The 53167-nt window shown below is 36.4% G+C and carries 39 protein-coding genes and 3 pseudogenes; 22 read left to right on the top strand and 20 right to left on the bottom strand.

From position 1 onward, the window contains the following. The first annotated feature begins 667 nt into the window (after nucleotides 1-667). Both F6K23_RS23660 and F6K23_RS23665 read left to right on the top strand, forming a co-directional pair. Entirely contained in the window at nucleotides 668-1045 is a 378-nt protein-coding gene (locus F6K23_RS23660; protein ID WP_293160360.1) for a PadR family transcriptional regulator, read from the top strand. 205 nt (nucleotides 1046-1250) lie between these two features. Then, on the top strand, nucleotides 1251-1784 hold the full coding sequence (locus tag F6K23_RS23665; protein WP_293160362.1) for a cofactor assembly of complex C subunit B: 534 nt from the start codon (nucleotides 1251-1253) through the stop codon (nucleotides 1782-1784). A gap of 503 nt (nucleotides 1785-2287) precedes the next feature. Here the strand turns inward: F6K23_RS23665 and F6K23_RS23670 are convergent. Next, on the bottom strand, nucleotides 2288-2626 hold the full coding sequence (locus F6K23_RS23670; RefSeq protein ID WP_124146716.1) for a DUF3155 domain-containing protein: 339 nt from the start codon (nucleotides 2624-2626) through the stop codon (nucleotides 2288-2290). A gap of 210 nt (nucleotides 2627-2836) precedes the next feature. Here F6K23_RS23670 and F6K23_RS23675 point away from each other — a divergent pair, with 210 nt between their 5' ends. Both F6K23_RS23675 and F6K23_RS23680 read left to right on the top strand, forming a co-directional pair. Continuing rightward, nucleotides 2837-4243, top strand: coding sequence for a GAF domain-containing sensor histidine kinase (locus tag F6K23_RS23675; protein ID WP_293160364.1), 1407 nt, complete (start codon nucleotides 2837-2839; stop codon nucleotides 4241-4243). Between the two features lie 466 nt (nucleotides 4244-4709). Continuing rightward, nucleotides 4710-6260 carry a diguanylate cyclase domain-containing protein gene (locus F6K23_RS23680; protein WP_293160366.1) on the top strand — a complete coding sequence of 517 codons (1551 nt, stop codon included), beginning with the start codon at nucleotides 4710-4712 and terminating at the stop codon, nucleotides 6258-6260. A gap of 435 nt (nucleotides 6261-6695) precedes the next feature. On the opposite strand, the gene F6K23_RS23685 is transcribed toward F6K23_RS23680, so the two are convergent. Continuing rightward, nucleotides 6696-6950 (bottom strand): hypothetical protein, encoded by a 255-nt coding sequence (locus F6K23_RS23685; protein ID WP_293160368.1) that lies wholly within the window; start codon nucleotides 6948-6950, stop codon nucleotides 6696-6698. A gap of 14 nt (nucleotides 6951-6964) precedes the next feature. On the opposite strand from F6K23_RS23685, the gene F6K23_RS42070 reads away from it, so the two are divergent. The 3 genes from F6K23_RS42070 to F6K23_RS23695 all read left to right on the top strand — a co-directional run bounded on the left by F6K23_RS42070 (nucleotide 6965) and on the right by F6K23_RS23695 (nucleotide 9014). Beyond that, nucleotides 6965-7153 (top strand): transposase, encoded by a 189-nt coding sequence (locus tag F6K23_RS42070; RefSeq protein WP_367267799.1) that lies wholly within the window; start codon nucleotides 6965-6967, stop codon nucleotides 7151-7153. A gap of 150 nt (nucleotides 7154-7303) precedes the next feature. Beyond that, nucleotides 7304-7765 (top strand): transposase, encoded by a 462-nt coding sequence (locus F6K23_RS23690; RefSeq protein WP_293160370.1) that lies wholly within the window; start codon nucleotides 7304-7306, stop codon nucleotides 7763-7765. 307 nt (nucleotides 7766-8072) lie between these two features. Further along, nucleotides 8073-9014 (top strand): GMC family oxidoreductase, encoded by a 942-nt coding sequence (locus tag F6K23_RS23695; protein WP_293160372.1) that lies wholly within the window; start codon nucleotides 8073-8075, stop codon nucleotides 9012-9014. Between the two features lie 345 nt (nucleotides 9015-9359). Here F6K23_RS23695 and F6K23_RS23700 read toward each other — a convergent pair whose 3' ends face one another. From F6K23_RS23700 to F6K23_RS23710, 3 genes are all read right to left on the bottom strand, one after another. Continuing rightward, on the bottom strand, nucleotides 9360-9911 hold the full coding sequence (locus tag F6K23_RS23700) for a hypothetical protein (protein WP_293160374.1): 552 nt from the start codon (nucleotides 9909-9911) through the stop codon (nucleotides 9360-9362). Nucleotides 9912-10903: 992 nt separating this feature from the next. Then, nucleotides 10904-13093 carry a serine/threonine-protein kinase gene (locus F6K23_RS23705; protein ID WP_293160376.1) on the bottom strand — a complete coding sequence of 730 codons (2190 nt, stop codon included), beginning with the start codon at nucleotides 13091-13093 and terminating at the stop codon, nucleotides 10904-10906. 1018 nt (nucleotides 13094-14111) lie between these two features. Continuing rightward, nucleotides 14112-14333 carry a hypothetical protein gene (locus F6K23_RS23710; protein ID WP_293160378.1) on the bottom strand — a complete coding sequence of 74 codons (222 nt, stop codon included), beginning with the start codon at nucleotides 14331-14333 and terminating at the stop codon, nucleotides 14112-14114. 426 nt (nucleotides 14334-14759) lie between these two features. Between F6K23_RS23710 and F6K23_RS42075 the strand changes: the two genes are divergently transcribed. After that, nucleotides 14760-16589: a PQQ-dependent sugar dehydrogenase gene (locus F6K23_RS42075; protein ID WP_367267800.1), complete on the top strand. Its 1830-nt coding sequence runs from the start codon at nucleotides 14760-14762 to the stop codon at nucleotides 16587-16589. Nucleotides 16590-17337: 748 nt separating this feature from the next. Next, nucleotides 17338-17901, top strand: coding sequence for an HD domain-containing protein (locus tag F6K23_RS23725; RefSeq protein ID WP_293160380.1), 564 nt, complete (start codon nucleotides 17338-17340; stop codon nucleotides 17899-17901). 472 nt (nucleotides 17902-18373) lie between these two features. On the opposite strand, the pseudogene F6K23_RS42080 reads toward F6K23_RS23725, so the two are convergent. The 4 genes and pseudogenes from F6K23_RS42080 to F6K23_RS23755 form a co-directional block, all read right to left on the bottom strand. After that, a pseudogene (locus F6K23_RS42080) lies at nucleotides 18374-18949 on the bottom strand (TIGR03985 family CRISPR-associated protein). Nucleotides 18950-18983: 34 nt separating this feature from the next. After that, entirely contained in the window at nucleotides 18984-19454 is a 471-nt protein-coding gene (locus tag F6K23_RS23745; protein WP_293160388.1) for a TIGR03985 family CRISPR-associated protein, read from the bottom strand. Nucleotides 19455-19602: 148 nt separating this feature from the next. After that, complete coding sequence (locus F6K23_RS23750; RefSeq protein ID WP_293160390.1) at nucleotides 19603-20064, bottom strand: hypothetical protein; 462 nt, start codon at nucleotides 20062-20064, stop codon at nucleotides 19603-19605. Between the two features lie 1580 nt (nucleotides 20065-21644). Then, nucleotides 21645-22958, bottom strand: coding sequence for an FAD-dependent hydroxylase (locus F6K23_RS23755; protein ID WP_293160392.1), 1314 nt, complete (start codon nucleotides 22956-22958; stop codon nucleotides 21645-21647). 895 nt (nucleotides 22959-23853) lie between these two features. Here F6K23_RS23755 and F6K23_RS23760 point away from each other — a divergent pair. Continuing rightward, on the top strand, nucleotides 23854-24054 hold the full coding sequence (locus tag F6K23_RS23760) for a hypothetical protein (RefSeq protein ID WP_293160394.1): 201 nt from the start codon (nucleotides 23854-23856) through the stop codon (nucleotides 24052-24054). Between the two features lie 616 nt (nucleotides 24055-24670). Here the strand turns inward: F6K23_RS23760 and F6K23_RS23765 are convergent. The 5 genes from F6K23_RS23765 to F6K23_RS23785 all read right to left on the bottom strand — a co-directional run bounded on the left by F6K23_RS23765 (nucleotide 24671) and on the right by F6K23_RS23785 (nucleotide 30593). Further along, on the bottom strand, nucleotides 24671-25540 hold the full coding sequence (locus F6K23_RS23765) for a CYTH domain-containing protein (protein ID WP_293160396.1): 870 nt from the start codon (nucleotides 25538-25540) through the stop codon (nucleotides 24671-24673). A 1175-nt stretch (nucleotides 25541-26715) separates the two neighbouring features. After that, complete coding sequence (locus tag F6K23_RS23770) at nucleotides 26716-27660, bottom strand: DUF1517 domain-containing protein (RefSeq protein ID WP_293160398.1); 945 nt, start codon at nucleotides 27658-27660, stop codon at nucleotides 26716-26718. Between the two features lie 536 nt (nucleotides 27661-28196). Continuing rightward, complete coding sequence (gene thiS / locus F6K23_RS23775; protein WP_293160400.1) at nucleotides 28197-28415, bottom strand: sulfur carrier protein ThiS; 219 nt, start codon at nucleotides 28413-28415, stop codon at nucleotides 28197-28199. 9 nt (nucleotides 28416-28424) lie between these two features. Then, on the bottom strand, nucleotides 28425-29507 hold the full coding sequence (locus F6K23_RS23780) for a thiamine phosphate synthase (RefSeq protein WP_293160402.1): 1083 nt from the start codon (nucleotides 29505-29507) through the stop codon (nucleotides 28425-28427). 864 nt (nucleotides 29508-30371) lie between these two features. Next, the gene (locus F6K23_RS23785; RefSeq protein WP_293160404.1) at nucleotides 30372-30593 is read right to left on the bottom strand and encodes a hypothetical protein; all 222 of its coding nucleotides are present in this window, start codon (nucleotides 30591-30593) and stop codon (nucleotides 30372-30374) included. A 378-nt stretch (nucleotides 30594-30971) separates the two neighbouring features. On the opposite strand from F6K23_RS23785, the gene F6K23_RS23790 reads away from it, so the two are divergent. From F6K23_RS23790 to F6K23_RS23810, 5 genes are all read left to right on the top strand, one after another. Beyond that, entirely contained in the window at nucleotides 30972-32846 is a 1875-nt protein-coding gene (locus F6K23_RS23790; RefSeq protein ID WP_293160405.1) for a DUF1565 domain-containing protein, read from the top strand. An 856-nt stretch (nucleotides 32847-33702) separates the two neighbouring features. Further along, entirely contained in the window at nucleotides 33703-34278 is a 576-nt protein-coding gene (locus F6K23_RS23795; RefSeq protein ID WP_293160407.1) for a DUF3038 domain-containing protein, read from the top strand. A 582-nt stretch (nucleotides 34279-34860) separates the two neighbouring features. After that, complete coding sequence (locus tag F6K23_RS23800) at nucleotides 34861-36357, top strand: transposase (protein WP_293160409.1); 1497 nt, start codon at nucleotides 34861-34863, stop codon at nucleotides 36355-36357. Between the two features lie 383 nt (nucleotides 36358-36740). Further along, on the top strand, nucleotides 36741-38342 hold the full coding sequence (locus tag F6K23_RS23805; RefSeq protein WP_293160411.1) for a DUF4335 domain-containing protein: 1602 nt from the start codon (nucleotides 36741-36743) through the stop codon (nucleotides 38340-38342). A 373-nt stretch (nucleotides 38343-38715) separates the two neighbouring features. Further along, a complete protein-coding gene (locus F6K23_RS23810; RefSeq protein WP_293160413.1) occupies nucleotides 38716-38874 on the top strand; it encodes a hypothetical protein in 159 nt (52 codons plus the stop codon). A gap of 775 nt (nucleotides 38875-39649) precedes the next feature. Here F6K23_RS23810 and acsF read toward each other — a convergent pair. Further along, a complete protein-coding gene (gene acsF / locus F6K23_RS23815) occupies nucleotides 39650-40726 on the bottom strand; it encodes a magnesium-protoporphyrin IX monomethyl ester (oxidative) cyclase (RefSeq protein WP_293160415.1) in 1077 nt (358 codons plus the stop codon). A 316-nt stretch (nucleotides 40727-41042) separates the two neighbouring features. Here acsF and F6K23_RS23820 point away from each other — a divergent pair, with 316 nt between their 5' ends. Both F6K23_RS23820 and rpmF read left to right on the top strand, forming a co-directional pair. Then, the gene (locus tag F6K23_RS23820; protein ID WP_293160417.1) at nucleotides 41043-41522 is read left to right on the top strand and encodes an NINE protein; all 480 of its coding nucleotides are present in this window, start codon (nucleotides 41043-41045) and stop codon (nucleotides 41520-41522) included. Between the two features lie 1430 nt (nucleotides 41523-42952). Further along, entirely contained in the window at nucleotides 42953-43129 is a 177-nt protein-coding gene (gene rpmF / locus F6K23_RS23825) for a 50S ribosomal protein L32 (protein WP_202219299.1), read from the top strand. A gap of 54 nt (nucleotides 43130-43183) precedes the next feature. On the opposite strand, the gene queA is transcribed toward rpmF, so the two are convergent. Beyond that, the gene (gene queA / locus F6K23_RS23830; protein WP_293160474.1) at nucleotides 43184-44284 is read right to left on the bottom strand and encodes a tRNA preQ1(34) S-adenosylmethionine ribosyltransferase-isomerase QueA; all 1101 of its coding nucleotides are present in this window, start codon (nucleotides 44282-44284) and stop codon (nucleotides 43184-43186) included. A gap of 600 nt (nucleotides 44285-44884) precedes the next feature. Here queA and F6K23_RS23835 point away from each other — a divergent pair. Beyond that, nucleotides 44885-45274: a hypothetical protein gene (locus F6K23_RS23835; RefSeq protein ID WP_293160419.1), complete on the top strand. Its 390-nt coding sequence runs from the start codon at nucleotides 44885-44887 to the stop codon at nucleotides 45272-45274. Between the two features lie 1309 nt (nucleotides 45275-46583). Here F6K23_RS23835 and F6K23_RS42085 read toward each other — a convergent pair. Beyond that, a complete protein-coding gene (locus tag F6K23_RS42085; RefSeq protein ID WP_367267801.1) occupies nucleotides 46584-46772 on the bottom strand; it encodes an IS200/IS605 family accessory protein TnpB-related protein in 189 nt (62 codons plus the stop codon). A 170-nt stretch (nucleotides 46773-46942) separates the two neighbouring features. Next, nucleotides 46943-47497 (bottom strand): YraN family protein, encoded by a 555-nt coding sequence (locus tag F6K23_RS23840; RefSeq protein ID WP_293160421.1) that lies wholly within the window; start codon nucleotides 47495-47497, stop codon nucleotides 46943-46945. Between the two features lie 60 nt (nucleotides 47498-47557). Between F6K23_RS23840 and F6K23_RS23845 the strand changes: the two genes are divergently transcribed. From F6K23_RS23845 to F6K23_RS23860, 4 genes and pseudogenes are all read left to right on the top strand, one after another. Next, nucleotides 47558-47836, top strand: coding sequence for a pentapeptide repeat-containing protein (locus F6K23_RS23845; protein ID WP_293160423.1), 279 nt, complete (start codon nucleotides 47558-47560; stop codon nucleotides 47834-47836). Between the two features lie 228 nt (nucleotides 47837-48064). After that, nucleotides 48065-48307 carry a hypothetical protein gene (locus tag F6K23_RS23850; protein WP_293160425.1) on the top strand — a complete coding sequence of 81 codons (243 nt, stop codon included), beginning with the start codon at nucleotides 48065-48067 and terminating at the stop codon, nucleotides 48305-48307. A gap of 143 nt (nucleotides 48308-48450) precedes the next feature. Continuing rightward, nucleotides 48451-50280 (top strand): group II intron reverse transcriptase/maturase, encoded by a 1830-nt coding sequence (locus F6K23_RS23855; RefSeq protein ID WP_293160427.1) that lies wholly within the window; start codon nucleotides 48451-48453, stop codon nucleotides 50278-50280. A 96-nt stretch (nucleotides 50281-50376) separates the two neighbouring features. Continuing rightward, nucleotides 50377-50637: pseudogene (locus F6K23_RS23860) on the top strand (pentapeptide repeat-containing protein); the annotation flags it as partial. 886 nt (nucleotides 50638-51523) lie between these two features. On the opposite strand, the gene F6K23_RS23865 reads toward F6K23_RS23860, so the two are convergent. Further along, nucleotides 51524-52270, bottom strand: a complete 747-nt coding sequence (locus tag F6K23_RS23865) for a hypothetical protein (RefSeq protein WP_293160429.1) — start codon at nucleotides 52268-52270, stop codon at nucleotides 51524-51526. Between the two features lie 197 nt (nucleotides 52271-52467). Then, nucleotides 52468-53167: pseudogene (locus tag F6K23_RS23870) on the bottom strand (DNA primase); the annotation flags it as partial.

The following is a 53167-nucleotide window of genomic DNA, read 5'->3' on the forward strand; positions in this document are numbered from 1 at the left end:
TTTCGACAAACATCTTCTTTTCTACAGTATTTATGAGACAAGGCGGGTACATAACCAATTTCATTATAGCACAATTATAGAAAGTCGCCCGCGCCTCGGCGAGGCGCCTACCCCAATTTTTCGGTAATTGACATCCTCCCGACGTTGCGCTTACGCGACATGACGAACGCGGGATTCCTAAACCTCGCAGCTCAGGACTTTCTGCTTCATAGCACCTGATGAGGAGGCCAAACCTCTTTCTGGTCTAAAGGCGCGCTCCACAGACTGAAACTGCTAGCCCAGCAGCCTAATTCTATTTATGATAGCATACCCTTGTAAGAACCGCTCTTATTGATTGGTTTTCCCATCCCTCCGCTCCCCTTCGGGAGAGCGCGGGTCAAGGGCCAACGTTGAGATAAATAGAACCGATGCGAAATTAACAGTCAAATAAATTCCCATCCACAAATCCTCAATTTATCTTGCTTTTGACTTACTTACTAGTGCAGGATGGCAGAAATAACTAACCAGTTACAAAATCCTAAAAGCCTTACCAATCAACACTTTTGGGTTTTGAATTTTTATTTTTGACTTTTGACTTGCGCGTAGCGACACTAGAAGAATTCTAATGAGTGGTCAGCCTAATGGTTTGCACGATAGATTGGAAGATAGAGTGAGTGGGTAAATTCAGATGACTTCTTTTGAGGACATTTATCAATTTTTTCAAAGTCCCCCTCCGGTCTATCTAAACAAAGAATTAGCAGTGTGCTATATCCTATCTGTGTTGTTACAGAGAGACTCTTACGGAACTGAGCTTATTGGTCAATTAGAAAGAGACTACCTTATTTATCGACTTTCTGACACAGTGTTATACGGCGCTCTGAAATTTCTTGAGGATCAAGGCACAATTATTGGCTATTGGAAAAAAGTAGAAGGAAGAGGACGTCCACGGAGAATGTATCAAGTTATCCCTCAATGGCGTTCTCAAGCTACAGATTTAGCGCGACTATGGTACGAATATACTAATAATGGTCATGTTCGGCCCCAAATTCAACCATCAACTCTGTAAATAGACTAGGCAGGTGAGGACAATTTTGATGCTGATTATGGCCAATACTCCCATTGAGAATATTTTTGTGCCAATTTTTCAGCTATAAAATCTAAATAGAAGTATAAACCCTAGCTGATATTTGTCACAAAGCAGCTAGTCTTTTTTTTGTTGTAAACTTATGTAAAAGAGAACACATAAAAAAACCATTCAAATTTAAAATTGTATGAATAATACAGCTTTAGTATCGTCATTTGTACTGACGCTTCTATCTAGCATTGGTCTAGTTTTTTTTATCAAAGCATCAGTAAAAAATAGGACTAAGAACCTAAAACTGATAGCTGATCGGGAAGCTGATTCACTTTTACAGCAGCTAAAAGAATATTTTAGCTATCGGGCCTACCGAATTGTTAGTGCTAATGCAGCTGAGAATCAACTAATATTTGAAGGAGTAGTTCGACCGAGTTTGTTTTTGGCATTTTTCTTGACCCTGTTAGCTGCAATAGGTTGTTTATGTTTTGGTTTGGCTTTATCAATGTTAGTTCCTGAATATGGCCAATACTATCTATGGCTAGTGCTACCATCTCCTTTAGCAGGTATTTTTTATTGGCAAAAGTCTAAACGACCAGAACAAGTTTCTCTAAAGTTAGAAGGAATATTGACTGAGGATTCTGGGGTCAAAAGTTTAATTTCTGTCACAGCTCATAGGGACGAATTAACAGCTTTACAAACAGCTATAAACTTGAAACCATACCAATAATCAAACTTTAAGTATAAATAGTGATTAAGATAAATTATTTTGATAAGCTACCAATAGTATTGCCATAGGATTTCGGTTGTGGTCAAGGTTGTCGCAATTCATTTGGTCAACCGATCGAGTGATTGGTAGTATAGATCGTCAAAAAGGCTCATTGTGGGCATAGTTTGAACAAAGGTCAATCAAATCTGTTGATTTAACCTATTTAAGAATCAGCAAAGCAATAATTTCCCGCTAAAACCAAAAGTTATAACGGGAGAGATTCAAAAAAAAACTTAGGATTTAAGTCCATTGGCAGATGGAAGCTTTAAATCCTAGTTAATTGAGCACATAAGGCTATCAAATCTGTAACTAAAGACTACTAAATTATAATTAGGTGGGAGTACGAGTTCAGTATTACCCACTCACCTACTAAATATTTCAGTAGAAGTTGATATTTGTAGGCGGTCATCAAAAATCAAGGACATTCTTATTTGCCCGTAAAAAACATTAAATTAATGATGTCCTTACACTTTAATTATATTTGGAGTAGAACTAAATATTTGCTTTTTGTCAGGTGTCTTAGCTTCAGTCAAAACCTTTAAACTAGGAAACAAGAAGTGATTTTCTTCAACGTACTGAGCTCCAAATAAACCTTTTTCAGCCCAAAAGTATCGATCCGTAGTATGCTCATTCCTTCTAACTAGAAGTACAGCAGGGGGAACAATACCTTGGGCATGAATAAATTTACGGGCTGCAGTGACTGGTTTATCTTCGCCACTTTCAATACTATACTGAGCCACTTGCTCAAGAATCCTGCGTCCTTCTTGTCTACGACGACTTTTGCGCTTACGTCTTCTAGCCAATTTCCTTACCTCCTGTGTTAGCCGATGGGTGTAGTTATGGCTACCAAATTTGATAAGATTATATAAATTTTAGTTGAAAAACTCAAGTGTTTTTAATATTTTGATACAAAATATACACTTTGATGAAGATACCTTATAAGATTCTGAGATATTTAGAGTCCCAAAAAAGTCCATATCTAGTGGAAAGTCCCACAAATAGCTCCAATGCTAATGCCAACCAGTACAGAATTTATTAGACTTTGCAGATCGCAAATAGCCCTTGTATCTAGTTGGGGTGCATGTTTAAGTATAGTTTACTTGACAGAAAAATTAGTAGAAGGAGGTGAAGCTAAACTAATTCCCATTATTGCATACCCAGAAAAATTTGAGGATGGGGAAGCAACTTCAGTCTTAAAAACAACCTCAGAAATACAAGTATTAGGGGATCTTCCGAAACTATCAGCAACAACCTTAACTACAGGGACAAATACTTGGCTCTTAGAAGCAAGCACTGGCACAACAGAGTCATGCCCTAAATGGCCAGAAAGTAATCCTTGGCAACAACGTCAAATTGTTTTACCTTTAATCCATGATGGAGTAGTAATAGGATTACTGGTAACAGTAAGAGAAGGTAGGCCATGGAATCAACGGGAAAAAACTCAAATTCAACAAGTAGCCCATACTATTGCCATAGCTTGTATATTAGATCAACGTTCTCAATGGTTAAAGGAACAATTTCAGCAACAGCAAAAGCTACAAGCCCAGCAGTATGATATAATACACGACATATTGCATCAGTTGAAAAGTCCATTAACTGCACTACGAACTTTTGGTAAGTTATTATTGAAAAGATTGTTGCCAGAAGATAGAAGCTGGAATATTGCTAATAGTATTTTACGGGAAGGCGATCGCCTCAGAGAGTTAATAGAACAAATTGATGAAACTGTTGAGGTTGGGGAAGAAATTTTGAGTATTTCTGGGGAAAGCGAGTATCCTCAAACTACCACTGAAAATGACAATGTAATAGATTATTATACGGAAGCTAATAGAGAATTCAAATCATTACCACTTTTGCCAGAGTCTAATTTCTTAGAGTCAGTTTCAGTACAAGATGTTTTGGGACCTTTATTAATTTCTGCAAAAGCAATTGCCGATGAACGTCATATAGATTTAGAAGTTGATTTTCCTGAGAATTTACCTATAGTAAAAGCTAATAATAAAGCTTTGCGAGAAGTTTTAAGTAATATTATTGATAATGCTTTGAAGTATACTCCAGCAGAGGGAAATATTTATATTAAGTTGACTACTTCAGCTCCACAAAAAGATGATGATAAATCAGTCAAAAATGAAATAGAAGGAATGCTAGGAATAGCTATTAGCGATACAGGTTATGGTATTCCAGCAGAAGATTTAGAACATTTATTTGAACGAAACTATCGGGGTGAAAAAGCTAAAACGGACATTCCAGGCACAGGATTAGGATTAGCGATCGCTCTTGATTTAATACATATAATGAAAGGCAAAATTAAAGTATATTCTCCCGTAGTTCCTCAGTGGTTGTCCCATGATTTACAACAGCAAGATGCCATAATTAATAGTGGCACTACAGTGGTTTTATGGTTACAAGTACTAAATTAAGAGTGGTATTTTCAGCTATATATAGTAATTTTACTGTTGATTTCAATTGGAGATTAAACATTACCTATTTATTGTTATCTTCACAATGAATAAAATAGGGCTATTGTAATAACCCAGTTGCATTTGAGGAAAAAAGTTTTATTATGGAAGAGTACAGACACACTCTGAACTTTTACAAGGGGAATTAAAAACCTTTGTAAGTGAGTTTAGCTTTCCTACAATCCACTCCTTAGTCGGAGCGTAGGAAATATCTAGGGAGTTAGTACATCAGGAGCATCTAAAAGTTTAACCTCTTGCTTGATTCTTCAGCCAGAATTTTACCTTGATTAGGTGGGGAAGGAAAATTTATGCTGTTGAAATATACGGGGATATAATTATCCCAAAAACTGGCAAGAGGTTTTTTTTTATTTTTCTGTTTTGTATGAAATATATTTCATACTTACTAATTTCATAGATTTTTATAAAAATGAATAATTTACAAGAAGTATATCCGGAAGCTGTAATTTGTATCGTAGATAATAATGATAGTAACCTCACATTATTATCTAGCTTATTGAAAGACAATAACTATGAGTTTATAGTAGCTAATAATAGAGAAAAAGTTTTAAATACATTACAAAATATATCGGTAGACCTAATATTAATAAATTTATCATTGGAAAAAGAGAAATGGCAGATTTGTCAATCTTTGCAAAGCTCAAAATTAACAAAAAATATTCCTATAATTTTTATGGGAAACACACACAATGAAATAAATCAAATTCAAAAATTAAATATTGAGAATTTCGATAATATTAAGATTCCCATACAAGCAGATGACTTTTTAACAAAAATTAAGTTGCATTTGCAAATATTTTCATTAAAAAAACAACTCCAATCTCAAAATCAAATCTTACAAGAAGAAATACTCTTAAGAGAAAATGTAGAAAATGAAGTGAAAAAGCATAAATCAACTCTAGAAAATCTCATAGAAAACTTGCCAGGAATGGTTTACCAAAGTAATCATGACTGCCATTTAGTGATGAATTTGGTCAGCGATAGTTGTTATAGTTTGACTGGCTATCAATCTCAATATTTTACTCAAAATCAAATTTCCTATAATCAATTAATTCACCTTGAAGATCGAAAATTAATTTGTAGACAAAGACAAAAAGCTCTAGTAAAACATCAACCATTTCAGTTAGTTTATCGGATAATTACAGCAAATCAAGAACTAAAGTGGGTTTGGGAACAAGGCAAAGGAATTTATTGTTGTGATGGCAAAATCTTAGCAATTAAAGGTTTAATCATAGATATTACAGCTCAAAAACAAGTAGAAGCAGAACTAACTAAGCAAAATTTGGCTTTACAAAAAACTGAAACAGCTTTAATTATTGTTAATCAGAAACTCCAAAAACTTGCCAAATTAGATGGTTTAACAGGTATTGCAAATCGTCGTGACTTTGATGAATTTTTAGAAAAAGAATGGCGTAGACTTAGCACAACAAAATCACCTTTGTCTTTGATTTTATGTGATGTAGATTATTTTAAAAATTACAATGATTATTATGGTCATTTAGCAGGAGATGATTGTTTAAGAAAGATTGCTCAAACTATTAGTAAAAATGTTAAAGATTCAGCAGATTTGGTAGCTCGTTATGGAGGAGAAGAATTTGGGATAATTTTACCGGATACATCTGCTAAAAAGGTAAAAAAAGTAGCAGAATTAATTCGTACAGCTATTCATCAACTACACATCGATCATTGTGCTTCTGACATCAGGAAATACATTACAGTAAGTATAGGAATAGCAAGTATTATTCCCACTCAACTAGATTCTTCAGAATCTTTAATAGCTAAAGCGGATAAAGCACTTTATCAAGCGAAAGAACAAGGTCGCGATCGCATAGTTTTTTTTGATAACAATGATTATAAATATACTCAAACTTATCTGAAAAATAATAATTTGGTAGTCCTGCATAGTAATGGTAGGTGGAGACAAGCAACACTTAGAAAGAGAGTAAGATGCTCCCACTAATTAGGGTTTTGCGCTCAAAAGTCTTTTAGTAGGAGTAGGAGACAGGAGACAGGAGACAACCCACCCCTAACCCCTCCCAACCCACCCCTAACCCCTCCCAGGAGGGGAAGACAGGAGAAATGGGAATTTAGAGGAGGTAGTCGGAAAAATTGTCCCTTAATTTTTCTGTCATAATCATCCCAAAATACTAGCATGCATGAGCTTTTTCCACCGAAAAGCTGGTACTTTTTTCAAAAAAAACGCTCAAGTCAATAGCAGTCAATACTTTGAGAATTAATCAGCAAACCCTAATTAGAAAGGGAGCAAGATCCTCCCACTGGTTATACCATTACAATGCACCACTACCTCCTTATCAATGTTGAAGAAAAGGGAGATGGGGAGGTAGGGAGTAGTCAGATGGTAATCAAATATAGCATTATTATTCAGAAATGGTTATTATATAGCGCTATTAAGCGGACATGATATTATTGGTGCGATCGATATCATTCTCTCAATCATCTTCTTTTCTGACAACACCAGATTTTTCCAACTTCGGTCCTTTCTTCTTCCTTCTACTATAGAACCCATTTGGTATCTTTTGAGGAAAACGTATATAGTTAAGTATCGATAGAACTCCGTTCCTAAGAGCGATCGCCAATTATCATAAACAACAGTTGGGTAAATGCCATATTCAAGCAGTTTGACAGACAAAGAATGGGTTCTTATTGAACCATCCCATACCAAAAAAGAAGAAAACTTGTCCGACAAAATGGAGTAAAAGACAAATATTGGATGGTGTCCTCTACCAACTCAAGAATGGTTGTAATTGGTGTGATTTACCTAAGGACTTACCTCCTTATTCCACAGTGTTTTGGCAGCTACATTCAGTGGCGAACAGAAGGGGTAACCCTTGAAGATTAGAGATGTTTTGCATGGTCAAGTGCGCCAACAAGTAAAAAAAAAGCCAAATGGACAACTTTAATGATCATTGATTCACAGGCAGTGAAAAATACTTGTAATGCAAGTTTAGACTCAATCATGATTTTGTTTTTACAAATCAACGAATGGAATTAAGCGACATAAGCGCGGTAGATAGTCTCGGTTTTCCTTTTTTTACTTATTGCAGCAAAGCCAATATATCTGACGATCAGGGATTAATAGAAATGTTGTCAGACAATATTGATTACTTCAAATCCAAACCTGTTAACATTCCCAAAGTAACGATTCTACTTGATAATGGATATCATCCTCAAAAATTGATCGAGGAGTTAAAGAAAATCTATCCCGCAATTATGACTAAGATTAGATTTAAACTCTCACCAAAACCCTCGAAAGCAGAGAAAGAGAATCTTGGAAAAACAGGATTTGTGCCAGTAAAAGCAAGGTGGGTCATAGAAAGAACTAATTCCTGGATGGAAAGATGTAAAAGCTTGGCCAAAAACTTTGAAAGAACTCTAGAAAATGCCACGGCCAAGGTCAATCTTTGTTTTGTACGGCTCATGCTTAAGAGATTAGCGATCGCCTAAATTTTTAGAGATACTATCCGGGGTTCTATAGAACCCCGGATAGTATCTTCATAAATATCAAGTTTTTTTAGCTAGGAGACAGGAGACAGGAGACAGGAGACAGGAGGGAAGATGTGGGGAGAGATCATACAAAAAATTCAATACTCCTTCATATGATTTTTCCTCAAAATTGATGCGCGAAAAGACTTGACTACCATAATTATATAGATATCAAATGGGTTCTATAAGTTGTAGACCAGCAAGTTGACAAAATTATTTTCATATTATATCCGTTTAATAGCGTCCAGGAAAATTAGGAGTATTCAAGATGACAGAAATCAATTCTATGTATGACTATATTGTGATTGGTGCAGGTTCTGCTGGGAGCATAGTGGCCTCAAAGCTTGCTGCTTCTGACTCAAATGTAAGTATTCTCCTCATCGAAGCTGGGGGAACTCCACCAAATCCCATCGAGATGTTTACTCCAAGTTATTGGTTTGAAGTCTTACAAAAATATCCCGAGATTGATTGGGGTTATAAGTCACAACCGCAACCAAATTTAAATAATCGTGTCATCAAGCTAGCTCAAGCAAAAGTTCTAGGTGGGTCTGCATTACATAATGCCACAGTCTATGTTAGAGGAGGTCAGTCTGACTTTAATGCTTGGGGTGAGGTAGCACCGGGTTGGTCATGGAATGATGTACTACCATACTTTGAAAGTGTAGAGAAAACCATGGAAGTTTTGGTGGGTCAGACAGATGATTTTATTAACGATTTATTTGCTGCTGCTAAAGAGTATGGCTTACCTGAAAACCCCAATTACAATACCAGCGAGAGTCAATATGGATACGCTTCATTTCAGTTCAACAATATTACATTAGATTCCCTACTTTGCCGTGAAACCAGTTACACGACTTTTTTACCAGAGAGATATAAAAATGTAACTTTAGTAACCCGAGCCATTGTAACCCGAATTCTATTCAAGGGTACTCAAGCAGTTGGTGTTGAATATGTTCAGGGTAAAAATAAATATTCTGTAGATGTGGAAAATGAGATTGTCCTGAGTGCTGGTGCAATTGCAACTCCCAAAATCTTGATGCTTTCAGGTATTGGTGATGAAGCTGAGTTAGGAAAATTTGATATTGACGTAGTTGTCAATGGGAAAGAAGTAGGCAAGAATTTGCATGACGACCTTTTTGTTAGCGCTGGATTTTCTATTCCCGAGAACAAAACTGTTCCAATATATCCCTATAGTCTTGAGAGATGGTAGTGAGCAGAATCTTATCAGAAACCGAAGTATAAAGCACTAAGAGGATGTTTAAAAAATCTCTTGTGTTCCTAATAATGAAAAATCTAAATATCTTATTGAATGGCTGAAATTTAGATTTTCCATTTAAGTTGAACCCAGTTCAAATCCTAAGATTATACTTGCGGAGACTTTTGACATACTCCCGACGTTGCGCATAGCGCGACAACGCGGGATTCTTCAGTCATGAAAAAATGACAGCTGTTTTGACAGAGGTGATGTCCTCCCCCTGTATTAACCTTGATGATAACATGCATACCTCCTAGCTTGTCAAGGGTATAGGAAGGTTTTATTTGTGGAGGTATCCGACTATTGGCCCAGGCTTGACCATACGACCCTCCCCTTCGGGAGAGCGCGGGACTTCCCGCCAGGGAAGTTAAATCCCTGAATCTTGGAATAGTCCTGAACCTTAGAGATGAACATTGTTCGGACATCCCCGTAACAATCAGACGTGTCAGTGTCAAAGTTATACACCAAACTTATAGCATTCTTGGTTCTACTTATGGCACCCCAAAGTTTGCTGATCGGGGTTTGATCAGCATATAACTGCAAATTGACAAAGTTGTCATATTTGCCTGAGAGTGTACCTTCAAAAGTGCGGTCGGGAAAACATTTTGTGTTGCCTACTAATGAGGTACCAAAAACTTTTTCGCCATCTTGAGTCATCGAAATCTCAATAGTACCGTTATATTGGGTAGCATTAAGGCTCGTCCAAGTTCCTAACCACTCGCCCGTTAGAGATACTGGGTCTTGTGTTCCAGCTTCTGCCGGGTTAACATTAGCGGAAAATAGAACTATAGAAGCAATCAATACCATCACGGTACGTATAACTTTTTCTCTAGCTCTTGACTCCTTTGCCAAAAACCCCTACCGCGTGCAAAGATACCACTCAGGAGTTCTATAGAAAATATACTTCCTGTTTTTTCTTCTGAAAAGCTTTATCTGTAAGCTTTTTAAGGTTTAATAATTGGTAAAAAAACATTTTCATAAATTAAACTTATAAAATATTGTCAAATATATTTGGAATTTAAACTCAATTTTCCCAAAAAAGTTGAAATGAGCTATTTAGGGGGAAAAATGGGGATAATTTGAGTGCAAACGGACTTTCCTTGGCCATTCATTAAAAGTATTGATATATAAGAGATATAGGGTGGTTGCTTGTGAAGAAATTTTCGTGTATTTTTGAAGTAAGTAATTCGCTCTGCGTAGGTGCTGATTAAAATGAAAAAGAGGATTAGTGAGTGGAAGTGCGTTCGCGCTAGCGTAACGTAGTTTTATCGCGCAGCGGAACGGAGTTCTATCGCGCAAACGTAACGTACTTCTATCAATTTGGATATATTTTTTGACTACATCAATTTTACGCAGGCAAAGATACCAAATGGCTTCTATAGCGAGGACGCCATTCGGAGCTTTGCGGAGCGCAAATACCATTCGCCCCTACAGATGGTGGTCTCAAAGTCAATTTGCGTAATTCCTGTTAGTATTACTATAGAACCCATTTGAGATCTATATAATTATGGTAGTCAAGTCTTTTCGCGCATCAATTCTGAGGAAAAATCATCTGAAGGAGTGTTGAATTTTTTGTATTATCTCTCCCCACATCTTCCCTCTTCCCTCTTACCTCTTCCCTTTTCCCTCTTACCGAGAAATTGTGGGTATGTGCCTCCCCTTTTAAGGGGAAAAAAGAAAAAATTTTTCATGATTAGTCAATCCTCTTCTTTTCAAGGAGAGGTAATTCTAAATTCTTAATTCTAAATTCTTAATTCTAAATTCTTAATTCTTGAACTCCTGTCTCCTGTCTCCTGACTCCTAGCTAAAAAAAACTTGATATTTATGAAGATCCCAAATGGGTTCTACAACTTCCAAATTAAAATCCGACCTCCTTCACCGCCACTAACTAAAGTTTGACCATCTGGAGTAAATTGCACTGGATGGTAACCACAAAGACTATCTAATAATTTTCCAGTGTGCAAATTCCACAATTTAACCGTACCATCTAGACTTGCACTAGCAAGAATTTGACTATCGGGACTAATAGCAACAGACAAAACTGCACGAGAATGACCTCTGAATATATTCAGTAGTTCACCTGTGCGAACATCCCAGAGTCTGATAGTTTGATCTGCACCACCACTAGCGATCGCTTGAGCATCTGAAGTAAAAGCAACTGAATATACTCCTCCAGAATGTCCCCTCAAAGTTTTCAGACTCGCACAAGTACTTGCTTGCCAAATTTTGATGGAACTGTCAGCACTACTACTAGCAAAAATTTGATTTTGAGGATAAGTTTTTGCCGTACCAGTATGATTAACTTTGGCATAAGTGACACAGAAAACTTTATCTAAATGTTCGTGTAATCTGCAAAGTAATTCTCCATTACGTTGATTCCAAAGTTTAATTGTATGGTCAGCACTGCCACTTATTACAGTGTCATTATCTGGACTAATAGCTACTGACAAAATAGCACCACCCCGATGACTATAAGGAGAACCTGAATAGCTATAAAATCTGTCTGCAATTGTTTTTTTCTGTAAATTCCAAGCTAATATTGTTCTATCATCTCCACCACTGAAAATTCTTCTGCCATCAGCAGTAATAGCTATTGCATATACTTCGGCAGTGTGACCTAAAAATTTATGCAAAAGTTGTCCTGTTTTGAGGTTCCATAGTCTAATTATTTTGTCATCGCTGCCAGTTATTAAAGTAAAACCATGGGGACCGATAGCTACTGTGTTTACAGAAGCGTTATGCTCTTGGATAATTTGTACGCTTTTCCATAACTGAGAGAGTTTTAAATAGTTTCTAATTTTTGTTTTTGTTGAAGATAAATTTGCTTTTTTATTTTCAAATTCTATGACATTATTCAGTGGTTTTGATTGATAGTTAATATGTCGATTTTCTGATAATGTTTGAGTGCTTTGATAGTGGCTTTCGGTATCGTTATGAAATATTTTTTCCCGCTTATATTCAGTTAATTCTGCTAAATCTTGTCTATTTTTCCATGCTTCTACTTCTGCTTGTACAATAATACTGATATGAGGCACTTTATCCGGCACTTCTTTAGTAGTTTGTATTTCTTCTAAAGATTTTTTTTCTGCTCGATCAACCTGAGTTGTTTGGTTAATATTCAGAGTTGATGTTTGGGAAATTTCTGTTAGTAACTCTGTAGCTGATTGATATCTTTCTTTTACTAGGTCTTTAACTAATTTATCTAAGACTTTTTCTAGATGATAACTAATTTTTCTGCCTTGTTGAACTAGATGCGATCGCCAGATTAATTCTCCACTAAATGGATCAAATAGTTGGTTAGGTGCTATTTGAGTTAGCAAATGAATACAAGTCATACCTAAACTGTAGAGGTCACTAGCTGGATATGCTTTACCTCCACGTATTTGTTCTATTGGAGCATATCCTACTGTACCAGTCATAGTACCCATTTCACTAGCAAAATCCTGACTATTTAGTTTGGCAACGCCAAAATCTATTAAGACTAATTTATGTTTTCTTTTTTCTGGTGATTGTGAAGTCTTAAATCGTAATATGTTTTCTGGTTTTATATCTCTATGAATTACTTGTTCTTCATGAATAAACTTTAATAATGGTAATAATTCTAATAATATTTCCCAGATTTTATTCTCGCTAAATACACCTTGTTCTTCTAATTCTTGGAGAAGAGTTTTCCCGGCGATAAATTGTTCTACCAAATAAAGATTTTCTTGATCTTCAAAGTAAGCATATAAAGTGGGGATTTGAGGATTATCTCCTAATTTTAATAGTTGCTCTGCTTCTCTTTTAAATAATTCTGATGCTTTCTCGGTAGACATTAAGTTGTGATTTTGTAGAAAAAATTGTTTGACTACGCAAGGTGTATTAAATCTATCTAAATCCACTGCTAAAAAAGTCCTGCCAAAGCTGCCATTGCCAATAGGTTTAATTACTTGATAATGTCCTCGCAGTAACAATTTTGAACCGCAAGCTTGGCAAAATTCTAAATCGTTGGGATTTTGAGGTTGTTGGCAATGTAAGTTGAGGCAATAACTCATAGAAAAAAATTAGTAAATTTAATACTTAATAGGAATTTGTACTGCTTCTTCCTCAGATTTGTTATATATTTTGTAAGCATTTCCTGCGGATGCTGCGCAAACAGCGGTCAGCATTCAGCTATCAGCTATTAATTCATTACCTTTATAGTAGGAATTAGTATTGAGAGATTTCAGGATAATTTAAAGTATTGGAAAAAAAACTAACCTTGACCTTCGCAGTGTATATTCATTATTTATGAAACAGCTAAAAGCTGACTGCTAGCTAGTTGAATGCTTAATATATTTTTTTTATTTTATAAAAATCTCATAGATACTATAGTATCTATAATTTACTCAAATTCTCATAAAAACGAGTAAATTAAATAAAATTTTAATGATTATTAGTTGAGTTAGTATTGACTATAACCAAATAGGTATGGTATAGAATTTGTTAAGAACTTAATTGAGTTTAATTATGGAAAATAGTGGTTGGCTTGATTTACTGAGCGGTGGTTTAGCAGTAGCAATTTTAATTGGGGGATTAATATTATTATTCAAAGGTATTTCTTCAATGCCAAAATAAAAACTTTATTCTAGGATATTCATCACTCTAGGATATTGATCAGAAATTTTATACAAAATAGGGAGTAGGGAGTAGGGAGTAGGGGGAAATAATTGATGTATCTATTGCGATAATTGATTTGATTTTTTATTAATTGGAGATGTCTTATAGTCATCTCAATTTAAGTTATTAAGTTATAAAGTCAGGAAGAAGGCTTAACGAAGTCAGAAGTCAGAAGTTAACCCACCCCTCGCCCCTCCCCCTCCCAGGAGGGGAAGTAGGGGATTTGAGCAACTCTCCAAAAATATTTGGCCTTAAAAGGCGGGGTTGCGTGACCCATATTATTTTGATAAATTGACAATTTCCTGTTTGTTTGTGGAAATTATTTTGTCATCTACATTCTACAGGTTTAATGAGAAAAGTAAATAATATTTGTCACAGGAAACACCAAGAAATTGAAGTAACCATTGATTTTCTTTATTTGGTAGTCCTGCATGGTAATGGTGAGGATATATATTTTTTAATTTTTCCCACACTCCCCATCTCCCCACATTCCCCTCCACCGGAGGGGTGCGCGGGTGGGTCCCCATCTCCCCACACTTCCTTTACCATTACTATGCACCACCACCCTTTATTTATTTGGTAGTCCTTAGTGCTGCTAGCGTAATGAGTAGATGGGGATGAATAGTGCTGCTTCATGGGAGCAAGATACGAGCAAGGGAGCAAGATGCTCCCACTACTTTTAATATAAAATCCGGTTGAATATTTATCTTATGTTTGGGGGTGGGAAGTGTGGGGAGAAGGGGAGGTCGAGAGATTGAAGGCGAGAAAGTGTGGATAGAATTATAAACATATACTGTATAACCGGATTCTATATAAGAGGAAATATTTTTCCTACTGTTCCTATTCCCTGGTATAAAAATGTTTTTTCGGTTGTCCTGCTCGCTAACGTGTGAAGATATATATTTTTTAATTTCTTCCCACACTCCCCACACCTCCCACACTTCCCACACCCCCCACACCCCCCACACTCCCTCTACCATTACTATGCACCACCACCGTTTTTCACACTATTCCCTATTCCCTGCTATAAAATAGAAAAAAACTTAAGTAAATTCAAAAATAATGAGTGGGCCAACCCCCGACGGATTTTATGAATTAACCTCCGAGTCTGACAACTTTCAGCTAACTCCAGAATTACTTGTCAATTTGCCTGGTGGGTTACTTGGTTTAAGTGGCAATGACTCAATTATTGGAGCTATAGATGCAGAAATTATTAATGGTAATCAAGACAATGATACGATCGACGGAAATCAAGGAAACGATACAATATTTGGTGGCAAAAATTTAGACTTAATTTTCGGTGGCGATAATGATGATTTCCTGAGTGGAAATTTAGGAAATGATGAAATTCATGGCGATGCAGGAAACGATATATTAAGAGGAGGAAAAGAAAGTGATTTTCTAATTGGTGGTACGGGAAATGATACTTTGTATGGAGATTTAGGAATAAATACTTTGACTGGAGGAACAGGTGCAGATATTTTTGTGCTTTCAGAAGAAGCAGATGTAATTACAGATTTTGAAGTAGGCGATCGCTTTGGTTTAACTTCGGGTTTAACAGTTAATGATTTAATAATAGAAGCTGCTATGAATGGGGGTAATGATACTTCAATTAAAATTAGGCAGTCGGAAAAAATTATAGGTAGAGTTTTAGGTATTTTACCTACTGAATTAGACAGCAATAGCTTTTTTTCTCTCGATATAGAATCTAATGAAAACCGCAACAGCAGCTTTATAGAAACTCAAACATTATTATCAGAAAATATCCGTATTTCTCTAGACTCATTACCCATACCTTTTGCTACTGATAGTGCTTCTAATCCTGCTGATATTATTCCTGTTCCCGATAATCCAGTTTTGCAAGTTCCCGATGGATTTACTGTTAATGTATTTGCTGAAAATTTAGAAAGACCTCGTTGGTTAGAAGTTACTCCTACAGGAGATGTATTAGTAACAGAAACACCACTTAATCAAATACGTTTATTACGCGATACAGATGGGGATGGTACTGTCGATTTTTCTCAAGTTTTTGCCGATGCAGAAAATGGATTAAATCAACCTTTTGGCATGGCATTTACCGAAGATTATTTCTATGTAGGAAACACAGACTCAGTAGTACGATATCCTTACAATATTGGGGATTTAGAAATTAATAGTACTGGTGAAAAAATAGCAGATTTACCAACAGGAGGTCATTGGACTAGAAACTTAGCAATTTCTCCCAATAATCAACTTTTTGTTTCTATTGGTTCTCTCTCTAATGTATCTGTAGAACCATTACCCAGAGCATCAGTTCAAGTAATGAATTTAGATGGTTCTAATCAACAAACTTTTGCTTTTGGTTTAAGAAATCCTGTGGGTTTAGATTTTCATCCAATTACAAATCAACTTTTTACCACTGTCAATGAACGGGATGGGTTAGGAGATGATTTAGTTCCTGATTATTTAACAGGATTAGAATCAGGAGAATTTTATGGTTGGCCTTATGCTTATTTCTCACCTAATTTGGAAGACCCTAGAAGAGCAGGAGAAAATCCGAATTTAGTAGCTGAAACTAAAACGCCTGATGTATTATTTCAAGCTCATTCTGCTCCTTTAGGACTGCAATTTTATGATGGTGAAACTTTCCCAGAAGAATATCAAAATGGAGCATTTGTAGCATTTAGAGGTAGTTGGAATCGTCAGGAACCCACAGGTTATAAATTAGTTTTTGTACCCTTTGATGGAAATGGAAATACTACTGGAGAATATCGAGATTTTTTGACAGGTTTTCTGGATGTTTTGGAGGAAACTACTTGGGGTCGTCCGACTGGTTTAGAGGTTTTGCCAGATGGGAGTTTGTTGTTTACTGAAGAGGTGAATAATCGAATTTATCGGATTCAAAGGTCGTAGGTGTTAGGTGTTAAAATTCTCAAATCCTTGATCAATTAAGTCTTTAAAAGCTGTGCCAATCTCAGTATTAAACGCTCCTGGTAGTTGAATCAATCGTTGACAATTACGGCTGACAATAAGAACGATTTTAATATAGCTTTAACGACATATTTAGACCATAAAAGACTACTATCAAACTCAATCGAATGTCAATAGAAAATCATAACTAACAACACAAAGTAGGTGGTGGTATCAGACCCAGGTTCAACAATGAATAATGAATAATGAATAATGAATAATGAATAATTACCTCTTCTTTTCAAGGAGAGGATTGACAAATTCATGAAAATTTTTCTTCACAGGAGTCGATTGGATATGGCGAGGAGACCTCGCCATCCCATCCTAACGGACTGCTCCGCAAACGACCGCTTATTATCCCCTCAAAAGGGGAGGCGCATACCCACAATTTTTCGGTAAACGCATCTTAAGTTTTGCCCGAAATATGGTACAATTACAGCAATTTTAAGGTAATTTAACCACAAAGTGCGTTCATTAGCAGAACTTTAATGGGAATGAAAATAGTTACAGAACTTACACACAACCACTATATATAGTAGGGGCAAACGGCCGTTCCCCCCTACAGATTTTGTATAATTTGATATTTTGCGTAAGTCCTGAGTTATATAAATGCAATTGAACATTACTACAGTCACAAAATAAGGAATAGGGAAGAGGAAAAAAATATGACAACTGATAACTGATAACTGAAATGACAACAACAAAACTAACAGAAAAATTTGAACAAGCATTAGTATATGCTCACCAATTACATTCTCAACAGTTACGCAAGGACGGAAGTACACCCTATATTGCTCATTTGTTGAGCGTAACAGCTTTAGTATTGGAAAATGGAGGGAACGAAGATGAAGCGATCGCTGCTTTATTACATGATGCGGTGGAAGATAGGGGAGGTATGGCAACTCGTCAACGTATCCTGGAATTATTTGGTGAAACAGTGGTGAATATTATTGATGGTTGTACGGAGTCGGAGACTATTCCTAAACCACCTTGGGAGGAGCGAAAGTTACGTTATATTGAGCAAATTCGTCATGGTTCTCAATCTGTAAAGCGTATTTCTCTTGCTGATAAACTACATAATGGGAGAGACTTATTAGCTGCATTACGTCAGGAGGGGGAAATAGTTTGGAAGCGCTTTCGTGGGGGTAAAGAAAAAACTCTTTGGTTTTATCATTCTTTGCTTTCTTGTTATGAAGATGATAATTATTTGAAGCAAGAATTTATGAGAGTTATTGCTGAATTAGAAAAATTTTAAATTGAATAAGTAAGAAGTAAGAAGGAAGAAGTAAGAAGTAAGAAGGAAGAAGTAAGAAGGAAGAAGTAAGAAGGAAGAAGTAAGAAGGAAGAAGTAAGAAGGAAGAAGGAAGAAGTAAGAAGGAAGAAGGAAGAAGGAAAAATCTTATACTAATTTGAAAAAAGAATGCTAAAAAAAGGTAGATATTGCTCGAATATGCTTAAAAATAGCGACTAAAGTTCATTTGAGATAGTTATCTCTATCTTTTTTCCCTTTTTTTCAATATTTACCCCTTCTTCCTTCTTCCCTCTTCCTTCTTTCGTAGGGACGCCCTTATGCAACGTCCCTACCATTTGTAACAAACATTTATCACGCTTGGTATTACGTTGTCTTAATTTTAAGCTTTTGATTTGTCCTAACCTTTCCTTCGACTGCTATAGTTCTACTTTTCCAGAATTTTTAGGTGCGTTGCAATGTACCCTACAAAACAAAGCTACCTATGATAATTAGCTAATTCTTGTTCTGCTTCTAAAATCAACTTTTCTCGAATTGAAATAGGAGCAATAACTTCCCCCTTTGGCCGCCAATCTCTCAACCGCATTAAGACATTAATATCTCCATTTCTTATCCATCCATAATAATAAGCATCTTGAGGAGAACGCGCCTTAATAATATTCAATAGCTGTTGTTTTTCTTGGGGATTTTTTATTTTTTTTGCACTAACTTTGATAAATTTTGATATTTGATATCAAATCCGTTTAATTCGGTATAAAAAAATGTTCCATCTTCAACCATTACCAAATATCTCCCTAACTCCCCATCTCCCCTACTCACCATCTAATTACACCGATGCTACCGGATTTGATATGATTGGCTGAAATGTAGGATGTCGTACCGTATCATCCACATACCAACGGGCAAACTTAGATTCAAATCTCATTATTAACAAATCTCGAGGCAAATACAAATTAAATCCCCAAGCTTTTTCTAGTTCTTGTTCCACATATTCTATCGTTGGTAATTTTCCTTTTTCCCATAATTTACAGCGCTTTTCAAATTGATGAACCACATCTTCACAAGCAAAATCCTGTAGGGGCGATTTCCTACGGAATGCTCCGCAAACGCGAATCGCCCCTACTGTGGTCTACCCAAATGAAAACCACTGTAGACAATTTTTTAGGTATCTGAGAATTACCCCATTTTAAAATAGTTAATTGTTCGGATACTATTCTGTCTAAACGATAATTATGCCAGCCAAATTTACCAAAAGGGTCTGTGCCAAAAGCTGTTAAATATTTAGCCCGACGTGCATAATGTAAACAAACTGGATAAACTATTATTTCAACTTGTTTTTCAGAAGAAGCTATCCAATATTGAAACTTAATTACCCCACCCAATGATTGATGCCATAAATCCTCAATTTGTTGCTGATAATTATCAACTTGGTCTTGATTTTCATCTGATAAAATGTAATCTAAATGTATAAAAATTCGGCGTTGTGGTTGATTATTATAATTTGGTATTGATTGTTGTTGAGTTATTTTTTCCCACACAGATTCGACTACTAATTCCAAATTAGGTTGTACGAAAGAAACTGACTCTAAAATCTTTAATAATTGCCAAGTTTGAGAAGAGGATAATTCTGAAATATCCCATCTTTCTGTTTCAACGACCGGAGGTTGAGGCCAGTCGTTTTGCTGTAGACAGTAATATTTTCCAGCTTCAGATTTTTTTTAGCCATCCTAACTTAGCTAAATACTTTAAATCATCTCTAATTGTACGATGTACTGTAGCAAAAGGACGTTGTTGTATTTTGATAACTTCCCCACCCATTTTATCTGTAATTTTCTGCTCCCATTCTTTAATTGATAGGGGAATAATTGCAGTTTCAACTAATTCTTTTACTGACTTTTTACAAATACAATTTTTGTCTGGACATTCTGTTTTTATTTGTTCTACAGTTAAGCGATCGCTCAATGGATGTTGTGGCGAAAAAAAATATTCACGGAAGTCTATACAAGTAAAATATTTTGGTAATTCTGCTGGTAAATTATTTGGTTTTCCATAAAAATATTTTAATAAAACCCACACTCTAATTGAGCGATTAAATCTATCTCCTAATCGCCCTAATGCTAACCAATCTAATATTTCTGGAGTGGGAGAATAGCTAAATTCAGAGAGCATGATCGGAAAGAAGAAGGAAGAGGGAAGAAGGAAGAAGGAAGAAGGAAGAAATTTACGTTAGAAGAAGGAAGAAGGAAGGAGGAAGAAATTTGCGTTGTCTGAGTTTTAACTTTTGACTTTTGAATTTCATAAATTACTGTAGCATCAAAGTTTTGAGCTGATAACTTACTGTTGAGTCACAAATTACTAATTTTACCATAGTACAAACATTTTGTAAATGATTTTGTACACACTTTACAATAGCTTCATATATTCTAGAGCTTTTATCTCTCAGTGGTTATGCCTAAGTCCTGTAATTAGTCATAGAATATATTTTAGTCTCAACCCTTATTTAATAAAGGTTTTGAGGTGTTACCCTGTGAGAATGTTTTCAAAGGAGGGCAAATACCACTTGCCCCTACAGATAGTGGTTTAACAGTCAATTTGCGTAATTCCTGATTACTTTTACTTAGAGTACAGGACTTACGCACAGACACTAAATAAAGTGATGACGAATACTATTCGCTACTACATATGGCGTTTTAAAGGTTAATTTGCGTAAGTCCTGGAGTATTTAGAGTGAAATTTACAGTGAAGTTTTTAAAGATTCAGTGAAGTCTCGGAAAAAGGGTTGCAACACCTAGCTGGAACTCTTAAGATTAATACATATCAGATATCAGATATCAGCCATCCAAGTTCATTCATCCAAGTTCGTTCCGGAGTTTCTAATGAAAAATCAAACCCAAACAACTGCTTCTATTATTTTGGAAATAATTCAAGTAGGAGCAGCGCTTATCACTTTATCTACTTTCACTTTATCTTTAACCCTTCTACTTACTCCTATAGCTATATTTTGTATAGCTTACAAGTACAGGATTTTTGAATTAATTCAGTAGAAGCTGATCGTGTAAATTTTAAAAATTCTAGAATAGGAAAATTGCTATCAATCTTCCTATTTCTTAAGTAAAATCACACTTAGCTACTTGAACCATACTTAATACTAACTCCCTGGCATTTTTTCCTATTAGAAGCGTTTCATATTCAACTATTGAAGCGTTTATAGCTGCATGAGAATTTTTTTATATTTCTTACTTTTACTAAGTTCGAGTTACAGTAACAGAATCTTACTTTTGCTCGCAGCTTACTATTAGTTACAATTAGATATCCATGATTTATGTAACTCTTAGAGGACTTACGCACGAGCTACTAAAAAGTAGTTGTTGAGATTGCTTCCCTGTCGGTCGCAATGACAGAAATAAGTTCTACTAGGTAAGTCCTATCTTACTTTAAAAAATGCGCCACCTTTGTCCTTAGTGCCATCCAAGTACAAGTAGCAGCAGCGCTTATCACTTTAATGTCTTTATTATATGCTACTTACTTGGTTTATTTTTAAAGATTCAGTAAAATTTTATAGAGTTTATGAAGAATTGGTAAAGATAGAATATAAAGATTCAGTAAAAATTTTATAGAGTTTATGAAGAATCGGTAAAGTTCGGATAACTTTGGAGCTAATACTCCTAATCTACCATAGATAGACTATAAAAAAAGTCAACCTAATGTAGAGAAGTTCTATACAACCTCCCTACATTATTATCACATATCTACTTAACAGACAACATCTGAGCTAATTCTGGATGACGACCAAATAAACCAGTCATTACCCGTAAAGACAAAGACTTAAAAATCGGAACTATTCCCATACCCCACAAACCTAAACGACGAACCGCTACTATAGGCAACACACTAGCAGAAAACATTCTATCCAGAAAATCAGTAACCCCTAAAATTACGAAATTCTCCTTCCTCCGCCAACTTTCATAACGCTTCAATACCCCAATATCTCCAATATCCTCACCTTGCTGATGAGCAAACTTAATCACCTCAGCGATCGCTCCTACATCCCGAATACCCATATTCAAACCTTGACCACCTACAGGATGACAACAATGAGCAGCATCCCCAATTAAAGCTAGACGGTGTTCAACATAACGATCGCTCTGCATCAACTGTACCGGAAAAACATAGCGATCGCTCAACAACTCCAACTTACCCAACTTTCCAGCAGTACGATACTCCAACTTAGCCAAAAATTCCTGTTTATCCAACTCCTGCAACGCCTTCGCCTCAGCATGAGGAGCAGTCCAAACCACCTGACAGCGATTTCCCGGCAAGGGCAAAACCCCCATCGGGCCACTCGGCCAAAATCTCTCAAAAGCAATATTATTGTGAGACCTTTCAGTTTTAATCGTCATTGCCACACAAGACTGCCAATACTTCCAACCATGAGTACCAATATTAGCAGCTTCACGAATAGGAGACCTCGCCCCATCTGCTCCTACCACCAACCGAGAGCGGACAGTCAAACTGTCATTTTCACCAGACAAACTATCTGTATCCTTCTGCTTTAGCTCAACCTCCACAAAATCCGATTTATAATCTACCCGCAAAACTTCCGCTGGACATAACCAAGTAAGTTGCTCACAGTCTGTCAAAAATTCCTGCATTGCCGTCAACATCACCTGATGTTCTCCCACATAACCCAATCCCTCCTTTAAAGTTGGCCTTTTACCAGTAATAGCCAAATCATCAGGATAAAATTGGACAGTACGGGGATAATTACCATCAGAAAGACTAATTTGCTGATATGTAGTAATTTTAGGCAAAATTTGTTGCCAAACTCCGATGCCATCTAATATTCTGCCAGATGTTAAGGAGAGATTATAAGCAAGTTTTCTAGCTGCAACTACAGACTTAGGTTGACTTTCAATCAATGCCACTTTTAAGCCAGAATTTTTCAAAGCACAAGCAAGAGCGGTGCCAGCGATACCCCCACCGACGATAACTAAATCGTAATCTAATTTTGGTTTAACAGTTGTTTCAGATAGAGAATTTTGGGAAAGTTGCTCCATTACCATATTTATCAAAAATAATCAAGTGCCTAGTAATTTATACTCTCCCTATATTGTGGCGCAACTTTTCGGAAAAATCTGACTGATTTTTGACTGAAGAGAGAATTTTAAGAAGGAGTCAGGAGACAGAATTAAAGTGCTATAGTACTAAACTATTATGGAATCCGTCAAAATATTGATTTAAAATGAAATGAGCCGAAATATTCGCCTCTTTCCCTCCTATTCTCAAAGAGAAAATCAGACTACAAACCATTGTCTCCTGATTCTCAAAATGCTTTATGAAGAAAATCCTAAATTTTTATCGGAAGTTTTGAGTAAACTATGAGGTGAAGGTTTATCTGGAAAAGTTGGAGTCAAATTCACTCAACAAGTAAGAAGAAAACAAAGTACTCCTGATGGAGAAATTACTCAAGAACCTTTCTCTATTTTTGTAAGTATTCAGCCGTCAGCTATTAGCTATCAGCTATTAATTTTGTAGAAGATAAAAACAACCTTTGAAATTGAGAAAGAATAAAAATTTACTGCTAAAGTCCCATTTATAAACCTGAGAAGTAATTATTCATTACTAATTGCTGATAGATGACTGCTAATAGCTGAATGCTTACCTATTTTTATTGAAACTAAAAGGGGAAATAATTTTGATGAAGGACAATTATTACGTCATCTAGAAAACCTTAAGCAAAAGCAAGGGGCAAAAGTTCTTATTGCTCTTGCTAACTATGAACAAGATGAACCTAATGATCCGGCTTTTTCCAATGTTAAAAAGATTGCTGAAGCAGATAAAATTTTATTTTTACCTATTAGTTTTGAATATTTTCTAGAGTCAATAAAAGTGGCAGGTTTACCAAAAAATCTAGCCGATGCGATCGCCGACTGAGAAGAGTATTTTGATGAAGAAAATTTGTTACCATCTTGGAAATATCGTCTAGATGTTGTGAATTGTGCTGGAACTTATGATGATGTTATTAACCATAATATATATGTTTGTACAGCAAAAGGTGGTCAGTATAGTCATCGTCGCAGTTTGTACTTTGGAGTCTATAGAAATAAACAAGTAGACCGGGTAGCTAAGATTGAAGCAGTTGTGGATCTTGAGTCATAAGATGAGTATTCTATTAAGTGGAAAAACGTTGATAAATCGGATGAAGAATTAGTTGAAATTGCTAGAAATCGTCGTAGCTATATTGATAATTCATGGTATCCAGCAAGAGTATTTTTATTAGCTGATTTACATCCGACTAATTTTCGCAAGACGACTCCTGGGGGAATGCAAAGCAGTAAAAGATACTTTGATATTGGTAGTGTGAATGATGTTACAGATTTAGCCGAAAAATTAAAGGATGAAACTTGGGAACAATATCAATAAAAATTCACTACTTTATATTACCTCTTTATTAGTAGTAGGGTGTGTGAGCGGAACGAAGTGGAGTATAGTATTACCTAATAATTAATAATTAATAATTAAATAATTCAGGTTTAAAGCCTCCCCTTTTAAGGGGAAAAAAGCGGTTGAGGGATGGCGTTAGGGGAGCGGCTCTGATAAGAGCGGGTCTCCTCGCCATATCCAATCGACCAAGAGAAGAAATAATATCTCCTTATATTCAATCAAGAGCGGTTTTAACCAGAGGTAATTATCAATTATCAATTATCCATTATCAATTAATGAAGCACCGTTGAGTTTTGCTCAGTTACGCTGTCGTTAACAGCACCCTACTAAATTAAGCAACCAAAAGAGATTTTTTTTCTGCCAAAAACATATTTTGAAATTGATTTCCTTCGCCATAAACATAAGCAGTTTTAGTCATGGGGTGAAAATTTATCCATTCCCATTGTTTTTGCAAAGCTTTAAACAAATAATTTGTTCCTTGAATCATTGGCAGAGGAAATTGTTCTAATTTTTTTGGAGATTCTAACAATTTTTTAGGTAGACGATATTTAAGTGAAAATTCTGCAATTAACGGTAAATTATCTGTTGTATTTAAATACCAGAAACTTAGATCGGTTTTCACAATATGTTTGTCTCCAAATTGTAAATTTGCTAGTTTCCTTACAACTTCAAAAGCCCGAAAATTATTAACTAATTCAATTGGAGTTTGTTCGGGAATATCAAGAGCTTTTAAACCAGGAAATAATTTCGCAACCTGTTTAATATTTTCAAAGTTAGGCTGCCGATCTTTAGTTACAGATATTGACTGAGAAAATTTGCTTTGAAATGGCGGAATTATATCTTCTTCAAACTTAGTCTTACCTGGTTTTGTTGCCGACAAATCCTGTGAAGCTGACAAATAGCGGTCTGACTCACGATGTTTTAGAGTCACCTGATATTCTAGTTGATGATATTTTTTTTCTCGCCTAATTCTCAGGATAAAACCATGATGACGTAAATCAAAATTTGGTGTATCTAAGTAATAAATTTGTCTATATTTTTCTTCAGTTTGTTGGCTAATAACTTTTCCTTTAAACTGTTGTGTCAATGACTCAACTAAATTGCCAAATCTTTCTACAGTATGAGTACGGTCATAAAATTGATTAATATTGAGAATTAATTTGTATTCTCTGGAATTAATTGCTTGGTTGCAGTTCTTCATCACTAATTCTTTATTGCATCTGTGTACGAGTTATAACTACCTCAAACTTATTGATTCAAATTTTAAGTTTGAGGATATTTTTTACCAGATGCAACCCTGAGATAGCTGATAGTTAATTTGTGAAATATATGGATTAATATAATAGTAAGTATTTCCTGCGGAATGCTGCACAAACAGCTATTAGCTGTCAGCTATCAGCAACAAGACTCTCTCATATAGGACAGTGTTTAAATTAAAATAGACTTTAAGGGCAAGGGAGCAAACTTTTGTAGTAAGACAATTAAATATTGCTTTTATCCTAAATTAAAAGCACTCTTCTGATAGCTGATGGCTGACGGCTGTTTGCGCAGCATTCCGGAGGAAATGCTTACATATAATAACTATTCACATTATATTTTAGGTCAATGTTATTGTCTAAAATATCCTGGCTACGCTACTAATATTAAACAACAATCAAATATTGATAAATTCCGAAGTAATCTTAACTATAAATTCCATCGCATCTGCTAGAAATCAGAATAATTTTGTCGATTAAACAACTTTTACCGAAAAATTGTGGTTTAAAGCCTCCCCTTTTAAGGGGATAATAAAAAAAATTTTCATGATTAGTCAATCCTCTTCTTTTCAAGGAGAGGTAATTATTCATTATTAATTGTTGAACCCTTTCATTCTTCGAGCCAATCAGCAATATATTAAAAATCAAAAACAAATATTCCCCACCCTTAAAGAAATTAAGAATGGAGAATATTATAGTTTAACAAACAGTATACTAATACCATGTGCCCCCTCCGGTGGAGCTACGAATTGCGGATGATTAGTTATAATAAAATTCTTGTTTGTAGTTGGGCTTTAGCCCTTACAATATCTATATAATGCCCGCTTGAATACTTACACTTAGGAGTAATATAGAATCCGGTTGAATAGTTATTGTAAGTTGGGAGTAGGGAAGTGGGGGAGTAGGAGAGATTAAAAGCTTGAAGTAATTATAGAATTATCAACATATACTATATAACCGGATTCTATATAAGGAAAGAAGGGTTAGAGAAGATATGGAGACAAGCAACACTCACAACGGGAGCAAGATGCTCCCACTGACTACACCATAAGCAAAATCATCACAACTTCGGTCCTTCCTCCTTCCTTCTTCCTTCTTCCTTCTTCCTTCTTTCAAATAATTAAACCAGTTTAAGATTTGGATACTCAGCAACCATATCTTCAGAGGTCAAAGTATCGCCACTTGCTTGAGGTGTCCATAAAACTTCAACAGCTAATAACTGCTCACTAGAAATAGTACCCATTTGACTTAAAGCACGTTTTACATCTTCTGTACTATTAATAACTGGTAACTGTAATTTACCTTGAGTACCAACAACAACAGTAACCACAATATATTCCCCTGGTGCTTCTACTTGCTGAGTTACCAATTCACTATCAGTTTCACTAACAGGTAGAGAAGTTTCAAGGTCTTTATCAATTAATTGATTATTGTAATTGGAAAGAGTCTCCTCAGAAAACTTACTGCGTTCAGTCAGAGCATACTGATTAAACTTTGCTTCTGCCGAGTCTAGCTTTGCTTGTTCACTTTCGGCAGATCCATAAACCCAATATTCAGGGTGACGCAATAAAGATAATGTAGCTTCTTGGAGAACTTGCGTTCTACCCGCAGCAGAACCAGTATCAGCATTTTCCGCTATTCTATCAAGGTCTGTTTGTAAACTACGACCTTCTGCCAATAAACCAACTTGGACCCTAGCAACAGAAACTGTAGGATTATTGCTATAGCTGTCAAACTCATCTCCCTGAGTTACTCTTCGGAAACTACTAACCAAGAAATTAGCGATCGCAATAAAAATCAAAATTGTAAACAGACTGCCAAACCCACCGAAACCAAAGAAAGGTAATAAAAATGGGAAACCAATACCTCCTCGAGGATAGTAACCACCTCCAGGACTACGGGTAGGTGATGTATAACTACGACTGGGCATTCTAAATGACCCACCCCCAATACGACCTCCACTCCGAGCGGCAAAAGCTGCATCAGCTTGACTGAAGACTAAAGTGAGAACTAACCCAATGACAACAACAGATTTTACGATCTGGGAAAGCAGTTTTTTATTCATAAATAATCATTATTATTATTGCTATACATTTTTAATGTACCGCTTTCTATCTAGACTGTGCAGCTAAATCTAGTTATTTAATTATTGGGATATCCGTACTTGAATCACAGAATATCAAAAATCAAAAATTATGTAGTCGAAGTTACAGTCTAGTGTCGCTACGCAGAAGTTAAAAGTCAAAAGTATTGATCGGGATTTACGCACGGACACTAAATCCAGTGAGGGCGCAAAGGGCGCAATTCGGAGCTTGGCGGAACGCCAATGCCATTCGCCCCTACACATACTGAATTTTCTTTATTTTTTGGTCAAGTATATTTGCCTAAGTATTAAAATATATAGCACTATAGTTTTTAGTTACTATAACCAGGTAGTCCTGTAGATGTAGTTATATTTATAATTAAATCCCTTTCACTGCCAGAAACAAAACTACAAAAATCACTACTTGTACACCACTACCTATAACCATATATAAATATAAATCCCCGCTTTTAGCCTATCAAATCTAACTTCTAACTTCTGACTTCTAACTTCTGACTTCATTCAACACCTCCTCCCACAATAGTAACTATTTCCAACTTGTCCCCTGCTTGTATTTCAGTTTTGTCCCAAAATTGTCTATGTAAAATCTCACCATTATATTCCACAGCTACTAACCGAGGGTTTAGCCCCAACTGTTCGAGAAAATTAGGTAAAAGTGTATGGGGTAAACAAGTATGGGTTTCTCCGTTAACTTTGAGCGTAATTTGACTTGACATTAGTAATATTTAGATTTTTTCTGGTAATATATTATGAGAGCGTAGGGCTTGATAGCGATTTAGTTGAGAAAGAAAATATTGAGTTACTAAAGTTGGTTGTTCTGCCTGCATAATTGCCCTAACTACAGATACACGCTCCGCACCAGAAGATAAAACTTCATCACAATTTTGCATATCAATTCCACCAATGGCAAACCAAGGAATAGTACAATTATTCACAGCATAACCAATGTATTCTAAACCTGCTGCTGGTTTATCTAACTTGGTAGGGGTTTCATATATTGGCCCTACTCCTACATAGTCAGCTTCTTCTTGAATTGCTCGCTTCATTTCTTCTGGGTTTGTAGTGGAACGACCTACAAGTTTCTGAGGGCCAAGCAGTTGTCTAGCAAGCTTAACTGGTATATCATTCTGTCCTAGATGAACTCCATCTGCATCCACAGCGATCGCCAAATCTACTCGGTCATTAACGATAAATAGAGCGCCGTAGCGATGACAGAGTTGAGAGAGTTTTTGAGCTTCTGTCAATCTTGTTATATCGTCTGCTGTTTTATTGCGATATTGGACAAGAGTTAACCCTCCCTGAAGAGCTGCTTCTACTATATTGATTAATTTATCGTTGGGTGAGGTAACTAGATAAAGGTAGGAGTTTTGCAATTGCTGATATCTTCTGTAGGCGAGAAGTCCACTTTCTATCGTGTAAACTCGGTAACGTATTTGTTTACAAGCGGAACCCATCTGAGAATTATAAATTTTGCCGTATTCTTCTAAAACTCGTAGTGCTTCTTCTAAGCGACAGAAGTTAACTTGTAGAAGTTGTTGAACATCTGAGCGTTCCTCTTCCTTTGGATGAGTCAATTCTGTGCCTGGATCGCCAGGGGTATTTCGGGACATTCTTAATTCTGTACTATGCCAACTCCCAATCTCTTGACGTAGTTGTTTACATTCATTAGCCCAATGTATACTATTGAGGCCAAATCGACACCATTCTTCTATAATTCTTAAACCTTCCCTGGCCCTATCTAGGTTAGCATCCAAAATTCGGCGAACCCCTGACTGTACATTTTGACCCCAATTATACTTATCGTTCATAATAATTACCCTATAAATTTTAATCCTTATTGTCAACATGACTATAATCTTGCTCTCTCAAATACAGAGGGGCAGACTATGATAAATTTTGCTATTAATATAGACCGTTTTATAGTATAATATTGCCTGCAATACAGAATTTAATTATTGTTCAAATAATTTCTGAAATAGTTTAGCGATTGAGATTACTACTTTAGGGTAAATCTCAAAATCGTTAGGCCATATATATTTATAGACATTCTGACTTTAGGGGTGCAATTTTTTGTGAGGTTTACTAGACATTTCTATAGCGATCGTCAAGCAAAATAGAAGTATAAAAAAAGGAAAGTAAAAAGATTTAATTTTGACAATTATTGTGAGGTCTAAAGTAAATTTCATGGGAGATATGAGACATTTAGACAAGAAATAATTAGTTGAATTTATCAGTCAAAGCAACTCTAATAATTTCTATGAAGCCTTAACTTTTTTTGCTCAATAGCTAGAGGGTATGTTTTTATATCTATATAGTTTAAAGATAGGGAGTAGGGGAGTAGGGGATATCAGCTAAGACACATTTAAAATGCGCCTTCACAAGTTAGAAGTTAGTAGGGGTAATTTCTGTTCCGGAATACTTCTTCAAGAATTTAGAATTTAGAATTTAGAATTTAGAATTACCTCTCCTTGAAAGGAAGAGGATTGGGTGAAAAGGAATTTTTTTCTTCTCTTGGTCGATTGGATATGGTTAGGAAACCCATCCATCCCTCGACCGCTTTTTTCTCCATGAATGGAGAGGCTTTATACCTTAATTTTTCAGTACACGCGTTTGCGGAGCATTATGTTAGGAAATCACCCGTACAAAAGTCAGAAGTAATAGGGGTTGTCTTTTTAATTAGGCACACAAGAAATAAGTGCTTTAAATGCACAACAGCTTAGGAACACTTTTCGGTAGTAGTGCATTTTTATTGGTCGTGCATTGTCATTATTTTTGTTACATACAGCAGTGGGAGCATCTTGCTCCCGTGCTAGGTATCCCTTGTTTTTGTATACCATGACGTGACTAGGATAGACTATTTTTCTACCTTTTTCTCCTATTGTTTCTAATACCAAAGTATATCCATAAATAAAGGAGGATTAATTATTCAATGAATACGAACAACTCAAAATATAGGTAATGTTTTTATAGTAGTTAAAATGCACAACATTTTAACTGAATACTTGACCCTAAATCATATCCATAACCAAAGAAAATTAGACTTTTTAAATAACAAAATGATTTGAAACAGCAAATATTTTCGGGTAATTGCAAAGTTCCATTCATAACTATCAAAATGACCCTTGCTAACTCTAGTAATACTTATCCATTATCCTTAACAATCAACCCCTCTTTACAAAAATTAAAATATTTATTCAAAACACCTATAATAAGAGAGACTTGACAAAATATAATAACTAAATTGTCTGTCACAGTTTCCTAGGAGGAAAGCCGTGAAACAAATATTTATCCTTTTTTCGCAGGAAAATAATCAAACAAATTTACTGCGTAAAATCAACTTTTTATCACCTATTTTAGCCACTGCACTACTAGGGATATTTACTTCTGCAAGTTTGGCAGTACCATTTGCACAACAAGTGGCCAAATCCCTAGAAACTCAAGCTAATTCTCAAATAAATGTACTTTATGTTAGTTCATCTGTTGGTAGTGACTCTGGAAATGGTACTAAAACCGCTCCTTTGAAAACTATTACTTATGCTTTGAAAATTGCTCAACCTCACACAACAATTTTACTTTCTCCCGGAACTTACAGTAGACAAACAGGTGAAAAATTCCCTTTAATTTTGCAGCCAAAAATAACAATTAAAGGTAACTATTTTAACCGTGGAAAAAATGTTTTGATTCAGGGTGGAGGTGATTTTAATAGTCCGACTTTAAATCAGAAAAATATTACAATAGTAGCTGCTAATCAGTCCAATTTAACTGGCATAACAGTCATAAATCCTAATCTTCAAGGTTATGGTTTATGGATAGAATCTAGTGGTTGTGTTATTAGTAAAAATACTTTTACTGGTAATACTGTAAATGGCATTTCTATCGTGGGTAGTAATACAGCAATTATTCAAGAAAATAATTTCTATGAAAATCGGGTAAGTGGCATCACAATTTATCATAATTCTCAGCCAGAAATTAGAGATAATTTGTTTCAAAATACTGGTATTGGAATTAAAATATCTGATGATGCTGCTCCAAAAGTAGTAGGAAACCGTCTAATTGAAAATGAAAGTGGGATTATTATTCAAGGAAATACACGCCCAATTTTGCGGGGTAATTATATTGAGGGTAATAGAAAAGATGGAGTAGCAGCGATCGCTCAATCATTACCGGATCTAGGTAACTCTCAAGAACCTGGTCGTAATACTATTCGTAATAACATTCGGTATAATATTTATCATGCAGTAAAAGGTCAAACTCTTCCTGCTTATGGAAATTCTTTAGGAAGCGGCCGTAATTATGGCAGTATTGACATTGCTGGGAAAATTGCTCCACCCCCACGAGTTGCTCCTTTGCCGAATATTGTAACTACCCCTAAAGTAAATCCAGAAACAGAGTCTTCCCAGGAAGAGCAAGTTATGGAAACTGCTTCTACTGAAGCAGAAATTCAGACAACGTCAAAGAAAGCAAATTTTTCTGCTGAAGCTGAAAAATTACAGGAGGGGAACAGTTCTGATAGTATTATTTCATCACAAAGACCGGGAAATTCTACTACAATTCTTATCCCTGTCCCAGCTCCAGAAACTCCAAGGTCTAGGGGAAATTCCTACCAGACAACAAGTCGTCAAGGCAACTTACAAAGACTACTACAAACTAATCCGAATTATCAGAATACACGAGCAATTGAAATACCAGTATCGCCACCAGAGTCACGGAGCAGAACTTTAGAAAGATGGCGAAATTTACCTCCTAGGAACACTACCCCAAGTTTTGAACCCACTACCCCAGTTGCATCTCCTGGTTTACTATCTGTACCAAGCACAAATATTCCCCTTGGTCGTGGTGGTTATGTCCCTCCCGGTATTGGCAGAAATCAAAATCCTAATCCTAACCCAATGCCAAGACTATCCTTACGTCGTAATTCTCAAAGTCGTGCTGCGGCCTTAGGTCTACGTTATCGAGTAGTTGTTAATGTCAATAATGCTGCTCAGACCTATAAGTTGCGATCGCTTGTACCAGATGCTTTTAATACGAATATTAATGGTAATTCAGTTATGCAAGCTGGAGCTTTTCGTAGTCGTCTTGAGGCAGATCAACTATTAAAAGTTTTACGGAATAATGGTCTGAATGCCAAAGTTATACTTATCAGATAACACCCCACCCTTAAAGACAGGGTTGAAATTTTTTGAAAAAAATATTAGTAATATTATCTCCGGATAATTAGTGATCAAAAAACTTTCTCTTTCTTCTTCTTTATTCCCTCCTGACTCGGTCCTCCTGACTCCTGAGTCGTTTATTTATAACTGTTCAACCGGACATGATATAAACCAACATTTCTTGACATACTCCCCGGCGTAAACCCACGGGGATTCTCCTGAAACCAGGATTCTTGGTTTGCGCTCCGCAAGGCTACGCCAACAATGAGTCCACTTAAACTAAACACCTTACGGCATCTAGTCCAGAGATGGTTCTCGGACCAAGTGTTCGCTCTATTGCCTCCTCCGGAGGAGCTGCGCTATCAAGAGCCTGTTCCCGTATGTCCTACGGTACAGTTTAAACCTTAAAAAAACTTTGGTTCTCTGATACTTGTTGCTTAGAGCAATTCCTAAGCACAAGCATTCCTGTACAAAACCCCCTAGCTCTTCTCTTGGTCAGTATTCCGCAAGCGAGCTGACGGCGACGCGGGGTCTGACCGCAGTTTTCAAGGTGCAAACGCTACAAGTTAGGTAGTTATAGGTTTTTAGAGCGGTTGAATACCTTTCCGCTTTTTTAAGCATAATATCAAATCCGGTTAAATACTCTCACAATCAATAGCTTAAAACCATGACTATTACGTTATTGGATCTATGTGCAATTAGGCGGATTTGATATAACATAAAGTCCTCCTTTTAGGGGGAGGCTTTAAACCCAATTTTTCGGTAAAAAAAATTTTCCGAATATGTAGACACAATTTGGCAAAGTGCGACTACAATGGACGTGCTTGTAATAAATTTTTAAGAGGTCTACGATATGGTAACATCTTCTTCTCCTGGCAATACCTCAGTCTTGATACTGCCTTCGAGACAAGATTATACCCACCCTGCCATGGCCAAAAAAGTTCAATCAAACCAGATTAGAACAAAATTGGACATACAATTATTAGCCCTAAATGTTTTAACAGGAATTAATTCAGACAGCATATTGCGAGTAGCGAGTAAATTGAATATACCTCCCAAGTTAGCTGATGAACTGACTTTAGTGGTAGATGAAAAACGGGGTGTCTCGGCAAACAAACCTCTGAAAACAGAGGAAGTGAAATCTTTCATCTTAATTGTATGTCACTTGGCAAAACAAAACCAATCATTAATTCGTCGTGCAGTAGCATTAATGGAACAGGTGGCTGCTCAAAATACAAAACCTCAATCAGTTACCTTATTAAGAGAATATCTTGATAAATTTGAAAAAGCATATAAACAATATCACATATATTCTGAAGATACTTCCCACGATAACCCAGAAAAATTAGGTCTAAAGTTATTAGTGGATTTATTATTTTATAGTGCTCCTCAAGGGTGCAGTCGTCTTTGGTCAAGTCTGAAATTTTAGACCCCAAAACCATACTAAATTTTTAGTATGAAGTAAAATGCTTGAGCAGAATTCAAAATACCGATTTAACAAAAAACTCACAAATTGATTGATTGATTGAAAAAGTTTTAACTTTCCCGGCCAGAAGTCCCACGCTGTAATTTCCAATTCAGCGTCGTATGGGAAAGCCGGGCGTTATATGTGTGATTCATTTACAGCTCTACCACTAGATACAAAATGATTTTTCATAATTATTTATAGTGACTTTTGAAAATTACCGAAAAGCGACGTTGAGAGCAAGCGTGTTTTAACCGGGGGATGAAAACAAGGGAGTCGTTTAGACTAGACAACTTTAGTTGTCCTGTGCTATTTTTATCAATAAAAAGTAAACAGAACGCTAGGCATTGCCCTTAGCCGACTGTGTAGGGGCACTTTGACTTGTCCCCAAAGAATATATCTTTGGTCAGCTAAGAATAAACGAAGCAACACGATAAATCCGTGTTGCGTAGTATCTACTTAGAATCCCCGTGCCTTTAGGCCGGGGAGTAGTCAAATATAACAGCCACTATGATAAGAAGTGTAGGTGTAAAGGTCGATATTTCAATGCTACTGAAATACAAGTACAAGCTTAAACCACATAAAAGGCAAGCGGCAATTATAGCTAATTGGTTGGAATTAGTCACAAAGCAATATAATTACCGTTTAGCTGAAAGGTTGTATTGGTTTGAATCAACGCGCACACCAGTAAACACTTGTCCACTTAATGTTTCAGTAGTAGTAGGGACGTTGCATGCAACGTCCCTACAACGAATTTATAAAAACATTCCTGAGTTTAGAACACAAACAAGAGACGGTAGAAAAAAAGACAGTAATGGTAATTCAATAACTAAGAAAGGGGATAAACATCCAAATATAGTCAATGGTTATGTGTTATGGGAAACTGTGCAACTGGCAGACTTGGCACAAACAAAACAACTATTCCCTGAATATAAGTCCATACATTCCCAGGTTTTTCAGGATGTTATCCAAAGAGTACAAACAACAATGAATAACTTGACCAAACCTGACAAAAACGGTAAAACCAGTGGGAGGCAGAAATTCAAAGGGAAGCATTATTATAATTCGTTCAGTTATCCTCAGTTATCAAATACCAACATTGTCAAAAATGCCAACGGTCGTTTTTGTGTAAATCTGCCAAAGATAGGTTTAGTCCCTTTTGTCTTCAATCGCCCAATACCAAAAGGATTCAAGGTCAAGACAGGTACAGTAATCCGTGAAGCTGATGGTTGGTATATCAGCTTCACGATAGAAGATAAAGCTGTACCTATAGAGGTTGTAGAAATTCAACCCACCTCAGATAACTCAAAAGGTATTGATTTAGGATTGTTGCATTACGCTGTTACCAGTTATGGTGAATTTATAGAAGTACCTAAGTTTTTTAGGTTCTCTGGGCATCGTTTATCTAAACTTCAGGTGAGATTGGCCAAAAAGTCCAAGCATTCCAAACCTTGGAAAATTCTCAAGGGTAAAATAGCTAAACTTCATCAACTAATAGCTAGACAGCGCTTGGATTGGCAATTAAAACTTGCTTACCATCTGTTTTCAGATGCAAGCATGATATTTCTTGAAGACCTACAGGTAGCTTCTTTAGTCCGACGTTGCAAAGCCAAATTAGGAGATAATGGTCAGTTATTACCAAACGGCCAGTCCGCAAAGTCAGGACTGAATAAGTCTTTGCAAGATGCAGCTTTTGGTCAATTTATCCAAGTTTTAGAGTATGTAGCATGGAAGCTTGGTAAAAGTATCGTCAAAGTAGACCCTAAAGGTACATCTCAACATTGTTGGAAATACTTGAATAAAGTCTCAAAAAGTTTATCAGAGTGCTGGCATTCATGTAGTAATTGTGGACAGGAACTAGATAGGGACTATAACTCACCCACCCCTCTAGCTCCCCTCCCGGGAGGGGATGGGGGTGGGTTGGATTGTTATCTACACAGGGGGAGGACATCACCTCTGTTAAAACTGCGGTCAGGGTTTCTCTGGCTGAAGAATCCCGCACTGTCTCGTAGAGCAGCGTCGGGAGTATGTCAAGCATGGTAGAGAATTAAGCAACGGTAAACTTCAGAGAGTTTAAACTGTTTCATACCTTAATTCTCTTTTGATTTTTTCAGATAAAATTTATCCCTGTATACTAAATTTAAATTAAAAAAATTATATGATGATATCTTAAGATCTTGGCTACTTACTACTCTATATAACTCAACTATAATTAAATTGCTATGAGGAAATTACTGTTAAAGCTGTAGATAAAGATAAAATTATCTTAATCTATGGCGAGTTTAGTACACTACCTTACAGGGGGTGCTTAAAATTATTTGGGGCGATTCGGATATGCACGCGGTTGGACGTTGACTATCCATCAGCAATTTTCCCTTCTGCCTTCTGCCTTCCGCCTTCTGCTTTCTTCAATCAAATGTTTTCAAATGCCTTCACGAAGTTATACTCCCCCAACTTGTACGCTAAAATTTACAGCTAGAGGTTTAGCGGTCTTAAAATGGATCGGTATTCCCAGAAAGCAACGCTTTAGCCTTAGTTTTGACGATCCCAGGGTATCAGAAACAGACCATATTACACTGAGGGGTGGTCGCAGTGAATTAGACACTCTCCACAAAGTTGTTACTAGCTATGTACAAGAATTTCTCAGTAAATCTCCTGAATTACCTCTAGACAATGAAAATAAAGGAGAAGAAAACAATAGCACTGCAACAGAGTCAAACTCACAAACAAAAATTCAGGACGAGAACATCGAAATTGCTGATGCAAAACTTTCCATACCTAATTCTCCACCCCCAATAAACGGTAAAAGTATTTATCTACAACCACGAGACTTATTAAACCACGATCTATTTTTGGGGTCTCTAGCGACTAAAGAGTCAGGAAGTTTTATTACGATGAGTATGCTGCAACTATTTGACCTGGCGATCGCTCTAGATGAATGTGAAACAGATATACAGACATTGCCTCAGTTTAAGTCTGATAGTGAAGTTACACCTCTTCCTGAATGGTTGCGTAGTGCGATACTAATTCTCATTAGTGCTGGTCTAACAGCTAGTGCCATTAAATTATACGACCGCTACGCAATTAGTCGCAAACCACAAAATGAGCCTAATATTATTGCTTCTCCACCCAGCAGTAATTCACCCCTTCCAACACCAACAAATTTACCAACACCAACACCAACACCAACAGTAACTCTATCACCATTACCAACACCACCAACAAATCTACCAACACCAACAATTACTAGACCATCTCCAATTCCTACTCCATCTCCTCTGTTTCCTAGACAAAACCCCGCGCCACCCGCTCCTAATAACTTGCCACCACCTCTGAATGATTTTTCTCGTCCTCCTCAAAATCAGGGAAATGCTACAACAGTAGTTATTCCGGCACCACCAACAATACTGCCACCAGTTCCTGTTGCACCACCAACGACACCGCCACCAATTCCTCCACCAGCAATACCCAACTATGGGGCGTCAGTACAACCGAGACCTCCTGTGCAACCACCCCCAAATTTGCAAATTCCACCCGCACCAAACCGACCTCTACCACCAGCACTCAATAGAGGGGGTGGGGTAAGACCTTATGTAGATGTGAGTCGTATTCCGGTTAATGTTCCTAGAGCAATTGATCTACCTACCTTGGAAGATGTAGAACCAGTTGCTTTACGCGATCGCGAATCTGTGGTTGAACCTAGTGAAAATGCTAGCAGGAAACCGAAATATACATTATTCGATAAAATTCCCCAAGTTGCAGAGGTAAGAGAATATTTTGAAAAAAGTTGGGAACCGCCATCAGATTTAGATAGGAATTTGCAGTATAGTTTGTTATTAAATGGTGATGGTTCAGTGAAAAAGGTAGTTCCAATTGGTCTAGCATCAGTTGAGTTTTATGGTAATACAGAGATGCCTTTAGAAGATCAAGCTTTTGTCTCTAATATTGAGGGTGGCAAGACTGCTAAAATTCGATTGGTTTTGAGACCAGATGGGCAAGTGCAGACTTTTTTAGAGTCTTTGAATTAAAAAAGAGGGAAGAAGGAAGAAGGAAGAATAAACAGGGAATACCGTTTCATGGAAGTCAGAAGTTATATCATGTCTGGATAAGAGCGCGATCGAAAATCTTACCTTTTTAGACCTTTTTTTCCCTTCAGCATAGCTGCCTTCAGCATAGCTGCCTTCTTCAATCAAGACTTTTTTAGCGAACAGAAGTTTGCATAGTAGATTTTATCTCAATTCTCAAGCTTCAAGAAGATAATTATTCCTCTATGGTCTAGTTCTGTGAATCTTAACGATTACCATATAGTTGTAAATATGTCAAATCAGTATATGGATAACTTAGAAAAATTAGTTCATCACGTTTGAATAAAAATGAGGTGTCGCCTATCTAAACAACGAAATGATCGGTGTTTTAGCTTTTAAAATCTCTTTAAGTAATAAAACCCCTTGGATTATTATTTGTTTATTTTATCATGGAAGAGCTGAAACTATTGAAATTCTGTTGGCTATTTCAGGCAATTTATCTGATTTTTGGTCAGAGATTGATGACAAAATTTAAATTTTTAAAATTAGAGATTGAGATTGATAATTAAAACTTTTAACTAGCAGCGTTTGAGTCCATATTCCGCACTTCAATTTGTCTCATTAAAAGTAGTATATCAATCCGTAGTTGGTAAGTGTAAGTATTGATACTATGCAAATCATCTCAATTACTTTTTTAGTCGATCGAATTCCGAGTAATTGAAGAAGGAGACAGGAGACAGGAGACAGGAGACAGGAGGGAAATTATATCAAATCCGGTAGCATCGGTGTAATTAGATGGGGGGACACACCAGACACGGAGACACGGAGATGGGGAGACACGGAGATGGGGAGACACGGAGATGGGGAGATGGAGAAATATTTGGTAATGGTTGAAGATGGAACATTTTTTACTTGCCGAATTAAACGGATTTGATATTACAAGGGGATTCGCTCCCCCAAGTAATGCGTGAACACCGCGGGTGACGCGCGTGGGTATTAAACCCATAAAGGAAATGATAATTAAGCATAAATACTTATTTAATTTTTAACTTGATCGCGACAGCTATGATTTTCTTCTAAAATTCTGTCTCCTTCTTCTATGCTAAATTTTGTGGTGCGGAATGTGGGATGAAACATTGTTTTATACCCAATTAAGTTGATTTGATATTAGACATCTCCAATAATCAAAAATAAAGTCAATTATTTCTCCCCTACTCCCTACTCCCTCTTTTCTTAAATAAAACATATAAAAAAATAGCCTTGTGATATTTCCAAGGCTATCAAGCGAGATTAATTATTAAAGACTTTTTTTAGCGAACAGAACTTTGCATAGTAGCAGTTTCAATTGGCTTCATAAAATATAGTTTCAGGAACTGCCAACCATTAGAAAGATAAAGAGGTAACTTCTGGAAAAACTTCACAACACCTGACTTACTAGAATTAGCGATCGCCGTTAACTTTTCATTATTCTTAACACAAAGTTCTAGTCTTTCATAAAACTGAGGATCTTCTACATCCAAAATTACTGGAAAAACACGTCCTGAAGTTTCATTAGTCTTCTCAATTACATACTTATCATAATCACGAGCATTCAAACCAATAGCTGCATAAAAATCAGCTCTTTGAATGTCATTCAAGTACATAGTAGCGAACACAGAAAGTAAGAAAAATCTACACCACAATTTTGCTTGCCAGTCATTTAAAATTTGTGGTTGTGCCCTCATAATAGCATCAAAGAAATCTCCATGACGATTTTCATCCTGACACCAATTTTCAAAGAAACGGAAAATAGGATAAATTCTATCTTCTGGATGAGCTTCTAAATGACGATAGATAGTAATGTAGCGCCAATAACCAATTTTTTCCGATAGATAAGTAGCGTAGAAAATAAACTTTGGTTTAAAGAAAGTATACTTACGACTTTTAGTCAGAAATCCTAAATCTAATGATAGATTAAAATCTGACATTGCCTTATTTAAAAAACCTGCATGACGAGCTTCATCTCTGGACATTAAATTGAAACACTCAGCCAAAACAGGGCTTTTATCTTTGAGACGACGACCCAATTCTTTGTACAGTAAAAAACCAGAAAATTCTGCTGTACAAGAACGTTCTAGAAACTCAACAAATAGTCTACGAGTATCCCCATCAATATGATCCCATGATTGGGCAAATTCTTCATCCCGAACAAAATGATGGCGATTATAATCGGTACGAAATTCTTCTAGAATAGCTATTAATTCATCTTCATTGACTGAGATGTCCATTTTCGCCATCTCATCAAAATCTGTTGTGTAGAATCTAGGAGTTAGAATAGTTTCTTTAGAGGGAACTTTAACCCCTGGTCGCATTTCTTGAAAATCTGGTTTTTTTAGAGAATCTACCATAAGTTTTGTTGTTTTGTTAATTTATCAATCTATGGCTGGTTTGGAGAATGAGCAAGAAAGTATTATATTTTCCACGCTATATAGTTTACCAAGGTCTAGGGGACTCAAGTGCATAGTTTTCGTTAAGAATTGCAAAGTATGTATACCTATAAGAAATAGCCCATTATTATCCTACTTCTAATATATTTGGAATTATTACTGTTTTCAGCACTATATTATTGGACTAAGATGGTAATCATACTAAGTGCCCATAACGAAAATTAAGTAACTAGGCAAAACAGTATGTTAATTTTAGACAAATGATTTTTGGGACTAAATGAATAGTATAAGATATAGTTACCTATTTTGGGGAGCTTGCATTCTAGGTCTTAACGGATGCCATCGTTTATATAATGGCAAAATTTTGACTGGTCTACTTTGGCTGTTTACTGGGGGTTTATTTGGAATAGGCCAGTTTATTGATTTGTTGCTAATTCCTAATATGGTAGAAGAACACAATACTAAAGTCAAAGCAAAATTAGGTATTTCATCCTCAGGAGTGCCACTATATCAATCAAATGGGGCGGTCTCTATGAAAGTTTCTCCTCCACAAACCCGTCAACAGTTAATGGTTGCTTTACTCAGGTCAGCTTCTACTAAAGGAGGTAAGTTATCTGTTAGTCAGGGGGTAATGGAAACAGGAGCTAGCTTTGTAGAAGTAGAAGAGGCTCTGAAGGAAATGCTTAAAACTGGTTATGTTAGTGTGGATAACCATCCAGAAACAGGAATTGTCATTTACGATTTTCATGAGTTGTGATTTGGCCAATCAATAATCTTTATATTGATTTTCCTTTCTACAACATTCGCGATCTGGCTGCTGCTAGGCTCCGTTTTTTCCTTTGGAATGCTAGGCTTTCTATGTAGGCTACTGCCGAAACCCGAAGCTTTGCGGAACCCAAAACGCGTTTCATGTCGCATAGCGAAAGCGGAGTGGAGTTTTATCGCTCTCAAAACTATAATTATTTTTTAGTTGAATAAAAAGTCATGTGTAGGGGCGAACAACTCCCAATAAATCATACGATATCACAATTTTGGTGAGGATGCAAGGGAAAATCTTTTGGCGCGCGGTTTTTTCAGGAGCTTCATACAATGAAATGTTGGAAATTTTCGACTAAGGAGCTATGGATGGAAAGGTTTGATGGGAAAAACAAGCATTTATCATTTCCCTTATGGGTTTAATTCCCCACATCTCACCCGCGGTGCTCAAAATTGTTTGGGGGAGCATAGACGCGGAGTGGCTTGTCGTTGACTATGCCCATGCAATTTTCCCTCCTGACTCCTGAGGACTGACTCTTTCTTCAAGGGAAGCTTCACAAGATGAATAGATTTACTGGTATTGCTCCTGGGGAAATTTCCTGAATACCTATAATTGTGTCTTCATTAAGCAATTTAGTTGAATAAAAAGTCATGTGTAGGGGCGAACGACTCCCAATAAATCATACGATATCACAATTTTGGTGAGGATGCAAGGGAAAATCTTTTGGCGCGCGGTTTTTTTAGGAGCTTCATACAATGAATTGTGGGGATTTTCGACTAAGGAGGTTAATTAACCATTGTTGATTGACTAATATTATTTGTTAACATAAACTCATATATATTGTATTTAGTTATACCGATTGTTTGCATAGATTGTGATTTTTTATAAGACTAAAGTAGTTTTTGGTGCACAACCAGGCCACTATGTAACCGCTATCCTGATAAGCTACCGCGGTTCATGGTCAAGTAATTAAAACTTCTGTTTAGTCGATGACCAAGACGATTTAAGTGTTTAAAAAGCGTCTACAGGAATTCTAGTAGACTTTGGGAGATACCCCCTCAGCAGGCGCTCTTGCTGTGCATTGTGAACATTTGTTAGCAAAATATTATCGGTATAGATAGATCCGGATTATATGTTGCGTAGCAAAATGACTGCTGTCTTGGTCGATGGGATATGGTTAGGAAACCTCGTCATCCCACCCAACGGGGAAGCTCCGAAGATCGACCGCTTTTTTCGCCATGAATGGAGAGGCTTTATAACTGAATTTTTCGCTAACTCAAAAACTTAATCGCGGGCAAAGATACCAAATGACTTCTATAATGACTTCTATAAATAGATAGGTATCAAATGGGTTTTATAGAGGTCTTCCATAGTTACTAAAATTAAGGTACGATAGTAGTCTGTCTATAATTATCTATACAATAACTTTCATGGCTGTACCAAAGAAGAGAACTTCAAAGTCTAAGACAAAGATGCGGAAAGCTCAGTGGAAGCGCAAAGCAAGGCTAGAAGCACAGAAAGCGCTATCTTTAGGGAAATCAGTTCTTACTCAACGTTCCCACAGTTTTGTATATCCAAGTGCTGAGGAAGAAGAGGAAGAAGATTAATCAATGGGAGAATTGGGGAAAATGTCCAATTCTCCAAATATTTAAACAACTAGACTAATTGATCCTAGCATCTGGCAAAATTAACATCGCATCACCGAAAGAATAAAAGCGATATTTTTGGGCGATCGCTTCCTGATATAAGTTTAAAAGGCGTTTTCTACCAATCATGGCACTTACAAGCATCAGCAGACTGGAGCGTGGTAGATGAAAATTAGTGATTAGACCTTCTACTATTTGCCACTTGTAGCCAGGATAAATAAATATATTGGTATAACCAGAAAATGGTGATATAGAAAGTTTTTTACTACTACTATTTTTCTGACTAGCTAGTGCTGTTCCCTCAAGAGCTCTAACTACTGTTGTTCCCACTGCAATGATACGTCCACCTTGAGATTTTGTTTGATTAATTTTGTCTACAACTAATGACGAAACCTCTATCCATTCGTAGTGCATATCGTGCTTAGTGATGTTTTCAGTTTCAACTGGACGAAATGTACCAAGACCAACGTGCAATGTGATGAAAGCTAGTCTAATATTTTTTTGTTCTAGTTTCTCCAGTAATTCATCAGTAAAATGTAAACCAGCAGTAGGTGCAGCAATCGCCCCTGAAATTTTACCATATACAGTTTGATATTGTTCTGTGAGAGCTTGTGAATCTGTAACATAAGGCGGGAAGGGCACATGACCAAATTGGTCTAATAAATTGATTAACGAAATTCCTTGAGGTAAACTAAACTGTAAAAATCGCCCACCAGTTTCTCTATCTGTTGATAATACTGTTGCCTGCAACTTATAATTACAGTTAGATGAATTAGGTATAAATTCAATTGTTGTACCATTGCTAAAACGTTTACCAGGCTTGACTAAAGCCAGCCAACAATCATTTTTCACTGGTTTGAGCAACAAGATTTCTACTCGAGCGCCAGTAGTTTTGTGGCCATAAAGCCTCGCAGGAATAACACGAGTATTATTTAAAACTAGTAAGTCTCCTGATTGGAGTAAATCTGGTAAATCTCTAAAAATACAATTATGATGTGTAAGTGAATCTACAACCATTAAATGAGAACTATCCCTGGGGACAACAGGATTTTGAGCAATTAACTCTTGGGGAAGTTCATAGTCATAAGCATTAATGGACAAATCTACCTCAGTCATATTAGTGATATATAACTCTTGATATACTCCCTGGCCTAAAGCCATGGGGATTTATACCGAGATGAAGCTCCTCGGTGGGTTGACGGTTTGCTTCGTATAGATGTCGCTAACACAGGGTGCTGAACGCTTCCCTCCACGTCCGCGCACGAGTTTCCAAGTGCCCCCGGCAACTAATAAAACTATAGCATATATTCAATTCACTTGCATGCTAAAATAAAAAGTCGCCCTACAAGGGTGAGGTGCCTACCCCATACCCCAATTTTCTGGTAATTGGGTAAAATCCCCCAGATAAATTAGGGTACTTTTCCCCTAGTGATCTGCTACACATTGAGAGAAAATATAGAATATATAAGTACAGAATTAATTTCCAGAGTTTAGGACAGATATATCTGTAGTGAAAAATAACAGATCGATCATCTAGTTCAAAACTCTAGACATTCTAGAACATACACCTAATTTATTAACTGGGAAGCGGCAACATCCGCCCCGCTTCCTACAACCGTTTTTCATTACCTTTAATTTTTCCTCTGTAGTAGCAAAAGATTTAGAGGTTAAACCGAGGGAAAAGCAGTAGTTTTCAGCGGTAATAGTTAGATAGAGATGGAATACCTTTACTTTATAGCGAATACTAGCCTCTGCCTTAGAGTAGTTGAATACCTATGCATTACCCATCAACTACCGCTTCAATTTATGACTGTGATTCATCAAATTGATGGTTGGGTGGTAAAAATTAAAATGAGTCACTACTTAACTCCTCAACAACATGGGGATTTTCGGGCTTTTATGAATGAATTAGGAATACCTTATCAGCCTGATATCCGTATCAGAATGGCGTTGTGGAGTTTAGAAACTGGACAATCACCTTTAAGTGTGATGAGACGCTATCAGGTAGCAGTAGTATCTCACGGCCAGCCTAATCAGGAGGAAATAGAAGCATTCCGTACCCAATTTGTCAAGGGTTTAGGGTATTGTCCCGAAACTTTAGGTTGAACTATAGTTTTACTCTTACTTTAATTTGTAACTGTACTTGTACTTGTACATTAATCATATTAGTACGGGTACAACAAGAGTAAGACACACTTAATTTATTCTTTACAATCAGGACTTACTTTACTAATTTGCACAGCATTCTACAGTTCAGAGTCTTTTTAACATAAGGAATAGAAGTAATTTGCATTAAAATTGGTTTCTCATTCCAGCCTACAAAAATATCAAAGGAAGAAGAGAGCTAGGCGGTTTTAACCCTTGGATGAAAAATGAGTCACGGAATTTATTCTGTAGTCTTATAGTCCTATAATTAAAGGTTAGCTTATGGATGTTCCAGGCTTTTGCTTAGTGCTTCTGGTGACATAGGCACATCATTGAATACCTGGCATTGCTGAAAAGATGGATGAATTCTGGAAGTAGGGAAAATCTATAATGATTGTATTATCTCTGTTCTATCTGGATATGAAGCAAACAGAGATTTATTACCGAAAAGCGACGTTGAAGGCCCCCGTGTTTTAACCGGGGGATGAAAACAAGGGAGTCGTTTAGACAAGACTTCTAAAGTTTTTCTGTGCTATTATTACCTACAATAACTTTTCGGTCTGCCCGTTTCTTTCTTTAGATGGTGACAATCTACCTAATTATGGTGAAAAACTCGGTGCTGGTGCTCGGAACCTGAGTCCGAGCAAGGAAGCACCGACCCTACGGGCCAATGATTGGAAACCCTCAGGAATAAAGAATAAAGCGATGCAGCGCCGCCAAAGGGGGTTTCCCCCATGAGCGACGGCATCAAGACAGGGTGGTTTGTATAGAACCGGTAATAATTACTGTGTTAATGCAGACTGTAATGGGGCTGCAAATATAATCACAAAAGTAAGCCGCAAAGCAGTAGGGGCGAATGGCCGTTCGCCCATACTTAAGCCGACTGTGTAGGGGCACCGCGGAAATTGTCCCCAGAGAATATATCTTTGGTCAGAATCATGAGAAAACGAAGTAACAAGGATTTATCGGTGTTGTGTAGTATCAACTTAGAATCCCCTCGGCAACAGCTGCCGGGAGTAGTCAACTATAACCGCTCAACTAAACTTACTCAAACTGAACGAGAAAGTCTGAAAGTCTAGTCAAACGCAAGTGGGTCAAGCACTACAGGGTTAAATGGCAAACCCTTTATTCCTTGGTCAAAGACATCAGGAATTACTTTTTTAATTATATTAAATGACCCATTTATATCAGCATTTAATAATTTATTTTCCCTGGTTTTATACAACCCTCTTGTTACTATTTTTCCACTAAATTTTTGTTTTTTCTCTCCTTATGTTTGCCAATCATCCCTATCTAAAAACCTCGATTTAGATGTATAATATTCTTCTGTAATTATTACTTTTATTCCTCTTAGTTGGGCTTGATATCTTAACATTTCTATTAACCTATAATTAAAGATATTCACAAATTGTTGATTGTTCTTTTTCTTTAGATTAATAGATTGTTTCCAATACATCATTACGTACAATTATTCAGGTTCTTATTTGATGTAACTCACACCAATCTATGACTATTTTGCTATTTGATTAACTTTAGAGAAGTTTTTCCTTTCTATATTTACCCCTACTGACGACTAAAAATCATACTGTTATTCAACAACGCCGAATACCTTATTAACTGTAAACGAGTTTAATACAGGTCAGAGGCAGATATAAAGGCAGAAGGAATATAATTTTGCAAGACAAGTTGATAACCTGCTAATTCTACAGAATGTCCGACCTTAATAGTAAACTTAGATAGTTGCTCCTCTAACGATAGACATTTCGATAGACATTTCGATTGAGGATAATTTTTTTGAGTATAATTACACTTGACTAAAGCTACATCGAATCTACAAGAACAATCTGCTAATTCTGGGCGATCGCTCAAAAATATTTCTGCGGTTTGCCACAACTTGGCTTGTTTTGCTTCTGTAACTGCCAGTAAACCATTTTTATCCCAGTTACCCCGACTACGAGTTTTGACCTCCACAAATACCAGAATTGGAAATTTTTGAGCTTGGTTATCTTCCAAAGGAGAGGTTTTTAGGGCAATAATATCTAACTCTCCCCAGCGACATTGCCACCGTCGATGGAGTATTTGCCAACCTTCTTGAGTTAACCATTTTGCCACTAAATCTTCTCCCAAGATACCTGTGTCAATTTTTGAGGAAGAAGCAGATTGCCTAGATGAAGAAAAGCTCATTTTGGTTTATTCTTCTTATTATGGTTATGGACTGCCTGGAGTAATTTAGACAGAAGTAGTATGAATTTTAGACAACAAAAAACTTCCCAAATTTTAGTCAACTTCGTCTTTTCACTAATAGTATATCTCATTACTATTGGGGCAATAACTGCCTTAATATTTACTAACTTGACACCTACTCTAGCTGATGAGTATGACAAGCAAATTTTAGTGGGTGTTGATTTTTCTGGTCGAGACTTAACTGATGATTCATTTACTAAATCTATTCTGCGTAAAAGTGACTTCAGTAATTCAAATTTAAGTGGTGTTAGTTTGTTTGGCGCTCATTGTGCGACCTGAACTGGTCAATTGAACTGGGAAGTCCACTTCCCTATGGGTTCTTCATCCCATACCCTTGTAGAGTAATCCGTCATGAAGAACGGTAGGTCACACTATAGCTAGTAATAGTAATGGTGGTAAGCAGATCCTAAAAGTAGCCAAAAAGGATAGGAATAATCCTCTAGGAGCGAAAGGGAGTGATGGAAAGATGAACATAGTTCTAAGTTATTTATTAAACTGCGTTATCCGATGAAGAGCCAAATATTCCTGATAGGCTCTAACCAAAATGGTAAATGGGTAGATGTACAGAGTAATGGGTTCTGTACATATGAAGACATCATCCCCCTCGCAGAAAAGATAACCATCTTAACCATCACAGAACTTCAAGTGATACAACAGGAAAAACCCTACAGAGTTCAGTATGGTAGTCAATCTACTGATAGGCAAAGAGTAATCAATGCAGAAATCTCTGGAGGGAGAAGGATGAGGTAAGAAGCGAATGCCACTTTGTAATGAAGTGGATAGGGGTACTCTTCGAGAAGCCTAACGGCTACAAAATTTGCCCCTGAGCGAAAGCGAAGCAGACGTACCTTGGGTCATATACGAAAAAGAAAACTTATCAGGAATTGAACCGAATGAAAAGTTTGATATCTCATCAAGAGATAAATGGACAGGAGGGACAATTAAATAGCTGGAACGACATTAACTGGCGTAAAACTATCAAAATTGTCAAAAACCTAAGAAGACGTATTTTTCGTGCCAAAAAGCTCGGTCAGTATAAGCAACTAAGAAGATTGCAGAAACTGATACTAAAGTCCTACTCAAATCTACTATTGTCTGTTAGACAAATCACTCAATTGAATAGCGGTAAAGCTATTTCTGGTGTCGATAAGGAGGTGATAAAAACTCCAGAAGATAGAGTGAAACTTATTAACAATTGGAAGGAAAACAAAGTCAAACCTGTTAAAAGGGTTTATATTCCTAAGTCCAATGGTAAGAAGCGGTGCGACCCCGCGTCGGCGAAAGACGCAAGCGGTCAGACCCCGCGACGACGACAGTCGCAAGCGGTCGGACTCCGCGCCGCCGATAGGCGCAAGGGAACGCCGACCAAGAGAGGGAATGCTGACCAAGAGAGGGAACGTGCACCAAGACAAGGTCCTTTCGGCATCCCAACCGTAAGAGATAGAGTACAACAAGCAATAGTTAAAAATTCCCTAGAACCCGAATGGGAAGCGGTTTTTGAACCCAATAGCTATGGATTCAGACCAAAAAGAAGCTGTCACGATGCAATTATGCAATGTTACAGCAGACTCAATGCAGGAAACGCAGATAGATGGGTTCTAGACGTTGATTTAAAAGGATTTTTCGATAACATTAACCATGAAACTATAATCAATCTCATTGACTCTTTCCCTGCAAGGAAACTAATCAAGGATTGGTTACAAGCTGGATTCATTGACAATGGTGTTAAATACGAAACCTTAAAAGGGACACCTCCGGGTGGAGTGATTAGCCCAATACTAGCCAACATTGGCTTACATGGATTAGAGGAATTAATCACCTCTATTAGACTCCCTGCCAAAGCCAGAGGTTATCACAGACCAAAACTCGGCTTCATTCGCTATGCTGATGATTTTGTAATTACAGCTAGAGAGAAAGAACACCTAGAAACAGCTTTCACAACTTTAAAAACATGGTTACATGAGAAAGGACTTAAAATCAACTCCGAAAAAACAAAGATAGTTCACATAGATGAGGGATTCAACTTTTTAGGTTTCAATCTACGTCACTATGGTGGCAAATTACTAATTAAACCTGAAAAGGAAAAAGTCCTTGAATTCTGTAAGAAACTCAAGGATGAAATAAATAAAGGACTAGGTTTAACCCAAGTCGCCCTGATCAGAAAACTAAATCCTATCCTAGGAGGGTTTGCTAATTACTACAGAAGCCAAGTTAGTAAGGAAGTTTTCTCCTATGTTAATCATAAACTAACCAACTATCTTTGGAAATGGGCGGTTCGTAGGCATCCGCTCAAAGGCAAAAAATGGATAAAAGACAGATACTTCCACTATTACAATGGGGTCAAATGGACTTTCATGTGCGAAGAAGTAGGTAGAAATGGAAAAACGAAACCTATAATTTTAGTTGATATATCCAAAGATATACCTATTATTAGACACATTAAAGTCAAAAGTGTAGCCAGTCCAGATGATGCTAACTACACTGACTATTTTGAAGAACGTAACAAATCAATGGGCAATAAAAGATGGGCAAAAGGTTCTAAATTGGACAAAGTAGCCAAAAATCAAAATTATAAATGCCCAATTTGTAACGACTCATTGCTTAATGGTGAACATCTAGAAATCCATCACATAGTACCTGTGGTGAAAGGCGGTTCAGATGACGTGAATAACCTTATACACCTACATAAAATGTGTCATAAGCAGGTACATAAATCCGAGTGAAATAAGGCTTGAAGTATGGCTTGAGCCGTATGAGTTGAAAGGCTCATGTACGGTTCTTAGAGGGGTGAGGTCTGGTAACAGACCAATCCTACTCGACTAGAAGGAGCTAATTTAGAAGGAGCTAATCTGAGTTATTCTACTTTGGATAATGCAATTTTTAACAAGGCAAATTTGACTAATGCTATCTTAGAGGGTGCTTTTGCTTTTCATACTCAATTTCGTGGTGCAATTATTGATGGAGCAGATTTTACAGATGCTTTTTTACGAGAAGATACTCAAAAGGAGTTATGTAAAATAGCTCAAGGTACGAATCCTATTACGGGTAATGATACAAGAGATACACTCTTTTGTGATTAATTTTAATTTGCTTTATTTGAAGTAACAAGGGAAAGGGAATGAGCAGAAGTAAAAGTGAAGTACATTTACTTCAATCTTCCCTTTTTTATTTGAAATATGTGAGAGTAAGCATTTCTTACGGAATGCTGCGCAAACAGCGGTCAGCTAGCCTCCTATCGGAGGAACTTCATTAACAGCTACCAGCTTTATAGAATTAAAAGAATGACTTTTGCCTTGCTCATAGCGCTATTAAGACTATTGAATAGTAGTATATTAATTTAATTTATAATTAATTAATTAACATATTTATAATTTAAATTAATTTTGACAAAAAAAGTTGAAATGAGCTATCGAAAGGCAAATTTTAGGGAAAAATCTGGATTTCGCGCTTGTATGAGCAATCTTTTCATAAACGCTACAAGTTCTGATATGCAATAAATACAGGATTTTTGCTGATCGGCAAATTTTGATGTATATTGATAGCAAGTTATTCGCTCTGCGTAGGTGCTTTCAAAAATGAATAATATTTTAATCCTACATTTCGCACGACAATTTGTAACATTAAAAGTAGTATGAGAATCGGTAGCTTGCTAAATATTTATACTATGTAAATCATCCTCATTGACCTTTCTCATTCGTCTAATTTTTAGTAGAATATTAAGCATAAATACTTACTTAGGGTTTGCGCTCAAAAGTCTGATGGTAATGATAGGCAACAGGGAACAGCTCCGAAAGGCAATAGTTTAGACTATCTGCTACGGCCAAATTTTCGGCATAGTCAGGAGAAAAGTATTAGCATTTTGAGGCTACAACAACCAAAAACCTTGCACCCCATCAGCAATATTTAACCCCGGAAGGCTTGACAGGTAATGATTACAATTTTATTCAGCAAGCCCTACTTAATTGTTTAGTTATTCAATTCCCCTAAAGGTACTTGTATTAAATCATAGATAGTGGTGATTCTTAATCTCTCTAATTCCTTAATCCACTCTGATTCTGAATATAATTTTTCTTGATATTTTTTAGCTAGTTCATAGTCAGTAGATAAATCAGTATTTTGCCACATACTTAAAACAGCGCTACGACGTTTTTTACACATAATTAATTCGATAGCTGCTATGGCAGAACGAATTTCTAAAGGCGCTCTAAGAAGATTTCTCTTTGCCTTTTCATCTAAATGAAAAAGATGCTCTACTTCTGATAGTTTATCTGGAGCGTCTAAATAACTATCTTGCAACTTTGAAATTAAATCATCTGAGTCAGTAATTTGATATTCAGACATATTTTCTACATCAATAATTTGTTTCCACAAAAATCGATTGTGAGACAAACTAAACTGTAAATCTCTAGCCTCCATTGCAGATTTCACATCTTGACGATATTTCGGGCAATGTAAATAAATACGCAGTAATAAATATTCTGCTTCTGCTAATAAACTACGCTCTGTCGGTGGAGATAAAACTTTCTGTGAATTATTATTTTTTCCCTGAGTGAAATTTCTATTATTTTTTCGATAATATTTTAACTGTTTTGCTACTAGCAATGGTGCTGATAAAAATTCGTTCTCTGCTAAAAGCTTTTTCCAATGAGTAACAACTTGGTTCAACAAATTTTCAGTCAGTAATGAAACCCTCCGAGAATCTCCTTGACTCAAAATATCTGCACAATATTGAAGATAATAAGTAAGCTGATTATCGTTAGTTATTACGGAGGAGCTACACTATAAGCTTTTAATTTTTCCGTGTCCTTTACTTCAATTGCTATAAAACAAAGAAATTATTTATAGTTATAGTAATCCCAAATAATTTATAAAAAATCTCAGGATATATCTATATCAAAACAAGAATTTTTTTAGTCACTTAATTCCCCTAGAGGTACTTGTATTAAATCATAGATAGTGGTGATTCTTAATCTCTCCAATTCCTTAATCCACTCTGACTCAGAATAAAATTTTTCTTGATACTTTTTAGCCAATTCAGAGTTTTTAGCCAATTCAGAGTCAGTAGATAAATCAGTATTTTGCCACATACTTAAAACAGCGCTACGACGTTTTTTACACATAATTAATTCGATAGCTGCTATGGCAGAACGAATTTCTAAAGGCGCTCTAAGAAGATTTCTCTTTGCCTTTTCATCTAAATGAAAAAGATGCTCTACTTCTGATAGTTTATCTGGAGCGTCTAAATAACTATCTTGCAACTTTGAAATTAAATCATCTGAGTCAGTAATTTGATATTCAGACATATTTTCTACATCAATAATTTGTTTCCACAAAAATCGATTGTGAGACAAACTAAACTGTAAATCTCTAGCCTCCATTGCAGATTTCACATCTTGACGATATTTCGGGCAATGTAAATAAATACGCAGTAATAAATATTCTGCTTCTGCTAATAAACTACGCTCTGTCGGTGGAGATAAAACTTTCTGTGAATTATTATTTTTTCCCTGAGTGAAATTTCTATTATTTTTTCGATAATATTTTAACTGTTTTGCTACTAGCAATGGTGCTGATAAAAATTCGTTCTCTGCTAAAAGCTTTTTCCAATGA

Origin of the sequence: Okeania sp. SIO2C9 (assembly GCF_010672455.1) — a bacterium.
Taxonomy (GTDB): Bacteria; Cyanobacteriota; Cyanobacteriia; order Cyanobacteriales; family Microcoleaceae; genus Okeania.

Bases quoted from the DNA above. Each gene is read 5' to 3' on its own strand.
- F6K23_RS23820 (WP_293160417.1), top strand. From the start codon at position 41,043: ATGAATAGTATAAGATATAGTTACCTATTTTGGGGAGCTTGCATTCTA.
- F6K23_RS42075 (WP_367267800.1), top strand. From the start codon at position 14,760: ATGAGTGGGCCAACCCCCGACGGATTTTATGAATTAACCTCCGAGTCT.
- F6K23_RS23835 (WP_293160419.1), top strand. From the start codon at position 44,885: ATGGAATACCTTTACTTTATAGCGAATACTAGCCTCTGCCTTAGAGTA.
- F6K23_RS23710 (WP_293160378.1), bottom strand. From the start codon at position 14,333: ATGAAGCAGCACTATTCATCCCCATCTACTCATTACGCTAGCAGCACT.
- F6K23_RS23675 (WP_293160364.1), top strand. From the start codon at position 2,837: ATGCCAACCAGTACAGAATTTATTAGACTTTGCAGATCGCAAATAGCC.
- F6K23_RS23690 (WP_293160370.1), top strand. From the start codon at position 7,304: ATGGAATTAAGCGACATAAGCGCGGTAGATAGTCTCGGTTTTCCTTTT.
- F6K23_RS23750 (WP_293160390.1), bottom strand. From the start codon at position 20,064: ATGCTCTCTGAATTTAGCTATTCTCCCACTCCAGAAATATTAGATTGG.
- F6K23_RS23695 (WP_293160372.1), top strand. From the start codon at position 8,073: ATGACAGAAATCAATTCTATGTATGACTATATTGTGATTGGTGCAGGT.
- F6K23_RS23845 (WP_293160423.1), top strand. From the start codon at position 47,558: ATGAATTTTAGACAACAAAAAACTTCCCAAATTTTAGTCAACTTCGTC.
- F6K23_RS23665 (WP_293160362.1), top strand. From the start codon at position 1,251: ATGAATAATACAGCTTTAGTATCGTCATTTGTACTGACGCTTCTATCT.
- F6K23_RS23850 (WP_293160425.1), top strand. From the start codon at position 48,065: ATGAAGAGCCAAATATTCCTGATAGGCTCTAACCAAAATGGTAAATGG.
- F6K23_RS23770 (WP_293160398.1), bottom strand. From the start codon at position 27,660: ATGAATAAAAAACTGCTTTCCCAGATCGTAAAATCTGTTGTTGTCATT.
- F6K23_RS23705 (WP_293160376.1), bottom strand. From the start codon at position 13,093: ATGAGTTATTGCCTCAACTTACATTGCCAACAACCTCAAAATCCCAAC.
- F6K23_RS23855 (WP_293160427.1), top strand. From the start codon at position 48,451: ATGAAAAGTTTGATATCTCATCAAGAGATAAATGGACAGGAGGGACAA.
- F6K23_RS23660 (WP_293160360.1), top strand. From the start codon at position 668: ATGACTTCTTTTGAGGACATTTATCAATTTTTTCAAAGTCCCCCTCCG.
- F6K23_RS23780 (WP_293160402.1), bottom strand. From the start codon at position 29,507: ATGAACGATAAGTATAATTGGGGTCAAAATGTACAGTCAGGGGTTCGC.
- F6K23_RS23680 (WP_293160366.1), top strand. From the start codon at position 4,710: ATGAATAATTTACAAGAAGTATATCCGGAAGCTGTAATTTGTATCGTA.
- acsF (WP_293160415.1), bottom strand. From the start codon at position 40,726: ATGGTAGATTCTCTAAAAAAACCAGATTTTCAAGAAATGCGACCAGGG.
- F6K23_RS23840 (WP_293160421.1), bottom strand. From the start codon at position 47,497: ATGAGCTTTTCTTCATCTAGGCAATCTGCTTCTTCCTCAAAAATTGAC.
- F6K23_RS23725 (WP_293160380.1), top strand. From the start codon at position 17,338: ATGACAACAACAAAACTAACAGAAAAATTTGAACAAGCATTAGTATAT.
- queA (WP_293160474.1), bottom strand. From the start codon at position 44,284: ATGACTGAGGTAGATTTGTCCATTAATGCTTATGACTATGAACTTCCC.
- F6K23_RS23755 (WP_293160392.1), bottom strand. From the start codon at position 22,958: ATGGTAATGGAGCAACTTTCCCAAAATTCTCTATCTGAAACAACTGTT.
- F6K23_RS23805 (WP_293160411.1), top strand. From the start codon at position 36,741: ATGCCTTCACGAAGTTATACTCCCCCAACTTGTACGCTAAAATTTACA.
- F6K23_RS23810 (WP_293160413.1), top strand. From the start codon at position 38,716: ATGATCGGTGTTTTAGCTTTTAAAATCTCTTTAAGTAATAAAACCCCT.
- F6K23_RS23765 (WP_293160396.1), bottom strand. From the start codon at position 25,540: ATGAAGAACTGCAACCAAGCAATTAATTCCAGAGAATACAAATTAATT.
- F6K23_RS23795 (WP_293160407.1), top strand. From the start codon at position 33,703: ATGGTAACATCTTCTTCTCCTGGCAATACCTCAGTCTTGATACTGCCT.
- rpmF (WP_202219299.1), top strand. From the start codon at position 42,953: ATGGCTGTACCAAAGAAGAGAACTTCAAAGTCTAAGACAAAGATGCGG.
- F6K23_RS42085 (WP_367267801.1), bottom strand. From the start codon at position 46,772: ATGATGTATTGGAAACAATCTATTAATCTAAAGAAAAAGAACAATCAA.
- thiS (WP_293160400.1), bottom strand. From the start codon at position 28,415: ATGTCAAGTCAAATTACGCTCAAAGTTAACGGAGAAACCCATACTTGT.
- F6K23_RS23800 (WP_293160409.1), top strand. From the start codon at position 34,861: ATGCTACTGAAATACAAGTACAAGCTTAAACCACATAAAAGGCAAGCG.